Raw genomic sequence first — 57,357 nt, 5'->3', positions numbered from 1 at the left:
CCCCGAAATGAGACTGCTTCTCTACACCTTTGCCAGTGTGGCAGCGTCCAGCCGAACGAGGGGGCAAACGATTACGTGCGGCCGATTCTGAACCGCCCGGGTCCGGTTCCACCGGCTGGCCATGGGTGAAGCCAATCACCCTCGCCGCGGATGACAGCTGTGTCAGCCAGCCTTGTCGACAGCAGTTGCCGTTGCGGTATGGCGGCGGCGCGAGTCCTGCGGTACTACCTGCTGAAGAGAAGTGCCCTGGTGAGCACGCGGGTCATTCCGTCGACCTACGATCCCTGCGCGTTCTCAGCGGCGAAGACGGCCACTCGGAAGACGTTGCGGATCTCAGTCAGGGGCTCGCGGTCGCGGTTGAAGCGGAGCTTGTTGGTGAGGAGGGTGGCCCAGCGGCCCTGGACCGGGCTGATCCACATGCCCGTACCGGTGAAGCCGTAGTGGACCCAGATGTCCTCGGTGGGGTCGGTGCCGGGGGCGGGGTGCCAGAAGAGGCCGCGGGCGGGGGTGAGGGGGCCGGTCTGGAGGCGGAGTGAGTCCTTGATCCAGGCTCGGCCGAAGGCCGCCCTGGTGGGGGCGAGCATGTGGCGGAGGAACACAGCGAGGTCGTCAAGGACGGAGAAGGTGCCGGCGATGCCGCAGACGCCGCCGAGGAGGCGGGCGGAGAAGTCGTGGGCGGTGCCCTTGAGGTGGGTGCCGGTGGTGTCGTCGTACTCGGTGGGGGCGCAGCGGGCGGCTTCGACGGCGGGGAGGGGGCCGAAGCGGGTGCGGGTCATGCCCAGGGGGTGCCAGACGCGGTCGGTGGCGAGCCGGTCCAGGGGCTGGCCCGAGAGGTGTTCGGCGAGGTAGCCGAGGACGAGGGCGGCCCGGTCTGTGTACTCGACGGCCTCGCCCGGTGCGCGGTGGAGGGCTTCGTGGAGGACGCCGTCACGGATGTCCTGGGGGTCGGTGCCGTAGAGGTTCTTCAGGTTGGCCCGCAGGGGCAGGCCTGCGGTGTGGGTCAGGAGGTGGTGGGCCGTGGCCCGGGCCAGGGGGTGGCCGGCGACCTCGTCCCAGAAGGTGCCCAGAGGGGCGTGGAGATCGAGCTTTCCCTCCTCGGCGAGCGTGCCGATCGTCGACCAGACGGCGAGGATCTTGGTGAGGCTGGCTACGTCGAAGACGGTGTCCAGCCGCATGGGCTCGTCGGGCAGGCCGCGGTGGAGGAGGCCGGCGGCTCCGCTCGCGCGGATGCCGTCGGCGTCCCCGATCGCCCACACCGCGCCGGGGTAGACCTCCTCGCGTACGCCGGTCTGCAGGAGGTCTTCGATTCGGGCGGTGGAGGGCGTCGTCATGGTCTCCCGATCGTCGAACGGCCGCGGGTGGTCCGTCAGCCAGGGTAGTGAGGCCGCTGGGACGGTTCCGACTCCGCCACGGGCGGAGTCAGGCGAGCCGGTGGCTGGGTGATCCCGGTTCACTTCTTCCTTCGACTCTCTGTGGGGGCCTGAGTGACGAATTCGGGTGCGGGATTCGGCGTCGGCGTACCGTGCTGGGGGTGACGGATACGACTCGAGAAGATGGTCTGGCGGCAGTGCTGCCCGCTCTCTCCGACGCGTTCGGGCTGGGCGCGGTACGTGATCGACGGTTCCTTGCCCATGGCCTGATGAACCGGAACTGGCGGCTCGTGACGGCTGCCGGTGTGTGCGCGCTCAAGGAGATCACTGACGTTCCTCTGCCCAAGGCTCGCAGGAATCTCGCAGTCCTCGTAGACCTGGCTCGGGAGGGCATCCCGGTGCCGGCGCCGCTGGTAGACGCGAGTGGGGACTTGGTGGTCGAAGTCGGTGGTCACGGCTACTGCGCCCTGCCCTGGGTGGACGGCGAGCACCTTCAAGGGACGGACCTCCCGCTCGACCAGGTCCGCGATCTCGGTGCTCTCCTCGGCCGCCTGCACGAGGGCTTGCGGCGGCATGGGCCCGGCCCGGTTCCGGAGCAGGCACCGGTTGCGAAGGTCCGCGACGTGGCCGAGGCCGACCAGGCCGCCGCTGCTCTCATGAGTCGCCTCCCGACCGATCCGGTGAGCGACTTCGACAAGGCCGCCGCCGAGGCCCTGCACGGCCGCCGCGGTCTCCTCGCCCGGTACGCCGGTGCCCGGCCGGACGGCGAGGAGCCGGCCGGGCCGTACGGGTGGACGCACGGCGACTTCCAGTACCGCAACCTGCTGCGCCGTGACGGCCGGGTGGTGGCAGTACTGGACTGGGACCGGCTCGGGGTCCGTCCGTACGGGGAGGAGGTCGCGCGGACCGCGCAGGTGCAGTTCGGGGTCGGCGGTGTCTTCGACCTCGACCGTGTCGCCGCATTCTGCTCCGGGTACCGGTCCGTGATCGATCTGTCCGAGGGCGACCTCGCCGACGCGGTGAAGCGGCTGTGGTGGAAGCGGCTGACCGACTTCTGGCAGCTGGAGTTCTACCTCGACCGCCAGGACCCCACTTTTGGTGAGATGTTCCTGACGGACGAGGCACTCCTGATCTGGTGGACCGACCGCGCCGACGAGGTGCAGGCCGCCTACGCGGCCCGTTAGCCGGCGGCGGCTGCCGCCGGGATCAGCCCGGCGGCAGCCAGTTCGGGCAGGCACGGCCGGACCAGCGGCGCTGCCCCGGCGAGGGCCTTCGCGCCGAGGCCGGCCCGGTCAGCCGTCTCGATCGCCTGCACCCAGGCGCCCACGTCGTCGGGGTGGACGATGATTCCGCCGTCTCCCACCGCCTCGGGAATGCCGCCGCGGGACGAGCCGATCGTGGGGACGCCGTGGAGCCCGGCTTCCACGATCACCCGGGGGAAGGCGTCCTCGACCTGGGAGGGCACGAGCAGCAGGTCGTTCGCGGCGTAGATCGGGCCCATGGCGTAGGTGCGGGGGACCCAGTGCACGTTTGGGTACGCGGTGAACTCGCCAGCTGTGTCCCACCAGCCCTCGACGAGAGTGAACCGGAGGGCAGGCAACCGGCGGATCAGCTGGTGCAGGAGGGCCGCGCCCTTGGCGGGGATGGGGTTGACCATCAGCACGCTGCCGGGGACGCGGGCGGCCGTGTTGTGCCCCGCGGCGAGGAGGGGCCCGGCGCCTTCGGCCGACGCGAACGACGGGTAGAAGACTACCGCCTTCGTATCGGCGTGGGCCCGGGCCCGTCCCACGACGAACTTCGACGTGGCGAGGGCGACGTGCGGTCGGCCGTGGAGGACGCCCATGCTGTTGGCCGAGACCGAGTGCAGCCATCCGGCGACCCGCGAGGACCGGCGGGCAAGGGCGGCGAGCTCGGCCGCCCGTTCCTGAGAGGTCACCACCAGCTCCGGCCGGGCCTCGGCCAGGAGGCCCTTCAGCGTCGCTTCCACCCTGTCCTGCGGCACGGCCCGGCACGAGACGCCGTTCCACTGGTAGCGGACCTCCCCGCCGGCCTCCTCCCACACGGTTCCGTGGGCCCGGAGGTGGGCGCGCAAGTGGCCGATCTGGGCGGACCCATTCCAGGGGGCCTCGTGGCTGCCGAGGTAGACGACCCGCCAGCCGGCCCGGACGAACTCTTCCGCCAGGAGCTGCTGGGAGACCTCAGCGCCCCCGATCAGCAGCGGCGGCGGGGTCCGCCGCCATGCGAACACCACCGTCGGGCCGGTCACCGGACACCTGCCCAGTACGTGAAGAGGGCTTGCACCACGGCGGCCGTCTCCTGCCGGTCGCCGTCCCCGGAGGCGATGGCCAACTCGGCAGTCGCCGGGCGGCGGACGGGGCGGCAGAAGTAGTCGCGGAAAAGCGTGAGGAAGGCGGGGTCGTGGAGGAAGTACTCGGGCTCCACCTCGTGGTGTCCGGCCGTCTTGCGCCGCAGGTGCAAGAGCTCGGGCGTCACGTCCAGGTACAGGGTGTGGTCAGGCCGCAGGTACGGCATCTCCTCGACTCGCCGGCACAGTTCCGGCAGGATGCCGAAGCCGTGGATCTCGTCCATGGCATGGGCGTGGGCGAGGAGGGTGTCGACGGTCCGGTCCAGGATGACCAGCCCGCCATGCCGGCGGGCGGCGCGCACGCGCTCGCCCTCGATCTCCATGAACGTCACGAACGCCTCCACCTGCTCGGCGGCGGACCGGGTGGCGGGGGTGGGGATGTCCTCGCGGCGCGCGAACGACTTCACGTAGCAGGGAAAGAACATCGCGTCCTGCATCGCCGGCACCTGGCGCAGCCGTCCCAGGGCGGAAGTCTTGCCCCCGTACGAGGGGCCTTCCAGGCCGAGGATCACCACGACCCCCCGAGCCGGTAGAAGCGTTCCGCGAACTGGCCGCGTGGACGGCCGTCCGGGTCAGGCAGCAGGTTGGCGGCGACGGTGTGGGCGTGCCGGATCGGCCGGTACATCTTCCGCGCGGGGTGCATCTGCGAGCCGTGCATGTGGAGCAGGGTCACCTTGTCCAGGACAGTGCCCGTGATGTCCTCGACCTCCGGGTCGAGGATGTCGCGTACCCGCTGCCGGAACAGCTGCCGGTCGCATCCGGACAAGGCATAGGTGGACCAGAAGGCGACGTCCTCCCAGAACCACCGGCAGCCCAGGCGGCGCGCCGCCTCGTGGACGGCGAGGTGGTCCGGGTGGCGGGTGACGGCGGCCGGGGCGAGCAGTTCCGCGTCGTCCATCCCGTCCAGCACCTCGGCGAGCTCGGAGGTGATCCGGTCCACCTGGGTCGGCTCGGGTGCCCGGTACGGCTTCTCGGCGTCCTTGTGCCCCAGACCGACCCGGGCCCCTCCCAGGGGCAACAGGGACTGGGCGGCTTCGCGGTCGCGGAGTCCGGAGACCGCCTCCACGCTGTTGTAGGTGCTTTCGAGGGAGGGGTGGACGCTGCGCGAGCGGGTGAAGACGGTGACCACGGTCAGCGGCCGGGGGCGGGCGAGGAAGGTCCCGGAGGCGGACAGGACGAAGTCGTCGTGGTGGGGTTCGATGACGACCACCGGCCGCCCGGACGGCTTGCGCGGCTCGATCCAGTACGGCGCGAGGGTCAGCGGCGCCGTCAGCGTCATGATCTCCTTCGACCCGGTCAGGGAGTCCATCCAGGACCGGTGCGCGGTCAGGAGGTCGGTGGGGAAGGTGTAGATGCCGTCGGCGTCCGGCAGGGGAAGGCGGGTCACCTGAGGTTCTCCGATCATCGGACGGTGGTGGCGTACCAGTTGCGCCAGAAGCGGGGCGAGGTCAGGCCGAGGCGGACGATCACGGGGTTCTGCCACCAGAGCATCCGGGCCGTGGACCAGGCGTCGTAGCGGCGGGTGGAGGGCCGCACGCGGAGGTCTTCGAGGACCGCGACGGGACCGCCCGTGCGGCGGCCGTAGGCGGTCAGTCGGGCGAAGAACTCCATGTCCTCGCTCATGAAATAGTCCGGCCGGTAGCCGTGTACGGCCTTGAACGCGTCTCGGGTGCAGAACTGGTTGACTCCCTGTGCACCCCCGTGGCGGGCGCGGTGGTGGTCCCAGTAGGCGCAGATCAGACGGGCCCCGAACCGGGCGGGAGTGTAGAGCGGTGGGATGGCCCCGCCGACGGCCCCGGTGCCCATCGCGGCGACGGCGGCGGTGATCCCCTCCAGCGGTAGGGCCACGTCGGCGTCGACGAAGAACAGCATCCGTCCCTCGGCCGCGCGGGCTCCGGTGTTCCGGGCCAGGCCGATGCTGCGGACGGGCTCCGTCACCACCCTGGCCCCCAGTTCCTTCGCGACGGTCGAGGTGTCGTCGGTGGAGGCGTTGTCCACCACGATCACCTCCCCCGCGAGTCCGGAGCCGGCTTCCCAGGCTCGGAGGGAAGCGAAGACGGTGGGCAAGTAACGGGGCAAGTACTTGGCCTCGTTGTAGGCGGGGATGATTACCGACAGATCGGGATCGGTCACAGCACAGTCCTTCCTGCTTGCGGGGACAGGGCGAGGTGAAGGCGGGCCGCCCAGGCGTCGAGGTCGCGGCCTTCCCGGTGGGCTGCGTAGGTCCAGCCGCGTACGGCCTGGAAGGCCACGTAGGCGTTCAGGAGCCGGGCGTCGACGGGCCGTCCGTAGGCGGCGGCCATGAACACCCGGTCGGACGGCTCCAGGGCATCGCAGGTCACGAGGGTCTGGGCGAGGTCGTACTCGGGGACCTCCACGGTCGCGGCCTCGAAGTCCACGAGGCAGTCGGGGAGGAGTGGCTGGCCGTATTCGCCGGCGGTGAGGCGTCGGACGCCTCCGTGGATCACGTTCTCCAGGTGGAGATCTCCATGGCACCACACGAGCCGTTCAAGGCGGGTCCCGGCTGCGATGACCTCCAGGGCAGGCGCCAGCCGGACGAAGACCTGTTTGGGGCAGTGGGCGGCCAGGGCGCTGACCTGCTGGCCGATGCCCGGGGCCAGGGGGACGCCGGGCGGGGCCTTGGCGCCGTGGAAGGCCGCCATCAGCAGGGCGAGCCGCAGCAGGGCCGCGGGACGTGGGATCTGCCCGGCCCGGACGGCGTCGCCCAAGGTGCTCGTTCCGGCATCGGCGGTGACCAGGGCGGAGACTGTCAGACCGGGAACGGGGCCGTGCCCGATCACGACCGGTACCCGCACCCGCCCGGTTGCGGTGACGGCGGCAAGGAGGCGGGCCTCGTCAGCCGCTCCGTGGGCGGTGTCGGCCGTGAACAGCTTGACCACCACAGAGCGGCCGTCGGCGAGACGGACGCGGTAGACGTCCGTCTTCGGCCCGTGGTGGACCCGGACAGTCTCGGCCGGCGCCGACCCGGTCAGCTCCGCGCAGGCGCGCTCCACTGCCGGGAACGTGCCGCCGCCGCCGGTCACCGTGCACCCGCCCCGGCCAGGTGCCGCAGCGTGCGGTGCATCTGCTGCCGGTAGGCACGCACGTCCTCCGTGCCGGGGCACGCGCGCATCCACGGCTTGTGGCCACCGACGAAGTGCACCACGTGCCCGTCCCGGCGGGTGACCGGGCGGCGGAGGACCCGGCGGACCCAGTCCCCCCGCTCGAGGAACCGGTCCACCTCGAACCGGTTGAACACCGGCCCGACCGGGTGCGCGGCCCCGGAGGACAACAGCCAAAGGTTCAAGGCGCACTGGTCGTTGTGCTTGATGTACTGCCGCCCGCCGACCAGGGCCCGCTGGACCCCGGCCCGCATGGGGGCGAGCATCGGCACGGGGACCCACAGCATCCCGGCATTGAAGTAGGTGCGCCCCACCAGGTGGGGCCAGCGCTCGGCGACCCCGGGGAGTGCCGGGCACTGCCCGACGGCCGGGTTGAACTCGTCCTGAACAGCGCCGATCCGGTCCGCCGACAGTCCGTCCAGGGGCGCGGAGACGTCGCCGCGCACGTGTACGTCCGCGTCCACGTAGATCAGGAACGGCCGGTCGAGGAAGCCGGGGGTGAACCCGAACCTCAGGTAGGTGGCGACGGAGATGTAGGCGGTGTCCGCCATCACGCTCTCGGCCGGCGGGGTCTGCCAGCGCAGGTCGAAGGAGCCGAACCCGCAGCGGCGGGCGAAGGACTCCATCACGGCGGCCTGCCCCGGGGACAGACCGTTGGTCAGTACCCGTACCGCGCTCTCGCGGCGGTCGGCCACCGGCAGGTGGTCGGCGACCGACCCGAGTGTGACCATGGCGGGCAACAGATAGCGGGCATCGACGCACATGCCGATCGCGTACACGCGGGGTGCCTCCAAGACGAGGTTCGACGGGGCCCGGCGCTGGGCCGGGGCACGGTGGCCGTCTGCTCGCCCGTATACGGAGAGACGACCGGCCCCACTGGTGTCGGTGGGGCGCTGTTGTCACCTGCCGCGGCCGGGCAGGTGGCGGGCTTCCGGCACCGGCGCCTCCGGGCAGGCCGGCGCCGGAAACGATTCAGGCCTGCCGCAGGAGGTCCGTGTACCGGGCGAGGTGGGCCGCTGACTTGGCCAGCAGCCGCAGCGCTATCGCCGGATCGGTCCCGCAGTCCCGGGCGACCTTGCGGGCGAACCGCACGGTGGCGGTTGCGATGTCCTTCTGTCGGCTCTCCGGCAGCAGGTCCGCGTATCGTTCGGCGGGCACCGCCAGGGTGCGGACGTGCTCGCGCAGCCGCTCCCGCAGCCGGACGGACGCCTCCCCGGCCGGTTGGTGGTCGGCGAGGGCGAGGGCGGCCTCGACGTCCCCGGCGACGGCGGCAGTTACAGACGTGATCGCGGTCTCCTGGTCGGCGGAGGTGACCGTGGCTGCCCCGCTCGGTACTGCTGCCACTTCGTGCGCGAGTACGGTCACGATTCCTCTCCCATCCGGCTGCTACCAGTTCGGCTGTGCGGACAAGTAACCCGCCACCGAGCCGCGTTGGACATGACGAATCGGCTCGTGCCTACTCGCGTGACCACTGACGAAAAGTCCCGACCTCCACTACCTTGGATGTCAGCCCCACCCCTACCGTGGCTGCATGGTGCGGAAGCGGAACGCGGAATTAGAGACCTGGATGAAGGAACACGGGCTCAGTGCGGGCGCTCTTGCCGAGCAGGTCAACGACGCCATGGCAGACCTCACAGGCCACCGCGGCGCCGTCACCGAACGGACGGTCTACCGGTGGCTGTCGGGAGAGAACCGCTCGCCCCAGGACCGCCAGTGGCAGGCTCTGGAGGTCGTCTCCGGGCTTCCTGCGACCGACCTGGGGTTCGTACCCCGTGCCCGCCCCCGTCCCATAAAGCCCTCGGCACGACTGGAGGCCCCTGTGCTCGGCCGTCGAAGCTTCATCTCCGTAGCCACCGGCGCCGCCGTCGCCGTGTCCACCGGCACTGCGACCGCAGCAACCCGACCCACCGTCGGGCATTCCGACGTCGATCGCCTGCGCGTTCTGCTGGCCGAACTGTGGCTCCTGGACGACCAGAACGGTGGCGGCCCCGTTCTGGAGAGGCGCGCCGCCGATCTTGCCGCCCGTGCGCTCAGCCTCCAGCAGCACGGCTCCGCCAGCCAGCGGGTCCGCTCCCGCCTCTACGCCGTCGCCGCGTCCTTCACGGCCTTCGCCATGTTCTCCGCCATCGACGCCCGCCGGCTGGGGGAGGCCCAGCGCTACCTGGAGCAGTCCGTCACCCTCGCAGGGCTCTCCGGAGACGGACAGGTCCAGCACCAGACCTGGCGGTACGCCGCCATGCTCGCCGGACAGCGGGGCCGTTACGCCGACGCCTTAGCTGCGGCCGAAGCCTGCACCGGCACCCGGGCGCACCGCACCGACCCCTTCTACGCCTCGCTGACCCACTCCCGGATCGCCCTGACCGCCGCCAGCCTCGGTGACAAGACCCGTGCCCTCCGAGCCCTGGACCGGGCCCACGGTGCCTACGACCGGGCCGATCCCGCCGAGGCCCGTCCGTCTTCCGTCGCCTTCTACACCCGGGGCGAACTCCACGGCCTGACCGGCATCACCCACTACCGGCTCGGCGAAGCAGAGAAGGCCGAGTTCCACGCCCACCGGTGCATCGCCGACCTCCGCGATGACCAGCACCGCAACCGCGCCTACTACCTCTCCCAGGCGGCTCTCGCGCAGGTCGCCCAAGGCGACGTCGAGGAGGCCGTGGCCACCGCCACCCGCGTCATCACCCCGACCGGCGCCGACTCCGGCCGGGTCCCCCACCTCCTGGACAGCTTCACCTCCGCACTCAACCAGGCGGCCCCCAAGTCCGCCGTCACCCGCCAGTGGAACGACCGCACCCGCACTGCCTGAACCGCCACGCGACAAGGAGCACCATGCCCGCCCCCGAGATCACCCTTCACCGCTACGGCACCGACCAGCTGGCTACCATCCGCCCCACCCTGGTCGGTGTGTACGCCGAGGTGTACGAGAAGGAGATCGGCGAGGACCCGTTCTTCTCCGTCGACCGTTTCGAGGGGCGTCTCACAGGCCACTCCTCCCGCCCGTCCTGGGAGGCGGTGGTCGCCTACGACGGTGGCGAGGCCGCCGGCTACGCCTACGCCGCGGCCCTGCCCCAGAACACCGGCTGGTGGGCGCACATGCTCCAGCCGCTTCCCGAGGCGGACACGACCGAGGACGGCACCCGTACCCTCGCGCTCTTCGAGATCATGATCCGGGCTCCCTGGAGGGGCACGGGCCTGGCGCACCGGATCCACGAGGAACTGCTGGCCGGGCGCACGGAGGAACGCGTCACGCTGCTGGTCGAACCCGGCCACCCGAAGGTGAAAGCCCTCTACGAGGGGTGGGGGTACCAGCACATTGGCGACCAGCAGCCGTTCCCCGACGCGCCTGTGTACACCACCATGCTCCGGACGTTGAGGTGATGGCAGTAGGTCTGTAGGGCGATCCTCGTGGGGGGCAGGGGTGTGGTGGTGAGTCCTAGCAATCGCTGATGAGTTGATCGGTGGCGTCCTGGACGCGTGTGGAAGCCTGGTGGATCGAGTCGAGTACGGCGTCGAGTTGGATGTCGGTCGGCCGGCCGCCGGAGTTGACGGCGCGTGTGAGCTGGTTCAGGTTGTTGCCGATTTGGCCGAGGCGCCTGCGGGCAGCGAACAGCTCTTGAACTCCTGGAGTAGGGGGCGTACCCCATGGATTCGGGCTTCGGCATCCGTCGAGGTGGCAGCTTCCCGGGGACCGAAGCCGCCTGCCAGTAGCCACAGGAAGTCGCCCACGTCGCGGGCGACGACACCGGTCTCTCCCTCGGTCGAGATGTGCTCTACAGCCAGTCGCGCTTCTTGAAGATGATGTACAGGCTGGTGCAGACGACCGCCATCAGGAGGATCGCGAAGGGGTAGCCGGCCACCCAGTGGAGTTCCGGCATGACCTCGAAGTTCATGCCGTAGATCGTGCCCACCAGGGTGGGGGCGAAGAGGATGGCGGCCCAGGAGGAGATCTTCTTGATCTCCTCGTTCTGTTCGAAGCCGGCTTCCGCCAGGGCGCGCATTTCGGCGTTCTGTTGTTGGGAGACGAGGGTGGCGTTGACCGTGAGGATTTCGGTGAGGGCCTGGCGGAAGCCGTCGACGCGTTCGCTGGTGTGGGTGACGTGGTCCGCCACGTCGCGGAGGTAGCGCTGGAGTTCCTCGTCCGTGCCGTACTTGGCGAAGCCGGCCATCAGTGCGTGGAGCATGCCGACCAGGGGGCGGGTGGCGCGCTGGAACTCGACCATTTCGCGGGAGAGTTCGTAGATGCGGCGGGAGACTTCGGGGTCGCCGCGGAAGACCTCGGTCTCGATTTCGTCCATGTCGTTCTGGACGCCCGCGACGACCGGGGCGTAGCCGTCGACCACGGCGTCGAGGATGGCGTAGAGCGCCGCCTCCGGGCCAAGGGAGAGGAGGTCCGGGGTCTCCTCCATGCGGCGGCGGACCGCCGAGAGGTCGGGGGCCGCGCCGTGGCGGACCGTGATGAGGAAGTCCGGGCCGACGAAGACGTGGAGTTCCCCGAAGTCGACCTCCTCCGGGGCGTCCAGGTAGCGGGCCGCGCGCAGGACCACGAAGAGGGTGTGGCCGTAGCGCTCCAGCTTGGGGCGTTGGTGGGCCTCCATGGCGTCCTCGACCGCGAGGGGGTGGAGGTTGAACTCGGCTGCCAGGGAGTGGAGTTCGGATTCCGTCGGGCGGTGCAGGCCGATCCATGCCATGCCGCCGTGCTGTTCGCGCAGCTGCCGGAAGGTGTCCGCGAGGGTGGCGGGGGAGGCGACCCGGCGGCCGTCGCGGTAGACCGCGGAGTCGATCACGCTGCGGTGGTCCGCGGGGACGGGGGCGGCCGCGCCCGCCGGGCCGGAGGCGGCCGGCGGGGCCGGGGAGGAGGGGCCGGACGGGCGCAGCCATCCCGAGCGCTTCGCGGACAGGGAGGAGGGGCGGCGGTCTGGGCGCTCCGACATCGCAGGTCAGCTCCCGGTCGAACGGGTTTTTTGCGGGCAAAAGGCAGGATATAGGTCAGGGAGGGGCGAGGGGCGTGGGGTGGGGAGGGGTGTGGGGTGGGGATTGCGGACAGGCGGTGTCCGCAAGGGGGGCTAGCGTGGGTGTATGGCCTCCACGACGAATCCCGTACTCGGCATCCGCGCTCTGAACCGTGCCACGCTCGCCCGCCAGCTGCTGCTGAGCCGCGCCGGGATGTCCGCGCGGGACGCCGTCGCGCACCTCGTCGGACTCCAGGCCCAGAACGTGCAGCCGCCCTACTACCAGCTGCACGCCCGCCTCGCCGGGTTCGGGCCCGAGCGGTTGGCCGGGCTCATGGAGTCCCGGGAGGTGGTCCGGATGGTCACCATGCGCTCCACCATCCACACCCACACCGCCCACGACGCCCTCACCCTGCGCCCGCTCGTCCAGGCGGCCCGCGACCGCGAGGTGGGTTACTTCCGCAAGGGCCTGACCGGCGTGGACCTCGACCGGCTCGGCGCGCGCGCCAGGGCCTTCGTCGAGGACGAGCCGCGCACCATGGGGGAGATCCGCGAGGAGCTGCTCCGGGAGTGGCCCGCGGCCGACCCCCAGTCGCTGGCCGTCGCCGCCCGCTGCCTGCTCCCGCTCGTGCAGGTCACCCCCCGCGGGGTGTGGGGCCGCAGCGGTCAGGTGCGGCTGACCACCGTCGAGCGGTGGCTGGGCGGGAACGTCGACGAGGTGCGGCCGCAGGCGGTCGACGACGTGGTGCTGCGCTACCTCGGTGCCTTCGGGCCCGCCTCCGTCAAGGACATGCAGACCTGGGCCGGTCTCACCCGCCTGCGCGCGGCCTTCGAGCGGCTCCGGCCCCGGCTGCTCGTCTTCCGCGACGAGAACGGGGTCGAGCTCTTCGACCTGCCCGACGCGCCCCGCCCCGACGCCGACACCCCGGCGCCGCCCCGCTTCCTCCCCGAGTTCGACAACCTGCTGCTCTCCCACGCCGACCGTTCCCGCGTCGTGGCCCCCGAGCACAAGGGCCGCGCCTGGACCGGGAACCAGGCCCACCGCACCCTGCTCGTCGACGGGTTCCTCGCCGGGCTGTGGCGGACGGAGGGCGACGGACTGCTCGTCGAGCTGTTCGGGACGCACCCCCGGGGCGTCGAGGAGGAGATCGTCGCCGAGGGGGAGGCGCTGCTCGCCGGCATGGGGCGAGGTCCGGGGCCCGTGCACTTCGGGGCAATCCGCGGCTGACGTCGCCTCGGTGGCTGGTGGAGCGCCCGTCCGGCACGGCACGATGCCTCCATGGTCGGAGTTCGGCGCCTCCGGCGGCCCCCGCCGTGCGGCGCCGTTCCTCCGTACGGGTGTTCTGGCGTTCCGGGATTCAGGAGTGAGTGGGCTATGCGGGTTCCAATGACTGTTGCGGACTTCCTCGACCGGGCCGAGCTGGGGTTCCCGTCCAGCGCCGGCGTGATCGACGAGCCGGACCAGCCCGGCGCGCCGGTGCCCGTGTCGACGTACGGGCGGCTGGGCGAGCGCGTACGGGCCTGGCAGGCGGGCTTCGACGCGCTCGGTGTCGGCGAGGGCGAGAGAGTGGCTGTGGTCAGCCACAACTCGGCCCGGCTGCTCGAGCTGTTGTTCGCGGTGCCGATGAGCGGTCGCGTGTGCGTGCCCGTCAACTTCCGGCTCAAGCCCGAGGAAGTCGCGTACGTGGTGCGGCAGAGCGGGGCCTCCGTCCTGCTCGTCGACCCGGAGCTCGACGGCCCGCTGTCCGGGGTCACGGCGCGCCACCGGTTCGTCCTGGGCGAGCGGACCGAGACCGAGCTGATGCGCTTCGGCGTCGAGCCGCGCCCGTGGTCGAAGCCCGACGAGGACGCCACCGCGACGATCAACTACACCTCGGGCACCACCGCCCGCCCCAAGGGGGTGCAGCTGACGCACCGCAACATCTGGGTCAACGGGCTGACCTTCGGCCTGCACACGCGTGTGTGGGAACGCGACGTCTACATGCACACGCTGCCGATGTTCCACTGCAACGGCTGGGGCATGCCCTACGTGATGGCCGGCCTCGGCGTGAAGCAGGTCGTCCTGCGCAAGGTCGACGGCGGCGAAATCCTGCGACGGGTGGAGGAGCACGGCGTCACCCTCATGTGCGGGGCGCCCGCCGTCTGGAACGCGGTCCTCGACGCGGCGGCGACCTGGGAGGGCGAGATCCCCGGCCGTGACCGGGTGCGCGTCGTGTGCGCCGGCGCCCCGCCGCCGAGCAAGATGATCCAGCGGATGGACGAGGAGCTGGGCTGGGAGTTCTCCCAGATCTACGGCCTGACCGAGACCTCGCCGCTGCTCACCTTCAACCGGGCCCGCCCCGCCGACGCCGGGCTGCCCGCCGAGGAGCGGGCGCGCAAGCTGTCGCGCGCCGGACTGCCGGCGCTCGGGGTCAAGCTCAGGGTCTCCGACTCCGGTGAGGTCCTGGCGCGCTCGAACGTCGTGCTCGACGGCTACTGGGACAAGCCCGAGGAGACCTCGGCGGCGCTGGAGGACGGCTGGTTCCACACCGGCGACGGCGGCACCGTCGACGAGGCCGACGGGCACCTGACGATCTCCGACCGGAAGAAGGACGTGATCATCACCGGCGGCGAGAACGTGTCGTCGATCGAGGTCGAGGACGTGATCTTCAGCCACCCGGCGGTCGCCGAGGTCGCCGTCATCGGCGTGCCGCACGAGAAGTGGGGCGAGACGATCAAGGCGCTCGTGGTCCTCACCGAGGGGGCCGAGGCGGGGGAGGCCGACATCATCGCCCACTGCAAGCAGCGGATGGCGGGCTACAAGGCGCCGACGAGCGTGGAGTTCCGCGAGGCGATCCCGCGCACCGCCACGGGCAAGATCCAGAAGTTCAAGCTCCGTGAGCCCTACTGGTCCGCCCTGGACCGCGAGGTCAACTGACCGATCGGTGATGTGGCCGGTCGTGCGGTCGTGCGGTCGTGCGGCCGCGCCCCGGAGGGCTCCGGTGCGGGTGGCGCCGTGCCGCGTACGTCCGGGCGGTCCGGATGGTCCGGGCGGTCCGCGGCAGCCCGCCCGGCCGACCCGGAACCGACCTGGAACCGACCCGGAACCGCCCCGGACCGGGGCGAATGAGGGTCCCGGAACCAAACAAATGACCACTGGGCGGGGGGCTGTGCAAAACACGTCACATTCCGGCTCGGTTGTGCCACCATGATTCCGCTGAACGCTACGTGATCCCGGTTACATGTCGGGCGACAGTCGGGTCCGGAACCACGTGCGCGTGAACGTTGCTGGCGGTTTGTGCGGCGGGGGGCGGGAGTCGTCGAATGCGGGGGACCCGTATTGATCAAGCATGCCCCGTGTGCGGAACTCCCGAAGAGGGGTACCTGTGCACGGTCTGTCGGTGGCGGATGCGGGGCGACCCGGTCCTCGGGGACCTGACCGAGGAGGCCGAGCGCCGGGCGGCCGACGCGTTGGCGGCCGCCGGGCACGGCTGGGACGTACGGGCGGCGGTGCTGTGCGGGAGCGTGGCTCCGGCCGCCGGGGCGGGCACCCGGTCGGGCGCCGGGGCAGGAACCCGAGCGGGCGCCGGAGCGGGCGCCGGAGCGGGCACCCGAGCGGGCACCCGAGCGGGCGCCGGAACGGGCCCGGGAACGCCTGCGGGCAGCATCTCCGAGCGGCTCGCCGCTGTGGTCCGGGGAGGGCTGCCGGAGGCCGGGCCCGGTGCTTCGGGGGCCCTGCGGGAGCAGTCGGCGGGTCCGTGGGAGGAAGTGTCGGTCCGCAGGCCGGCGCAATGGCTTGAAATACTCGACGATTTGATCTTCGGGCGCGTCGGGGAATTGCTCTTCGTCGAATTCGACCCCGATCGCGTGAACCTGATCAAGGCGTATCTGGACGAGAGCGGAATACCCCGCCAGAAGGACGCCGGGACCGTGGACTGGGAGCACCTCGCCCCCGCACTGGACCCGCACCCGGAAATCCGCCGCTTCCAGCTCGCCGGGGGCATCGGCGAGATGTCCCCGGTCGACCGGAGGGATTTCGACGCGGCGGTGCTGCGCCGGCTGACGGCGTCCTTACCGCCGCCCCGCGACCGCTCCACGGTGCTGCTGGTGGGCCACCCCGGCTGGACCCTGCTGGACCGCGCCGTCGCCACGCTCCGCCGCAGCCGTCCCCTGAGGGCCGAGCTGCACCGGCGCGACGGGCCGGCGTACGGCACCACGACGGCGGACGCCGTACGGGGGGTACTGCGTACCGCGCCGCTGCCCGTGGACCACTGCCTGCTGCTGGCCAGCGCCGACCGGCGGACCGGGGCGGTGCACGTCCACCGCCACGTGCTCTTCCCCGCGGGCGTCCGGCTCCGTCCCGGGGCGGACGCGACCGCCACCGTCACGGTGCACGGTGGGGCCATCGGCAACACCTCCGTGCTCCTCCCCGTGCTGGCCGGCCCCCCGGCGGGCCGCGACACGGCCCCGACGGTCCTCGGCGTGGGGCGGACCGCCCTCGGGGCACTGGAAGCGGCCAGCCTCACCTTCGTCCTGCGGGGCCCCGGGGAGGTCGCCCTCGCCGCGACCGGCGACGGCCCGCCCGCGCCCCGCGAGGGCGAGGGCCCGCCCGCGCCCCGCGAGGGCGACGGGGCGCAGGAGCCGCCCTCACCGGACGGGGCGTCACCGTCCCTGACCACACCGGACGATTGCGATCCGAAGCTGACCGCCCTGGACGGTCCCGCTCCGAACCAGACCGCGCCGGACGGTCCCGCTCCGAAGCCGACCGCCCTGGACGGTCCCGATCTGAACCTGACCGCGCTGGTCACCGGCCTGCCCCGGCGGATCGTCCGCCCGCCGCGGCTGGAGGTCTTCTGCACCGTCGAGCTGAGCGGCGCGGACGCGGCCGAGACCGAAGAGCGGCTGGCCTTCGTACGGGACCTCATCGGATCACTGGCCCGCCACCGCGGTGCCGGGAGCGCCCTGCGCGTCGGCGCCGTGGGCCACTACGACCACGCGATCCACGAGAACGGCTACGCCCCCCGGCGGATCCTGCTGATGCCACCGGTCCCGGCCGGGCCCGCCGCGGCCGCGCTCACCGCGCTGGACGCCTGGGAGCCCGCCCGGCGCCGCCAGGACACGGTGTCCTCGCTGGAGGACGCGCTCAGGACACTGGTGCCGCTCGCCACGGCGCCGCCCCACGGAGACGAGGCCGTACGACGGGTCGCCCTGATCGTCGCCCGCAGGCCGCCCGCGCCGCCCCGGCAGCACGGCATGGTGCCGTCCTGCCCGCTCGGCACGGACTGGCGGGCCGAAGCCGACCGGCTGCGCGCCGCCGGAGTCCGCGTGATGACCAGGGCGGACCCGCGGACCGGGCAGACGCCCCCCGACCGGGCACGGGCCGCCGTCGAGCGCTACGCGGCCACGGCGTGGGCCGAGCTCTCCCGCGACGGTTCCTTCCGCCCCGGCGCGGACACGGCCGCCGACGTGGCCGAGGCGCTCGGTCCCACCTGGCAATGGGAGGGTCCGCCCTGCCCGTTGGCCTTCGCAAGCCCCTTGCTGTGATCGACCGCTCCGGCACGAGGAGACCCCATGGCCGAGGAATACTACGACCCGAACGACAGGCCCCCCGCCGGCGCGCCGGCCGACAGCTCCCCGATACCCCTGGCGGGCGGTCCCCTGAAGCCCCCGCCCCCGCCCCCCAACGGGCAGCCGTGGTCCGGGCCCCCCACCCGGCCCGCGGGGAACCCCTACCAGCAGGACCAGGTCCCCGTCATGGACGGCAACTCGGCTCCGGCGCCCATCCCCACCGCGCCAGCCGGCGCGGACGCCACGGACCACGTCCGCATAGGACTGTGGGGCGCGCCGCGCTCCGGCAAGACCAGCTTCCTCGGCGCGCTGCCGATCGCGGCGATGCAGGCCCAGCGGTACGGCCAGGGCAGCTGGCGGATCAGCGGCATGAGCAGGGAGGCGAACAACTTCCTGAACGACAGCGTGACGCGGCTCTCGACCCGCCGGATCTTCCCGGAGGCGAGCGTGGGCCTGCGCGGCATGAGCTGGTCCGTCCAGGGGGAGGAACCGTCCTCGGGCGTCCTGCGCAAGCGCAGTCGCAGAACCAGCTTCGTACTGGACATCAACGACGCCGCGGGCGAGGTGTTCCAGGGCAACAATCCGCTGCACGAGCAGATCACCGACCAACTGTCCCGCGCCCAGGGGCTGATCTACCTCTTCGATCCGCTCGGTGACGCCGAGGAGGCGACGGAGAGCTTCAGCTTCTTCTTCGCGACGCTCAACGAACTGAACACCCGGGTCCGGGACAGGGGAGCGCACCACGACAACCGGCTTCCGCACCACGTCTCCGTCTGCGTCGCCAAGTTCGACCACCCCGCCATCTTCGAGCCCGCCGTCAGGGCGGGCTGGGTCACCCAGGACTCCGTGGGATCCCGGCTGCCCCGCGTGCCCGCGCACCACAGCGCCCGCTTCTTCCAGTGGATGTGCGAGGAGTTCCGCGGGTCCACCGCCCGGATGGTGCGCGACGGGCTCGCCACCTTCTTCCACCCCGACCGCATCTCCTACTACGCGACCTCGGCCATCGGGTTCCGGCTCAACCCGCAGCACGTCTTCGACTACCACAACTACGCCAACGTGGAGATGGTCGAGGAGCGCCCGCGGATCTGCACCTCCCCCGAGCCCATCAACGTCCTGGAACCCCTGATCGACCTGGAGCGCAGGATCCACACCAGGCCGGGCCTCTTCGGAGCGAAGCGGAGCGGTCAGTGAACGAGGGATCCGACACCCACCCGCTGTCCGCCGACTGGTCGGTGGTGGGCAAGTACCCGGGGCGGACCATGGGCTACGAGGTCCTGCGCGGCAGCCTCCCCTCCGACCGGGCCGAGCGCTACTACTGGGGCGCCGCCACCGGCACCCCCGACGACCGGGAGACCGCCGGGGGACTGCCCTGGCGGGTCTTCCTCAGCGGTGTGCCGGGGGAGGAACGCCCCACCTGCGCCCGGGTCGAGACGACCTGGGACGGCAGCGTCGACGGCACCGGCGCCCCCTGTTACACCTGGCGCCTGCTCGTCGTGGACTGGACCCCCGCGAGCACCGTCCGGCTGACGTGGACCGCACTGGACCGGGCCGCCCCCCACACGCGGCCGGAGCCGGCGGAGGCCGCCGTGGGCATCGAGGCCGGACGGACCACGGCCGACGAACTCGCCCGGACCGTCGACCGGCTGGGCTTCGACTGGGCGGCCGGGATCGCGGCCCTGCTGCTGGAAGGACGGCAGGTGGCGATCGTGCCGGCCCCCGGCGGCGGACTCCCCGACACCGACGACCGGGTCGTGGTCCTCGACGCCGTCTGCTCGCTCCTGCCGTACGGATGCCGCGCCTGGCTGAGCGCGGCCACCTGGACCGGCCAGTCCGAGCACCGCCTGATGCTGGTCTTCGCGGCCGCCGCGCGGACCGGGCAGGCCGAGGCCCGGCTGGACGCGGGCAGCCGGCCGCCGGAGCCGCAGACCGCCGTGGGGCGCGAGTACCTGAACGAGCTGCTCAGGCTCCGGGCCCGGCGGGAGTCCACCGCCGAACTCGTCGCGCACCTCCTGGGCGCCGCCGACGCCATCTCCTCCCAGGACCCGAAGGCCGCCCTGCGGGCGCTGCGCGAGGCGGACCTGCTGGACAGCGTGCTCACGGAGATCGGCCAGGGCGGCGGTGAACTCGCCGACGTGACCCGCGTGCTGGACACGTACGCGCCGAACGGCCTGACCGAGCGGCAGCTGGGACTGCTCCTGCCCTTCCTCGCCCGCCACGCGCCGGCCGAGGCGCTGCTGCGGTACTGGAGCCCGCTGACCCCCCGCCTGCTCGCCGAAGACGTCCTGGCCGCACGGGCCTCGCAGGCCACCTTCACCCGTGCCACGGACTACCTGAGGGTGCTGCGCGGCCTGGAGGCGTACCAGCCGGGCGCGTTCGACGAGCTGTTCACGGCCATGGCGACGGCGCCGGGCCAGGAGCCCGGCTGGGTCGCCGCGCTCATCTACCGGACGGAGCACGAGCTCGGGCACACCTCGGAAGCCGCCGACCGGGTACTGACCGGCTCGCGCGAGGTGCGGGACGCATGGCTGCGCACGCTCCTGAAGGACCGCACCCACGACCTCTCGCCGCTCCGCCGGATCGTCCGGTCGGCCCTGGCGGACGGGGGCAACGGCCCCGCCGGATGGCTGCGGTTCGCCGCGGTGCTCACCGGTGACAGGCGCGCCGGCCAGGCGCTGGCCTCCGACGTCACCGAGTTCACCGACGCCGGTGAGGACGCCTGGCTGATCGCGCTGGACGCCGCCGCACGCAACGGCACGCCGGACGTCGTCGGCCTCATGTGGCCGCGCCTGCGCGAGGTCGCGCTGAGGACGGCCCCGCAGCAGCTGATCACCGAGCTGGACAGGGTCGCCGCACCGGGCGGGCCCGGACTCGACCCGCAGGTGGCCGCGGACGCGGACCTGCTGTGCGCGATCGCCGGCGCCATCGTGCACGACGGACGCCGACCGGTCCCGACGATGCCCCGGCTCCGGGGGCTCACCGCCCCCGGCGCCGCCCGGCCCTACGCGTCCGCCGTGATCCAGCGGATCGACGCCGATCCCGACCTGAAGAGGCTCGCGGTCGAGGCACTGCTGGGCGACACGCCCGACCCCACCTCGTGGACCGTGCTGACCCAGCTGATGAAGCAACGCCCCAGCACCGAGGAGGTCGTCTGCGACAGCCTGGAACGGCGGCTCGCCGAGGACCCCGGCCTGTGGATCGACGTACTGCCCGAGGACCTGGTCACGGCCTTCGGCCGCCGCCAGCGGCTGGGCTGGCTGCGTCCCGTCTGGAAGCTGCGCAAGGCGGTCCTCGCCGGTGAGGACCTCGGCGAACTGGCCAGGGTCATCGTCGAGGCCTGCCCCGACCGGAACTTCTCCCCGCCCCTGGTGGTCGAGCTCGTGCCCCTGCTGTACAGCAGGGGACCCCGGGCCGTGTACGAGCTCGGGTGCGATCTGGACCGACGGGCACCCGGACTGGGCCTGGCCCTGTACCGGGAACTCGGGCGGAACGAGTGGGCCCGGGACCTGTGCGGGCAGCTCCGCCAGTTCAGCTACGCGGAGACGGAACGCCACCATCAGATCCTCACCCGGCTGGGCGGCCCCCGCCGGGGCGCCCCCCAGTCCCCACCCCCTTCATCGCCCCCGCCCCCCGCACAACCCCAGGCACCGCCGGCCTACCACGATCCCGATCCGTGGCAGCCCCCGCCGGAGGAGAAGAAGAAGCTGCGCGACCGGCTCCCCTGGGGGAAACCATGACCGCCACGGCCGTCGCCGTCGACGCGGGCACCCGCTTCACGCGCATCGCCGTGCTCGGCGCCTACGGTGCCCCGGAGCTGGCCCGGCTGTCCGGCTCGGTACCCGGCGAGGGCGTGCCCGTACCGCAGGACGCGGCCGCCGGACGCGACTCCGCCCTGCGGGCCGCCTACGGGGAGTACTGCGGGAGCCACGGAATCCCCGACCGGGTGGTGCTGGTCGTCCGGGAGCAGGACCGTGCCGGGGCCGCGGACCGGACGGCCGACGCGCTGGCCGCCGTCCACGGCACGCGCCCGGCACCGCGGATCCGGGTACTGGGCACGCCGCACGCGGTGCTGGCGCTGCTCCGGCACGAGGGCGCGCCGCCCTCGGCGCGCTACACCGTCTGCGACCTCGGCGCGAGCGCGGCGGAGGTGTCGGTGTGCGTACCGGTGTCCGGCACCGTGGCCGTCACCGGCCGGGCGTGGCACGCTCCCGCCGACGGCTACGGAGGCGGACTCGACCGGGCGCTGCTCGCCGCCGTCGGGCTGCCGGACGACGGCGCGGGACTGCGGGCACTGGCCGGGGCCCGGGGAGAGACGGGTGCCGCCGAGCGGCTCGGCATCGCCCTGCGCCGCGCGGACAGCCACCGCGGGCGGTACGACGACACGGCGGTCCACCGGGTGGACGGGCGGGAGATCACCGCGGGCGCGGTGCGCCGGGCCCTCGGAAGGCTCACGGAAGGACTCGACCGGGTGCTCGACGAGGCCCTGGACGGAGCGCAGGCCCCGCCGGTGATCGCGGTGGGGGGCGCCGCCCGCTTCGGCCCGCTGGTCGGGCACCTCGCCGCCCGGCACGGGCCGCTCGTGGCGCTTCCCGGTGCCACGGACCCCGCCCTCGCCGCCGTCTTCGGCGCCGCGCTGGTCGCCGCCGGCCGGGCCGACCCGGGCGACCGCTACCCGCACGCCGTCCTCGTGGGCACCCACCGCGTCGTCGGCGGCGCTCCGCGGTCCGAGGAACTGGTGATCAGCCCCGCCGGAGTGCTGGAACCCGGTGGCGCCACGGTCTTCGCCGAAACCGGCGGACACCGCGTCCCGGTGGCCACGGGGACGGCGTCCCCCGCCGGTCCCGCGCCGCCCGTACGGGTGCGGGTGCGTGACGCCCGGGGCGAGCGCGCCGAGGCCGTGGGCACCCTGACCCTCCCCGCGGGAGGCGAGGGCGACCGCTTCCACGTGGGAGTACGCATCGCCGTCGACGGAACGGCCCATCTCGTGCTGCACCCGCTGGGCTCCGCCGCGCCCGGCGAAATCCCCCTCGGCACCCTGCCGACCGACCTCGAGGGAGCAGGTCCGTGAAGCACCCCAGCCCGCCACGGGCATCCCGGTTCGCGCGCGCCGCGCGCGGAGGGGCCGCTCTGGTGACCGCCGTCCTGCTGGCCGCCCCGCCGGCGACCGCACGGGCGACGACCACCGACCCGGCCCCCTCCCGCGCGGAGGTCTACCAGGCCCTCGGGCTCGACGACCAGCCCGCCGACTACGTCGTCCTCGTCGACACCTCCGGGTCGATGAACCAGGACGGCCGCTACGACACGGTCCGCTCGACCCTCGGCGGCTTCCTGAACGGCATGTCGCCCAAGGACCACGTCGCGCTCTTCACCTTCGACTCCCGTCCGCAGCCGCGCTACGTAGGCTCGGCCGGCGACAGCGCCGCGATCATGTCCAAACTGCCCGCCGCACCCGACCCCGCCGGGGACACCGACATCGGCGCGGCGCTCGACGCGGCACTGACCGAACTCGAACGCGACCACGTCTCGGCGGTCGCCTCCGTGGTGCTGCTCACCGACGGCGAGCACCACCCCGTCGCCGGCTCCGGCTACCCCGACTCCACCGGTCCCGCCTGGACCGCGCTGCGCGGCCGCGCGCAGGCCCTCGTCGGACGCACCGAACTGGCCGGGTACGCGCTGCCGCTGGGCAACGGAGCGACGGGCGCGGGCCTGCTCGGCGACGTCGTGAAGAACACCACCGTCCTGCGCCCCGACAGCATCCAGGACCTCGGCGCGTACCTGGCCAGGGCCGGGGAACGCACCCGGATCCGCAAGGCGCAGCTGCTGCTGGCCGGGGACGTCGGCCAGGGGGTGACCGCGCAGTGGCAGGACGCCGGGCGCAGCGATCTCACGGACGGGTCGGCGACCGCGAAGCTCACGCTCCGCTCGACCTCCCGGCACGTCCCCCTGACGGTCACCGGCGCGAGCGCCTCGCTCGGCGACCCGTCCGTCACACTGGACGGACTGCCGGGGCAACTGACCCTCCAGCCCGGCGAGTCCCGGTCCTTCGACGTACGGCTGAGGGGCCGGCTGTCGGCGGGCCCCCTGCCGTACCGCCGGGTGAAGGACGCCGACACCACGCTGAAGCTGTCCGGCCGGGTGACCTCCCCGTGGGAGCCGGCGCTCGCCCCGGACGTACGACTGAACGTTCCCCAGGGGGTGCGCGTCACGCGGGCGGCGGTGCCGCTGCGGGCCACGGTGGGGTCGGCGGGCTTCCTGCCCGGGGTGCTGGGCGGCGGCGCGCTCGTGCTGCTGGCCGGCTGGCTGTACTGGCGCAGGATCCACCGGCCGCCCCTGCGCGGCGAGCTGCTGGTGACCCGGGTGTTCGGTGACGCGTTCACCGACCGGGTCGTGCTGACCGGCCGCGCGGTGACGCTGCGTCCGCCGTCGGTCGGCGGCCGGGGCAGGGTCCGCGGGCGGCGCCGGTCGACCGACACCGGCCCCAGGATCGACCTGCTGATCCGCTACACGCCGGACGGCTCCACCGCCCGGGAGAGCACCGCGACCTGTCTCCCCGACCGGGACGTGGTCGTCAACGGGGTGTCGTTCACCTACGTGTCCGGGCGGTTCGCGTCCGGCCCGTCCGACACCTTCACCGGCAGTCCCCGATGAGCGCCGCCACGCCGACGCTGAACGTCGCCGCGACCCGGGTCGGCACCGAGGCGCTGGGGCCGGGCCTGCGGTCGGTGCTCTGGGTGCAGGGATGCCCCTTCCGCTGCGCCGGCTGCATGTCGCCCGACTGGATACCCGAGCGGCCGGCCCGGCCGGCCGAACCGGCCTCCCTGGCAGCCGAGTTGCTGGGCGATCCGCGGGTGGACGGCCTGACCTTCTCGGGCGGTGAGCCGATGCTGCAGGCGGCCGGACTCGCCGAGGTGGCACGGCTGGCCCGGGAGGACCGCGAGCTCTCCGTGATCTGTTTCACCGGCTACCGGCTCGAACGGCTCCGCTCCGCGCCACCGTCCCCGGGGGTCGCCGCACTCCTGTCCGAGGTCGACGTACTGATCGACGGCCGGTACGTGGCGGCGCTGGACGACGGCCGCGGACTGCGCGGCAGCGCCAACCAGCGGATCCACCACCTCACCCGGCGGCTGGCGGACTGCGGGTACGACTTCGCCCGCCGCCCCAGGACGGCCGAGATCGCCATCAGCGGCCCGGAGGCCCTGCTCGTCGGCGTACCACCGACCGGGCTGCTGGCCGCCTTCGACGCCGCCGTCGACTCCGTCCGAGCCGACACGCCCACCCGAAGGGAACTTGCCCCATGAGCGGTAGGAAGCGCATCCAGGTCGACGAGTCCGAGTGGTACCGCCTCCAGCGCGACGCGCAGAAGCTGAAGGAGGTGCAGCGCAACCTGCCACGGCTGATCGACGACGTCCGCAAGCAGACCCGCGCCGACATCGACCGCACCTTCGGCAGGGTCGAGGAGCGCCAGCGCCGGCACGAGGAAGTGGTGCGCGGCCTCAGCGCGCAGACCCGGCAGCTGGAGGCCGACACCTCGCGACGGCTCCAGGAGCAGGCCCGGGACCTGCACCGGACCCTGGACGAGACCGCGGGCCGCATCCAGGAGGAGTCCCGGCGGCAGCTGGCCGCGCACCAGGAGGCCGTACGCCTGGAGATCGCGGCGGAGCGCGCCGAACGCCGTGCCGAGACGGCCCGGCTGTCCGGGGAGATCGACGTGATGAAGCAGGACCGGGCGCGGGCCGAGGAGACCGTCCGCTCCTGGCTCTCCGACGGCCGGGCCATGGCCGGTCTGATCGAGGGGTCGCTGCCGCACGAGCGCTACGCTCCCGGAGAACTGGACCGGCTGACGCGAAGGCTGTCCACCGCCGAGCAGAACACGGCGGCCGGCCGCTTCGACGCGGCCCTCGCGGTGGCGCAGGAGACGTACCACTCGCTCAGCGAACTGCGGCTGGAGATCGAGCAGCGCGAGCTGGACCGCTCCTGGGCCCAGACCGCCGCCGTGGAGGCCCTGGTGCGGATCGGGAAGCTGATCGAGGGCAACCGGGAGCGCCCCGTCCTCGGTCCGGACGGCCAACCCCTGGACGGGTACACGCTCGACGTCGCCTACTGGTCGGGCGGGGAACTCGACGAGCTGGACCGGGAGACGGAGCGGGCCCTGTCGCGGGCCCGCGACGACATGACCGACACCGGCGAACTGAACGCGCTGCGGGAGCGGGCGCCGGAGCTCGAAGGCGCACTCGGGGACGTCGTGGAACGGGCCGGCATGCGCCAGCTGGCCTCGCAGATCCGGGTGAACCTCGCCGACGCCGTCGCCCAGACCCTCAGCGACTACGCCTACTACGACCTCGTCGACGGCGAGTACGAGGATGCCGACCCCCGCGGCGCCTACTACGCCAAACTCCGCCACGACAACGGCAACGAGATCGTCCTGGACATCTCGCAGGCCGTCCAGGACGACGGGGAATGCGTCATCCGGGTGCACTCCTACGACCACGACACCACCGCCGAGGCCGATCTCACCGCCCGGGCCCGGGCGATCGGACAGGGCCTGGCGGCGGAGGGCCTGCGGGTGTCGGAGCCGGTGAGCGAGAAGGGCGACCCGGACCCGCTGCTGCGCGACATCGAACGTCACCGCACCCGCCGGCAGCCCCGGCCCGGGACGGCATGACCGGCGCCGTGACGCCGCCCGCGGCCGGGCCGGGCGTCCCGCAGCCCGCGCCCGGGCCGGCCGTGGAACGGTTCCCGGCCGCCGTGCTGCGCGGCGGTGAACCGTTCGCCGTCCTCTACGGTCCGGGCGTGGACGACGTCTTCGTCGACGGCGCCCACCAGGTGCGCACCCTGGAGGAAACCCTGTGGCGGCTGCTGCGCGCCGAGGGCTACGAGCGGATCGTCTTCAGCTCGCTGCAGGATCCCGTCTACTTCCGCGACCACGGCTCCCGGGGCCTGTCCCGCAGTGCTCCCGCGCCGCGCCGGGCGCCGGGCACCATGCGCCACGCGCAGCTCAAGGGCCCGCTCGGCGGCATGCTGGTGTCCGGCCTCGGCCCGCGCGGCGCCACCGGGGAACAGCGGGAGGCCCCGGCCGGCGGCGCGGGCGGCGGTGGGCCCGCACCGTCGGCGACGGGCGTCTCCGATCCGTTCGGGGTGATGACGCTCACCGCGCACCTGCGCGGGCGCGAGCACCGGACCGCGGTGGTGTTCCCGTACGCCGAGGAGGTCCTGCGCCACCACGGTGCGGCACGGCAGCTGGCGCACGCCATGGCGGACTGGGCCCAGCAGAGCGACGGCCGCAACCTGTGGGTGCTCGTCTTCCGCAGGCCGACCCTGGACGCCGTGGCCCGGTTCGTCGCGGAACAGGGCGCCTTCCCCCTGCTGGAAACCTTCGTGCGCCAGCAGTCGCAGACCCCGGGACGTCCCGGCACGGCCCGGATCGGGTACCCGCAGGCAGCCGAGCTGGAACGGCTGATCCACGCGACGCGGCTGCGGGAAGGACTGCGGATCGGTGACTGGAGGGAACTGGGGCCGATCGTGCGGGCGATGGCGGGCCAGCCCTGCAAGACCCGGACCTGGCGGTCCCGGCTGGCACGACTGACGGCGGCGGACGACCCGTTGGACGGGGACGCCGTCCGCGGCTGGATCGAGGGCGCCGACACCGACCCCCGCACGGCCTGGGAACGGCTCTCCGTCATGCCGGGACTGGACGCGGTCAAGGAGCACTTCCGTCAGCTGCGGGCCGAGGTGGAGGCCACCACGGCCCTGCGGGCCGCCGGCCACGCCACCGAGGCCGAACTCCCCTCCCTCCACCTGGTGTTCGCCGGAAATCCCGGGACCGGGAAGACCACCGTGGCCCGGCTGGTCGGGGAGATGTACCGCGATCTGGGGCTGCTCGGCCGGGGACACGTCGTCGAGGCACGGGTACGGGACCTCGTCGCGGGATACGTCGGCCAGACGGCCGGGCTGACCGACGAGACGGTGGACCGGGCACTGGACGGAGTGCTCTTCATCGACGAGGCGTACGGACTCAGCGACCAGCTCGAAGGGTTCGGGGGCGAGTCGATCCGGGCGCTCCTCAGCCGCATGGAGAACGACCGCGGCCGACTGGCCGTCGTGGCGGCCGGATACCGCGAGAAGATGGAGGAGTTCCTGGACTCCGACACGGGTCTGAGGAGCCGGTTCCCGACCGTCCTGGACTTCACGGACTATCCCCCCGACACCCTGCTCGCCATCCTCCTGGGGCGGCTCACCCGGCGGGGTGTGGGGCTGAGCCCCGACGCCGAGGAGCAGCTCGCGCGGATCGTCGAGGGGATGCACCGGACCAAGGACGCGTCCTTCGGCAACGCACGGGACATGCGGACCCTCGCCGACGGCATCTACACGCGGTGGGCCGCCCGCGTCCGGGGCCGCGTCCACGAGCCGGTCACGCCCGAGGACATCCCGGAGGCCCACCGGACGCACCTGGCCCCGCCGGCCCCCGACCCGGTGGCCCTGCTGGCGGAACTCGACCGCTACGTGGGGCTGGGCCCGGTCAGGGAACACCTCACGCACCTGGCCAACCGGCTGCGACTGCGCCAGGCCAAGGGGGGAGGCGTCTTCGCGGCGCCGCACCTGCTGTTCACCGGGCCGCCGGGGACTGGGAAGACCACGGTGGCCCGGCTGGTCGGCAGGATGTTCCGGGACCTCGGCCTGCTGCGCAAGGGGCACGTGCTGGAGGTCACCCGCGCCGAACTCGTGGGCGTCCACATCGGGGAGACCGCCCCCAAGGTGCAGAAGGCCGTGCGGGACGCGCTGGACGGCGTCCTGTTCCTCGACGAGGCCTACAGCCTGGCCCGCGACACCTCGTACGGGGGCTACGGAGCCGAGGCCATCGACACCCTGACCCGGGAGATGGAGCACTGGCGGGGCCGTCTGGTCGTGATCGCCGCGGGCTACCCGCGGGAGATGGCGGAGTTCCTCGACTCCAACTCCGGGCTGAAGTCCCGGTTCACGGAACCGATCCCGTTCCCCCCGTACTCCACCGCCGACCTGGTGGAGGTCCTGCGCCGGTCGGCCGCCGCCGAGGGCTATGCCCTCGGGGCGGGCGTGGCGGACCGGGCCGCGCTCTGGCTGGAGCGCAAGCGCGCGGCCGATCCGGCCGGCTTCGGCAACGCCCGGACGGTCCGCGGGCTGCTGGAGGACATGGAAGGCAGGATGGCGGCCCGGTTCGCGGTGCACGGCTGGCCGCAGGTACCCGGCTCCGGTTCCGCCGGTCCCGGCCCCGTCGTCCCGCTGGAGTTCGAACCGGCGGACGTCCCGGACCCGGCGCCGGGCGGCACCGCGCCGGGCGGCCGCGGGCCGGGAGGCCCGGTCACCGGATGACCGGACGCCCCTCCGCGTCCTGGGAGTCACGCGCTTCCAGGACGCGGCCCAGCACCCGGTCCGCCTCCCCGAGCCGCCGCTCGATGTCCGCCACGGCGGCCTCCACCCGCTCCAGCGAAGCCGGCTCAGGACCATCGCCACCGGATCCCGCCGGGGCGAGCAGGGCCCGCGCGAGGTCGCGGTCGGCCTCCGCGTGAAGCCTCAACGACACCAGTTGCGCGCCCCGTTCGGCCCGGACCCGCTCCAGGAGCTCCTGCCCGGACGCGAGCGCCGCCGCTCCCTCGTCGCGCTCGCGCTCCTCGGCGGCCAGCGCGCTCTGCACGGCCGCGGCCCGTTCGAGCACCTGCCTGGTCTGCGGAGCCAGGGCGGCCAGCTGGTCGTCCGAGAGGCGGATCAGCGCGTCGCCGCTCGTGCGCAGGGCGTCGTCGACCCCCGCATCCCGGCCGCGCAGCGCGGCCAGCCGCTCCTCGATGACCTGCTGCTGCTCCCGGAACGCGTCCAGCGAGCCGACCAGCTGTTCCAGCCGGCGCAGTTCGTCCACCTGGCGGTGCAGTTCCCCGTGCTCTTCCAGCCGGGTGCGCAGGGCCTCCTGCGTCGCCACGAGCTTCTCCAGCTCGGCCCGTTCCTCCGCGACGCGCCCGGTCACCTCGGCGAGCCGCCGCACCAGCCCGTCCGTACCGCCGCCCACCCGGTCCCCGGGCATCGCGGCGGCCAGCAGCGCGGGCAGCGCCCCCTCCAGTTCACGGCCGTGCTCCAGCGCGTCGTCCAGCGCGTACAGGGCCCCGAGCGCGTGGGCGCCGCCGGCGTCGGTGCCCACCTGCCGCACCGCCGCCGTCGCCCACCGGAAGGCGCAGCCCAGCACGCGCAGAGCGACTTCCGCGTCGTCGACGCCGGTGGCGCCCAGCGCGTCGGCTATCTCTCGTCTGGCGTCGTCCATGGCGATCACCGTATCGCCGTGACCCCGTCCGCATCCGGCACTTGCGCGACTACTCTCCCCGGATCGGTTCCGCAGCGCTCGGCGGGGACGAGGAGGCGACGGCGGCGTCGTATCGCTTCGCTTCCGGCCGTGACGCGACCGGCCCGCGGCCGATGCGGCTGCGGGCCGGTGCGCCTGCGCGGGCGGATCGCCTACGCGGGCAGGTGCGCCTCGATCGCGGCGATGACCTCGGGAGCCTCGGGCTCGGTGCGCGGACGGAAGCGCGCGACGACCTCGCCGGCCGGGGAGATCAGGAACTTCTCGAAGTTCCACTGGATGTCCCCCGCCTCGCCCTCGGCGTCCGGGGTCAGCACCAGCTCGCGGTACAGGGGGTGCCGGTTCTCGCCGTTGACCTCGGACTTCTCCAGCATCGGGAAGGTCACGCCGAAACCGGCCGCGCAGAAGGTCTGGATGTCCTCCGCGGTGCCCGGCTCCTGACCGCCGAACTGGTTGCAGGGCACACCGATGACGGTGAAGCCCTTCTCGGCGTACTTGAACTGCAGCCGGGCCAGCCCCGAGTACTGCGGGGTGAGCCCGCACTGGGAGGCGGTGTTCACGAGGAGGACGGCCTTGCCCTTGTGGGCCGCGAGGCTGGTGGGCTCGTCGTCCAGGGTGGTCAGCGGGATGTCGTACAGGCTCATCGGGCTCTCCTCGGCAGGCAGGGGAAGAACGGGCGGGCACGGGCCCGCGCCCTCCGAGCCTAGGCCCCCTGCGCCACCAGTTCGTCCGCCGGGTCGTTGACCGGCTGCGGCACGCCCCTCAGGTCCATGACGAACAGCGGTACGGCCAGTTCGTCCGCCCGGCTCCGGGCCTCCTCCGTGTACCCGGCGAGGGAGAAGTAGACGCCGGTCGCGGCGGCCGTCAGGCCGTTCAGCCAGACGCACTCCACCGCCCGCAGCCCGACCGGGGCCGTGGTCGGGTCCACCTGCGCCACCACCCCCGGGGCCCGCAGGTCCGCCGCCGCCGAGGGGATCGCCACGCCGTCGGGCCGCCGCACGTCCTGGAAGCCGAGCCAGCGCAGGTACAGCGCGGCCGTCACCACCGCGTCCGTCCCCGTACGGATGGTCACCGGCCGGAACGCCGGCCGCGCGACTGCTCCCGACCCGGAAGCCGAACCGGCTCCCGGTCCGGCTCCCGACCCGGCTCCCGCCTCCGCACGCGGATCCGCCCCCGCCGGTGCAGTCCGGCCCCCCGCGCCCGCTGTCGCCGCGCCCGCTGTCGCCGGGCCCGCCGCCTCCGTGCCCCCGTCCGCCGCCGCCCCCGGCGGGCGGACCGGGACCCGGACCACCGTTCCGCACGTCCCGCAGCCCAGCTCCGGCTGCGGCCACTCGCCCTCCCGTCCGCAGGCCCCGCACCGCACCACCACCCAGCTCTGCGACCAGGTGCGGTGCGTCAGCGGCCGGGCCTCGGCCGACGGGTCCAGGGGAGGGGCCACGGGGTTTCCGCAGGCGCAGGGGAAGGAGGGGGCCGCGTAGCCGTTCTCGCGCCCGCATCCCGGGCAGCGCACCCGTACCGCTTCCGCCATGTGACCCGGCCCCCTCCGTCGCCGTGCGTGCTCCCATGCTCCACCACCGGCGACCGCCGGGGCGGGCAGGGGCGCGGATTGCCGCCGGATCCGGCCGAAGGACCGGCCATTTGTGCAACTCACCGAACGAGATGCGCCTTTTGGTGGGTTCCGAGGTGCCCCACCGCCTTGACGTGCGCGAAGTGGCCGCTTAGCTTGTTCCGTATAGCAGAACAAAAATTCCGCATTACGGAAAAAGTCTGACCGCCGGACCCGCAGGAGAACTCGATGCCTCGTATGACAGCCGCCGCCGCTGCAGTGGAGATCCTCAAGCTCGAGGGTGTCGAACAAGCGTTCGGTGTCCCCGGCGCCGCGATCAACCCGTTCTACCGCGAGCTCAAGAACGTGGGCGGGATCGGCCACACGCTGGCCCGCCACGTCGAGGGCGCCTCGCACATGGCCGAGGGGTACACCCGCGCCAAGGCCGGCAACATCGGCGTCTGCATCGGCACCTCGGGTCCCGCCGGCACCGACATGATCACCGGCCTGTACTCGGCGATCGCCGACTCGATCCCGATCCTGTGCATCACCGGTCAGGCTCCGGTCTCGAAGCTCCACAAGGAGGACTTCCAGGCCGTCGACATCGCCTCGATCGCCAAGCCGGTCACCAAGAAGGCCACGACCGTCCTGGAGGCCGCCCAGGTTCCCGGCGTGTTCCAGGAGGCCTTCCACCTGATGCGCTCCGGCCGTCCGGGCCCGGTCCTGATCGACCTCCCGATCGACGTCCAGCTGACCGAGATCGAGTTCGACCCGGAGACCTACTCCCCGCTGCCGGTCTACAAGCCGCAGGCCACCCGCGCCCAGGCCGCCAAGGCCCTGCAGTTCCTGCTGGAGTCCGAGCGCCCGCTGATCGTCGCCGGCGGCGGCATCATCAACGCCGACGCCTCCGACCTGCTGGTCGAGTTCGCCGAGCTGGTCAACGTCCCCGTCATCTCCACCCTGATGGGCTGGGGCACCATCCCGGACGACCACGAGCTGGCCGCCGGCATGGTCGGCGTGCAGACCGCGCACCGCTACGGCAACGCCACGTTCCTGGAGTCGGACTTCGTCTTCGGCATCGGCAACCGCTGGGCCAACCGTCACACCGGTTACAACCTGGACGCCTACACCAAGGGCCGCAAGTTCGTCCACGTCGACATCGAGCCGACCCAGCTGGGCAAGATCTTCGCCCCGGACTTCGGCATCGCCTCCGACGCCAAGGCCGCGCTGGAGCTCTTCATCGAGATCGCCAAGGAGCTCAAGGCCGAGGGCAAGCTGCCGGACTTCTCCGCCTGGGCCGCCTCCGCGCAGGAGCGCAAGGCGACCCTGCAGCGCCGCACGCACTTCGACAACATCCCCCTGAAGCCGCAGCGCGTCTACGAGGAGATGAACAAGGCGTTCGGCCCGGAGACCCGCTACGTCACCACCATCGGCCTCTCCCAGATCGCCGCCGCGCAGTTCCTGCACGTCTACCGGCCGCGCAACTGGGTCAACTGCGGCCAGGCCGGCCCGCTCGGCTGGACCATCCCGGCCGCCATCGGTGCCGCCACCGCGGAGCCGGAGACCCCGGTCGTCGCCCTGTCCGGCGACTACGACTTCCAGTTCATGATCGAAGAGCTGGCCGTCGCCGCCCAGCACAAGGTCCCCTACGTCCACGTCCTCGTGAACAACGCCTACCTGGGCCTGATCCGCCAGGCGCAGGGCGGCCTCGGCATCAACTTCGAGGTCAACCTCGAATTCGAGAACATCAACACCCCGGAGCTCGGCGTCTACGGCGTCGACCACGTCAAGGTCGCCGAGGGCCTGGGCGTCAAGGCCATCCGCGTCACCGACCCGGACAAGCTGGGCGAGGCCTTCGAGGAGGCCAAGAAGCTGGCGCAGGAGTTCCAGGTCCCGGTCGTCGTCGAGGCCATCCTGGAGCGCATCACCAACATCGCGATGAGCAAGACGGTCGACATGAGCGACGTCACCGAGTTCGAGGAGCTGGCGACCGAGCCGGGCCACGCCCCGACCGCGATCCGCCCGCTGTCCGTCTGACGGTCCGCGCCCCCGGCGCGGTGATCACCGCGCCGGGGGCGGTGTGACGGCACGGAACGGCCCCGTACCTCCTCAGGGAGGTACGGGGCCGTTCCGCGTGCCGTGGACCCGTCCGGTCAGCCGGGGTGCGGGCCCAACTCCGCGTCCACCGCGCCCTCCAGCAACGTCCGGGCCCGCTCCAGCTCCATCGAGCCGCTCAGCCAGCGCTCGCTCAAGCCCTCCACCAGGGAGTTCAGCCGCTCCGCCACGTCCAGCGGGACCGCGGCCGGATCGGCCTGACCGGCCGCCTGGGCGTCCGCCACGGCATCGGCGGTGTCCCGGTTCCAGTTGCGGGTGGACTCGGCGAGGGCGGCGCGCAGGTCCGCGTCGAAGATGGCGGTGGCCCGCAGCTCGCCCCAGGCGATGCTGTTCTCGCGCACCCGGGGGGTGTCCTGGAGCTCGCCGAGCAGCAGCTGGAGCAGGACGGCCCGGGCGTCCTCGGTGCCCTCGACGGCCTCGTCGGTGTAGACGGTGGCTCGGTCGCTGATGAAGGCGAGGGTGCGCTGGACCAGGCCGGCGCGGTCCTTGAAGTGGTAGTAGATGAGGGCGGTGGACACCCCGGCCTCGGTCGCCAGTTCCTCGACCCGCAGCCCTCTGACGCCGCTGCGGGCGATGACGCGTACGGCTGCTTCCAGGATCAACGATTGACGGTCGGCCACTCTTGCTCGCACCCCTTGCTCGGACGGACTTGACTGACCTTTCAGTCAGATCGCAACGATAGCCCGCGCGGCCCCGCCGTGGACCCGTCCCGGGCCCTCAGTCCTCGCGCGATTCCCCGGCCAGACCGCCGATCAGCACCTCGATGCCGAGCGCCAGTCGGGCCGCGGCCGGCCCCGCGGCCAGCTCGGCGGTACTGGCCGCCAGGTGCGGGTGCCGGGCGGGATCGAGCCCGGCCAGGCGCTCCTCGATGGAGATCCGCTCGTGGCGGGCGTCCAGGGCGCCCTGGAGGGCGTCCGGGCCGTCGCCCGCCGCGGGGTCCGCGGCGCCCACCTCGTAGGTGACCGCGCCGATGTGCAGGGCGATCAGATCGCAGCCCCAGGCCGCGCGTTGGCGGGGCACGCCGCCCGCCAGCAGCAGGCCGAGGATCCGGTCGAACAGGTCCAGCCAGGCCGGGGCGGTGGGGATGTCGCCGAGCGAGACCCGGCCGATGCCGGGGTGGGCGTTGAGGGCGTGGACCACCTCGACGAGCAGTCCGGCCAGCTGGTCGCGCCAGTGCGCCGGCTCGATCACGGGCAGCGGGACCGTCGCGATGACGGAGTCGTGCATCAGGCGCAGCAGTTCGTCGCGCTGGGAGACGTACACGTACAGGGACGCGGGTCCGGTGTCGAGCTCGGCGGCCACCTTGCGCATGGTGACCGCGTCGAGGCCCTCGCGGCGCAGGACCCGCAGCCCCGCGTCGACGACGGCCGCTTCGCTGAGCGGCGGTTTGGCGGGGCGCGAGCGGGTGCTGCGGGAGCGGGGCGGTGTCGGCGGCATGGAGGAAGGCTAGCACTTGACAGCGAACGGTGTTCGTGGCGAACGTTGTTCGTAACGAACACCGTTCGTCAAGCGGGTCGCGTCCATCCGTCCGCGCTCGCTCCGTTCCAAGGGGGAGAACCCGATGAATCCGCCGCACCGGCCGAAACCGCCGTACCCGCACCGCTGGGCCGTCCTGGCCGTGGTCCTGGCCGCCGAGGTGATGGACCTGCTCGACGCCACCATCACGGGCGTGGCCGCCCCCGCGATCGCCGCCGACCTGGGCGGGGGCCGCGAGACCGCCCAGTGGCTCCAGGCCGGCTACACCCTGCCCTTCGCCGTCCTGCTGATCACCGCCGGCCGCCTGGGGGACCGCTACGGGCGCCGACGCCTGTTCCTGCTGGGCGCCGCCGGGTTCACCCTCGCCTCCGCCCTGTGCGCCTTCGCCCCCGGCCCCGCCTGGCTCATCGCCGCCCGGGCCGCGCAGGGCGCCTTCGGCGCGCTCCTGCTGCCCCAGGGCTTCGGCATCGTCAAGGAGGTCTTCGAGGGTCCGGAACTGGCGCGGGCCCTGGGGCTGTTCGGCCCGGTGATGGGGCTCTGCGCGGTCGCCGGGCCGGTCCTGGGCGGACTGCTCACCGGCGCGGACCTCCTCGGCTCCGGCTGGCGCCTGGTCTTCCTGGTGAACCTGCCCGTGGGCCTCGCCGCCCTGCTGGGGGCCGCCCGCCTGCTCCCGCACGGCGTGCCCGACAGGGGCCTGCGCCTCGACGTGCCGAGCATGCTGCTGGCGGGGGCGGCCTCCGGAGCCCTGGTCTACCCCCTGGTGCAGGGGCGGGAGCTGGGCTGGCCCCTGTGGAGCCTCCTGACGGCAGCGGCCGGGCCGCTCGGCTTCTGGCTGTTCGCCCGGCTCCAGCACCGGCGCTCCTCCCCGCTGATGGCCCCGGCCCTGCTCGCCAACCGCGGGTACACCAGCGGCATCGCGGTGGCCGTGGCCTTCTTCGCCGCCTTCACCGGGCTGATGCTGGTGCTCTCCCTGTTCTTCCAGGGACCCCTGGGGCTCTCGCCGGAAGGTGCGGGCTATGCCGTCGCCCCCCTCGTCCTCGGGATCGCCGCCACCGCCGGCCCGGCGGGCGCCCTCGCGGCGCGGCACGGCCGGGCGGTGATCCAGGCGGGCATCGTGCTCACCGCGCTCGGCCTCGGCCTGCTGGCCGCCACCGCGGACGGAGCCGTTGACGGCTGGCGGCTGCTGCCGGGTACGGCGGTGACCGGCCTCGGGATGGGCCTGGTGATCCCGCCGCTCTTCGACGTGATCCTGGCGGGTGTGGCCGACGACCAGGTCGGCTCGGCCTCCGGAGTGCTCAACGCGGTGCAGCAGCTGGCGAACGCCGTGGGCGTGGCCCTGCTCGTCACCGTCTGGTCGGCGTTCACCGACCACGGCCGCGGCCCAGCCGAGGCCCTCGGGGGCACCGCGCTCGCCACGGCTGCCCTGCTCGTCGTCGCCCTGCTGCTCTCCGCCCGGCTGCCGCGGACCGCGCGCGCCTGAGCCCGTACGGGGGAACGGCAAAGCGCCGAGTCACGGGACCGTCCGTGACTCGGCGCTCTGGTTGGTGACCGCCCGACGGAGCGAGGCTGGCGCGACAGGACGTTCGCACCGCCGGGCGGAGACTGGGGGAGGGTCCTCCCGCTCCACGGGCAGGGGCTCTGTGCGTGGCCCCTGTACGTGGAGGAGGAGAAGGGTGGCTGGGACCGCGACGGGCGGTGACGAGAACTCCGGCGTCGTCTCCCTCAGGTCAAGAGACGGGCCTCGGAACCCATTACCACCGCACTGGCTCACACGCCCGTCACGGTCCTCGTCCTGCCCTCACCGCGTACCACCCCTCATCCGGGTCCGCGGTGCGGGCTAGCACCCGGGGCATGACCTCCCGTCAGGCCCCAGGTACAACTTGCGGCTCAGGCGTCGCGCAGGGCGCGGACGGCCTCCTCGACGCGCTTGCCGTAGTCGGCGTCGGCGGCGTGGAAGTGAGCCAGGTTCTTCTCGATGACGTCCTCCAGGGTGACCTGGGAGAGACCGCCGGCGATGTTCGCCACCAGACGCTCCTTCTCGGCCTCCGACATCAGACGGTAGAGCTCACCGGCCTGGAAGAAGTCGTCGTCCTTGGTGTGGGCCGGGGCCTCGTGGGTGCCCGTGTAGCCGGAGACGGCCTTCGGGGCGCCGAGCGCGAGACCGGTCTCGGCCGGACCCTGGTACGAGTTGGGCTCGTAGTTCTTGTCGTGGCGCGAGCCGTTGCGCAGCGCCATGACGCCGTCGCGGCCGTAGTTGTCGGCCTGCGTCGCCTTCGGGGCGTTGACCGGCAGCAGGGTGTGGTTCACACCGAGGCGGTAGCGCTGGGCGTCGGCGTACGCGAACAGGCGGCCCTGGAGCATCTTGTCCGGCGAGGCGGTGATGCCCGGGACGAAGTTGTTCGGGGAGAAGGCGGACTGCTCGACCTCGGCGAAGACGTTGTCCGGGTTGCGGTCGAGGACCAGACGGCCCACGCGCTGCAGCGGGTAGTCGCTGTGCGGCCACACCTTGGTGAGGTCGAACGGGTTGAAGCGGTAGTCCGCGGCCTCGGCGGCGGGCATGACCTGGACGTAGAGGGTCCAGCTCGGGTTCACGCCGCGCTCGATCGCCTGGAGCAGGTCGGTCTGGTGCGAGTTGGCGTCCTTGCCGACGACCTCGGCGGCCTGCTCGCCCGACAGGCAGCGGATGCCCTGGTTCGTCTTGAAGTGGTACTTGACGAAGAAGGCCTCGCCCTGGGCGTTGGTCCACTGGTAGGTGTGGGAGCCGTAGCCGTTCATGTGGCGGTAGGACGCCGGTATGCCGCGGTCACCCATCAGCCAGGTGATCTGGTGCGTCGCCTCGGGGGCGTGCGCCCAGAAGTCCCAGACGTTGTCCGGCTCCTGCTTGCCCGTGAAGGGGTCGCGCTTCTGGGAGTGGATGAAGTCGGGGAACTTGATCGGGTCCTTGATGAAGAACACCGGGGTGTTGTTGCCGACGAGGTCGTAGTTGCCCTCTTCGGTGTAGAACTTCAGGGCGAAGCCGCGCGGGTCGCGGACCGCGTCCGCGCCGCCGAGCGAGTCGGCCACGGTGGAGAAGCGCAGGAAGGTCTCGGTCTTCTTGCCGACGGTGTTCAGGAACGCCGCGCTGGTGTACGCGGTGACGTCGTCGGTCACCTCGAAGTAGCCGTAGGCGGCGCTGCCGCGGGCGTGTACCACGCGCTCCGGGATGCGCTCGCGGTTGAAGCGGGCGAGCTTCTCCAGCAGCTGCTGGTCCTGGACCAGGAGCGGGCCACCGACGCCGGCGGTGGCGGAGTTCTGATTGTCGGCGACCGGGGCGCCGGACTCGGTCGTCAGCGTGCGCTTCGACATGGTGACCTTCCGTACGGGACAACTGTTGACGGAAAGCGTCTTCCGTCATGCGAAACAGCCTAATTTCGGCGTGAACTCATCGTCAACAGTTTGTTGAAAGAAAGAAGAGAGGAGAGGTGATCCGGACGGTGCCGGCACTTGGGCGCGACAGGACAGGTGTCAGCACCGGCACCATCCGGAAACTCGGGCCCCCGTTCGTGCGGGGGCGGGCGGCGGCCCGGGACAGCGGGCCGCCGCGGGGGGTGGATCAGACCTGGGCGCCGGAGAGGCGCTCGACCGCGCGGAGCAGCGCGGAGTGGTCCAGGCCGCCGTCACCCTGGGCGCGCAGCGAGGCCACGAGCTGGGCGACGACCGCGCCGACCGGAAGGGCCGCACCGACGTTGCGGGCGGCGTCGGTGACGATGCCCATGTCCTTGTGGTGCAGGTCGATCCGGAAACCGGGCTTGAAGTCGCGGTTCAGGAAGTTGTCCTTCTTGCGGGTCAGGACCGTGGAGCCGGCCAGACCGCCGTTGAGGACGTCCAGGGCGGCGGTGAGGTTCACGCCCGACTTCTCCAGGAAGACGACGGCCTCGGCGCACGCCTGGATGTTCACCGCGACGATGAGCTGGTTGGCGGCCTTCACCGTCTGGCCGGAGCCGTGCGGACCGCACAGGACGATGACCTTGCCGAGGGCCTGGAGGACCGGGAGGGCCTCGTCGAAGTCGGCCTGCTCGCCACCCACCATGATCGACAGGACGGCCTCGATGGCGCCGGCCTCGCCGCCGGACACCGGGGCGTCGATGACGCGGATGCCCTTGGCGGCGGCGTTCTTCGCGAGGTCGACCGAGGTCTGCGGGGTGATCGACGACATGTCGATGATCAGCGCGCCGGACTTCGCGTTCTCCAGGATGCCGTTCTCACCGTAGGAGATGGCCTCGACCTGCGGGGAGGCGGGCACCATCGTGATGATGACGTCGGCGTCCTTGACGGCCTCGGCGATCGAGCCGGCCGCGGAGCCGCCGGCGGCGGCCAGGCGGTCCAGCTTGTCCTGCTCCAGCGTGAAGCCGGTGACCGAGTAGCCGGCCTTCAGGAGGTTCTCGGCCATGGGGGAGCCCATGATTCCGAGGCCGATCCAGGCGATCTTGGGGAGGGTGCTCATGATGAGGGTCCTTCTCTTGATGCTTCGTACGAAAAGTGCGTGGGGTGCCCGGCTGATCGCCCGGACTTGGTCCGCCTAGCGGGCGGCGCGGGCCTCGGCGGGGAGCCAGGCGAAGGACGCGGCGGCGTCGGCGGCCTTGTACTCCAGGCCTACGTAGCCCTCGTATCCGGCCTTCTTCAGCTGGTCCAGGAGCGCCTCGAGGGGCAGCTCGCCGGTGCCGGGGGCACCGCGTCCCGGCTTGTCCGCGATCTGGACGTGGCCGGTCTTGGCGGCGTACTTTTCGATGACCTCGGAGAGGTCCTCATCGTTCATCGCCAGGTGGTACAGGTCGAGCAGGAACTTGGCGTTCCCGAGGCCGGTGGCCTCGTTGACCTTGTCCACCACCTCGATGCCGGCCGGGGCGCTCACCAGGGGGTAGAGCGGCGACTCGGGCTTGTTGAGGGTCTCGATCAGGAGGATCGCACCCACGCGGTCCGCGGCCTGCGCCGCGACGACCAGGTTCTTCAGGGCCAGCTCGTCCTGCACGGCCGGGTCGACGCCGTCGACCCGGTTGCCGTAGAGGGCGTTGAGCGCCTTGCAGCCGACCGAGGCGGCGAAGTCCGCCGCCACGTTGATGTTGGCGTTGAAGCGGTCCGACTCCTCACCGGGTACCGAGACCGCGCCGCGGTCCGGGCCCGGCAGCTGGCCGGCGTAGAAGTTCAGGCCCACCAGCTGAGTGCCGGCGTCCTCAAGAGCCTTCTTGAGGGCGTCCAGCTCTTCCTGGGCGGGGGTGGGGGTCTCGATCCAGGGCCACCACAGCTCGACCGCCGTGAAGCCCGCCGCGGCGGCGGCCGCGGGGCGCTCCAGGAGCGGGAGTTCCGTGAAGAGGATCGACAGGTTCACATCGAAGCGCTGGTCCGTGTATCCCATGAGGGGTGTGCGCTCCTTCCGTATTGCGGAAGTTATTTTCTGCTTGATGGAAGACTGCATGGGTCCCGGCGCGGATGTCAAGTGCGGACTCCCGAAAAATCCCGACCGCGCAGTAGGTTGACCTGCGTGCGATTGAGAGTGGAGTTCACGACCGAGCCCTTCGACCTCGAAGAGGCCCCCGCCCACGCCGTGGCCGCCCGCGAGGTCATCCAGAAGGCCCAGCTGGACGCGGTGGACGTCGGCCCGTTCGGCAACACGGCCGAGGGCGAGTCCGACCGGGTGCTGACCGCGGTGGCCGCGCTGCTGCGCGGTTCCCTGGAGGCCGGGGCGACGCGCGTCTCGCTCCAGGTCAACGTGATCGGGGAGGACACCCCGTGACCGAGCCCCGCGACCACCCCTTCGTCGCCGCGGTCAAGCCGCTGGTGGACGCGATGGGGGGCGAGCTGATGGATCCCGCGCTGGCGCAGCCCGACGACGTCGTGCTGTCGTGGGAGGGCCGGGAGCTGCTCGCGGTGCGCCTGCCCCAGCTCTCCGACTCGCTGGACCACATCCTGGCGGCCCTGGAGCGGCGGCACGGCGTACCGTTGGCGCAGCTCGACCGGAAGTCCAAGCAGGACGTGGTGCGGATACTGGAGGCGCGGGGCGCCTTCTCCGTGCGGCACGGCGTGGAGACGGTCGCGGGAGCCCTGGGCGTGAGCCGCTTCACGGTCTACAACTACTTGAACAGGGACGCCGGCGCCCCGAAGGGGACCAAAAGCAGCCAGGAGTGAAGGTAGATTCACCCGCGGTGACCAGCCGCCGCCCAATTCACCCGGGCGGCGGCTTTTGTGTACGGGAAGTTTCAACAAAGTGTTGACGCCGTGTTGTCGAGGGCGTTAGCTATGCGCAGCCCGTCAAAGCAACAACAGGCCACGGAGGCCTACCGTGACTTCGAGTCCGACCCCGGGTCTCACCCGGTTCAACGCCTTGGACGACAGCGCGGCCGCGGCCGAGCTGCACGAGGTGTGCGCCAGCTCGGCTTGGGGGAGCAAGATGCTCGCCCAGCGCCCCTTCGCCGGCGCCGAAGCCCTTTTCTCGGCCAACGAGTCCGCCATGGCGGAGCTCACCGCCGAGGACCTGGGCGAGGCGATGGGAGGCCACGCGCCGATCGGCCGGCCGAAGCCGGGGGACCCGACCTCCGCCCGCGAGCAGCGTGGCATGGCCGGTGCCTCGGAGGAGCTCAAGAACGAGCTCCTCGAACTGAACCTGGCCTACCAGGACAAGTTCGGCCACGTCTTCCTCATCTGCGCCACCGGTGCGACCGGTGAGTTCATGCGGGACGCGGTCAAGGTCCGGATCGACAACTCGCCGGAGCGGGAGCGCGAAATCGCCCGCGGCGAGCTCGTCAAGATCAACCGGATCCGTCTGACCCGTCTCGCCGAACTCGCAGAAGAAGGAGAGTGAGCATGAGCACCGCGACCACCGCGTCGGTGTCCACGCACATCCTGGACACCAGCATCGGCAAGCCCGCCGAGGGCGTCGCCATCTCCCTGTCGGCCCGCACGGGCCTGGACGGCGAGTGGGCGGCCCTGGGCGGCAGCGCCACCGACGCCGACGGGCGTTGCAAGGACCTGCCGGCGCTGCCGGAGGGCACCACACACGTGCGTCTCGATTTCGAGACCGAGACGTACTTCTTGAATAAGCACAGCGAAAAGAAGCAAGCCGAGGCGCAGCAGGACGCCCCCCGCGTAAGGGACAGCGGTGCGTTCTTCCCCGAGGTAACCATCACCTTCGCGGTGAACCCGGGCGAGCACTACCACGTACCGCTGCTGCTCAACCCGTTCGGCTACTCCGTTTACCGAGGGAGCTAGTCATGGCCACGATTCTGGGCCAGAACCAGTACGGCAAGGCAGAGAACCGCGTCGTCAAGATCACGCGGGACGGCGACACCCACCACATCAAGGACCTGAACGTCTCGGTCGCCCTCTCCGGCGACATGGACGACGTCCACTACAACGGCTCCAACGCCAACTGCCTGCCGACGGACACCACCAAGAACACGGTGTACGCGTTCGCCAAGGAGTACGGCATCGAGTCCGCCGAGCAGTTCGGCATCCACCTGGCGCGTTGGTTCGTCAACAGCCAGGAGCCGATCAAGCGCGCGCGGATCCGGATCGAGGAGTACGCCTGGGACCGGATCGCCACCTCGGACGCCAACTCCAAGTTCATCGGCTCCGACGAGGTGAACCACTCCTTCGTCCGCAAGGGCATGGAGACCCGCGTCACCCAGATCACGTACGACGGCCAGAACTGGGAGGTCATCTCCGGCCTCAAGGACCTGATCGTCATGAACTCCACCAACTCGGAGTTCTGGGGTTACGTGAAGGACAAGTACACGACCCTGCAGGAGGCGTACGACCGCATCCTGGCCACCCAGGTGTCGGGCCGCTGGCGCTTCAACTGGACCGACGACGAGCAGCGGATGCCCAACTGGGAGAAGTCCTACGCCGAGACCAAGAAGCACATGCTCCAGGCCTTCGCGGAGACCTACTCCCTGTCGCTGCAGCAGACCCTGTACCAGATGGGTTCGCGCATCATCAACCACCGTTCGGAGATCGACGAGGTCCGCTTCTCGCTCCCGAACAAGCACCACTTCCTCGTCGACCTCGAGCCGTTCGGCCTCAAGAACGACAACGAGGTGTACTTCGCCGCGGACCGTCCGTACGGTCTGATCGAGGCGACGGTCCTCCGCGACGGCGTTGACGCCCGTATCCCCGTGGACATGACCAACCTCTGATCACGGCACGCCGGTCCCGGGGCTCCGCAGTGGCCCCGGGGCGGGCGACACGTTCTGCTTCGTGAATCGGCACCCGGACGCACCACTCGGGGCGGCAGTACTGTCAGCTGTCAAGGCCCCCGGCTCCGGCACTCAAATCCCCTGGGTTTTGCCGTGCCCGCACCGCCACTGAAAGCACGAGGAAGTCCCATGGCAGCATCGGCAGCCCAGGACAGCGCCGCCCGGCGCATCGTCATCGAAAACTGTGCGATCGCTACGGTCGACGCGAACGACACCGAATACGCCTCGGGCCACGTGGTGGTCGCAGGCAACAAGATCGAGTTCATCGGCGCGGGCAAGGCCCCCGAGAACCTCGACAACGTCGTCCGTCGCATCGACGGCACCGGACACCTCGTGACCCCCGGTCTGGTCAACACGCACCACCACTTCTACCAGTGGATCACGCGTGGTCTGGCCACCGACCACAACCTCTTCAACTGGCTCGTCTCGCTGTACCCGACCTGGGCGCGCATCGACGAGCAGATGACGTACACGGCCGCGCAGGGCTCCCTCGCCGCGATGGCCAAGGGCGGTGTGACCACCGCGATGGACCACCACTACGTCTTCCCCAAGGGCTCCAGCGACCTGTCCGGCTCGATCATCCGCGCCGCGTCCGAGATGGGTGTCCGCTTCACCCTCGCCCGCGGCTCGATGGACCGCAGCGAGAAGGACGGCGGCCTGCCGCCGGACCACGCCGTCGAGACCCTCGAAGGCGCGCTCGCCGACACCGAGGCGACCGTCAGGAAGTACCACGACGCCTCCTTCGACTCGATGACCCAGGTCGCCGTCGCCCCCTGCTCCCCCTTCTCGGTCTCCACCGAGCTGCTGAAGCAGGGCGCCGAGCTGGCCCGCCGCCTCGGTGTGCGCCTGCACACCCACGGCTCGGAGACCGTCGAGGAAGAGCAGTTCTGCAAGGAACTGTTCGGCATGGGCCCCACCGACTACTTCGAGTCGACCGGCTGGCTCGGCGAGGACGTGTGGATGGCGCACAGCGTCCACATGAACGACTCCGACATCGCCGCGTTCGCCCGTACCAAGACCGGTGTCGCGCACTGCCCGTCCTCCAACGCCCGTCTGGCCGCCGGCATCGCCCGCGTCCCGGACATGCTGGCCGCCGGCGTACCGGTGGGCCTCGGAGTGGACGGCACCGCCTCCAACGAGTCCGGTGAGCTGCACACCGAGCTGCGCAACGCGCTGCTGATCAACCGTCTGAACCCGGTCCACCGCGAGCGCGCCCTCAATGCGCGCCAGGCCCTGCGCCTGGGCACCTACGGTGGCGCGCAGGTCCTCGGCCGCGCGGACAACATCGGCTCGCTGGAGGTCGGCAAGCTCGCCGACCTGGTCCTGTGGAACCTGAACACCTTCCTGCACTCCTCCATCGCCGACCCGGTCACCGCCCTGGTCTTCGGCGCGGCGGCTCCGGTGACGGCCTCGTTCGTCAACGGCAGGCAGATCGTGGAGGACAACCGACTGCTCTTCGCCGACGAGGACGCGATCGCCGTGTCCACGCGGGAAGAGGCGCAGCGCCTCGCGCGGATCTCCGCGCAGGCCTGATCCCACGGAGTCCGGTCGGGGGGGACGGCCCCCGGCCGGCGGTCGCGGACCCGAGCGGGGTCCGCGGCAGCCGTTCCCGGGAAGCGCCCGAGGAGAGATCCGAAGGCGCTCCCGGGGGCGGTGACGCGTGACAACACCAGCACCGCAGCACCGTGCTGCCCTGTTCCGGTCCACTGCCACGGCGATACCGGCTCGATGCGCGGAACCTTTTTGGGCGAATCGTTTCCGCACCCCTTGGGGCAAGAAATCGCACCACCCACAACTGCATACAGGCTCGACAGCAACGCTTTCGCACCCACCTCCATGACACTCACGTCCCTGCCGGCGTGCACAACCGTACGGAGGAAGCCGTGGCCGCAACGCCCAGGTTTCGCAAAGATGCAGTCGCAGTACCGGAGGAGAAGCACCCGGTCGACGAGACCTTGCCTCCGCTGAAGATGTTCACGAGCGGGCTCCAGCACGTGGCCGCCATGTACGCGGGCGTCGTGGCCCCGCCCATGATCGTCGGTCCCGCGGTCGGACTCTCCGCCACCGAGACCGCCTTCCTGATGGGCGCCTCGCTCTTCACCGCAGGCCTCGCCACCCTCCTCCAGACCCTCGGGTTCTGGAAGATCGGCGCCAAACTCCCCTTCGTCAACGGTGTCTCCTTCGCCGGAGTGACCCCGATGATCGCGATAGGCAAGGGCGAGGGCGCCGACGCCATCCCCGTGATCTTCGGCGCGATCATCGTCGCCGGACTGGTCGGCTTCCTCGCCGCCCCCTACTTCGGCAAGCTCGTCCGCTTCTTCCCGCCCGTGGTGACCGGCACCGTCATCACCCTGATCGGCGTCTCGCTGCTCCCCGTGGCGTTCAACTGGTCCCAGGGAGGCAACCGCACGGCGACCGACTACGGCTCGATGAAGAACATCGGCATGGCCGCCCTCACGCTGGCGATCGTCCTGGTGATGCGCAAGTTCCTGCGCGGCTTCCTCCAGCAGATCTCCATCCTGCTCGGCCTCGTCGCGGGCACCCTGATCGCACTGCCGCTGGGCATGACCAGTTTCGACGCCGTCAAGAACGCCGACGTCATCGGCTTCCCCACCCCCTTCCACTTCGGGGCCCCGCAGTTCCAGGTGGCGGCGATCATCTCGATGTGCATCGTCATGCTCGTCTGCATGACCGAGTCGACCGCGGACATCCTCGCCCTCGGCAAGATCGTCGGCCGTCCGGCGGACGCGAAGACCATCGAGGGCGGCCTGCGCGCCGACACCCTCGGCAGTGCCCTCAGCCCGCTGTTCAACGGCTTCATGTGCAGCGCCTTCGCCCAGAACATCGGCCTCGTCGCGATGACCAAGGTGCGCAGCCGGTTCGTGGTCGCAGCCGGCGGCGGCATCCTGATCCTGCTGGGCCTGTGTCCGATGGCCGCCTCCGTCATCGGGGTCGTCCCGCTGCCCGTCCTCGGCGGCGCCGGCATCGTGCTCTTCGGCTCGGTCGCGGCCAGCGGGATCCAGACCCTGGCGGGCGCGGCCATGGAGAAGGGCGAGAACGCCCTGATCGTCGCCGCCTCGGTCGGCATCGGCCTGATCCCGATCGCCGCCCCCGGCTTCTACCACCACTTCCCCAAGGACCTGCTCGTCGTCCTCGACTCCGGCATCAGCACCGGCTGCGTGGTCGCGATCGTCCTCAACCTGGCCTTCAACCACCTCGGCGCCAAGAAGGACGCCGCGGCGGAGGCCTCCGCGGAGCCGGCCTTCGTGCACTGACCCTCCGGACGCGGAACACGGACGAACGGCGGCGCGTACGCCACCCACTGCGGGTGTGGCGTACGCGCCGCCGTTCGCGTCGGCTCCCTCACGGGCGCGCGGTCAGGCTCCGGCGGGCACGGGGGATCCGAACCACCGGGTCAGGGCCCCGGCGAGCTCCCGCAGTGCCGGTGCCCGGTCGCCGTCGGCGTCCACCGCCCAGGCGGTGCACCCGTCGGGGCGCACGAGCAGCGCGGTCGGCGCCGGTCCGGCGGGGCCGGCGGCGGTGACCACCCGCACCCGGTCCCCGTACCCGTCGGCCACCGCCGAGACGCCCGCGTCGTCCGCGAGGACCAGGAGCAGGGCCCGCCCGTCGTGCATCAGGTCCGCGAGCCGGCGACCGTCGGCCAGTTCGAGATCGGGGGCGCTGCGACCCACCAGCGGGTGGGCGCCGGGCAGGTCGTAGCGCTGCCACACCCCGGAGATCTTCTTGACGAAGTAGGTCGTGCCGGTCGTGGTCGCCGTCAGCTCGCCGACCACGTCGCGCAGGGCCCGGGACGCGGGCTCCGGCCGCATCAGGGCGATCTGCGCCCTCGTCCACCGGAGCACCCAGGCCCCGATCGGGTGCCGTTCGGCGGTGTACGAGTCCAGGAGCCCTTCGGGAGCCCCGCCCCGGACCACCGCGGCGAGCTTCCAGCCCAGGTTCACCGCGTCCCCGATGCCGAGGTTCAGCCCCTGGCCGCCGAACGGCGAGTGGACGTGCGCCGCGTCACCCGCGAGCAGGACGCGGCCCGAGCGGTAGTCCGACGCCTGGCGGGCGTTGTCGGTGAAGCGGGTGGCGGTGTGCACCTCGGTGACGGTGACGTCGGCCGAGCCGGTGACGTGCCGCAGGCTCTTCTGCAGTTCCCCGGCGGTGACGGGTGCCTCGCGGTCGGCGGGCGGTCCGTCGAACTCGACCGTGAGCACGCGGCCCGGGACGGGCCCGTGGACGTACGTCCCGGTGTCGGTGTGGTTCCAGCCGGTCTTCAGGGCCTCGGCCCCGGTCATGGTGACGACGGCCTGGTGACCGGTGATCGAGGGATCCGTTCCGGGGAAGGCGAAGCCCGCGAGCTTGCGTACCGTGCTGCGGCCGCCGTCGCAGCCGACCAGCCAGCCCGCCCGTATGGTGCGGTCCGGCCCGCCGCCCGCCGGGGCCGTGCGGACCTCGACCCCCTCGTCCCCGGCGTCGAAGCCCGTCAGTTCCACGCCGTGGAGCAGCTCGACGCCGAGCCGCGCGGCGCGTTCGGCGAGCAGCCGCTCGATGTCCTGCTGCGGTACGAGGCCCACCTCGGAAGCCGGTCCGGCGTGAGCGAAGTCCGGGTCGGACTCGTCCAGGTGGGCGCCGTCCAGCATGATGCCGCCGAAGTGCGCGGCGAACCTGGGCGGGGTGCGCGGGGCCCCTCCGGCCGGCGGGCCCCCCGGCCGGTCGCGCATGAAGTTCCGGAACTGTTCGAGGGCGCGCTGCTGCACCTCGGCGAGCGCGGGCAGCATCCCGCGCCGGTGGAAGGCCTCTGCGGTGGGGGTGTTGATCGACCCCGCCTTGATGGTCGGGTCCACGTCGGTACGGCGCTCCACGAGGACCACGCGGGCCCCGCCGAGCCGGAGTTCGCAGGCCAGCATGAGCCCGACGGGGCCGCCGCCCGCCACCACCACGTCCGTGTCCGTGTCCGCGCCTGTGTCTGTGTCGAAGTCCGATTCCATGCGCTGACTATAGTCACTAAAACTTTGTAGTCGCTATAGTGATTCCCATGGAACCGGAGAAGGACACGGACGCGGCGACGGGCTCGCTGCGCGAACGCAAGAAGCGCGAGACCCGCCAGCGGATCTCCGACGTGGCGACGGCGCTGTTCGGGGAGCGCGGCTTCGACCAGGTGACCGTGGCCGAGGTCGCCAAGGCCGCGGAGGTCTCGACGATGACGGTGTTCAACCACTTCCCGCGCAAGGAGGACCTCTTCCTCGACCGGATCCCCGAAGCCGTCGAGCTGTTCTCGGCCGCCGTGCGCGACCGCCCCGACGGCACGCCCCCGCTGGCCGGCCTGCGGGAGTTGCTGCTGCGGCTCCTCGACCAGCGCCACCCGCTGGCGGGCGTCGGCGACACCTTCCCGCACTTCTGGCGGATCGTCCTCGGCTCGCCGGCGCTGCGGGCGCGGGCGCGCGAGGGCGTCGAGGAGCTGGAGGATGCGCTGGCCGAAGCGATCGGCGGCCCCGGGGCGCGGCTGACCGCGGCCCTGACCGTGGCCGCGTACCGGACCGTCTACGTCACCACGGCCCGGCGGCTGCTCGCCGGAGAACGCGCGGCCGACATCGCCGAGGACCACCGCGCACGGGTCGACGCCGCCTTCGACGCGGTGGAACGGGCCCTGTCCCCGGGCGCCTGAGACCCGGCCTACGGGGAGCTCCGGCCTATGTGGAGCCCCGGCCGGGTGCCGGCCGGGGGGCCGGCACCGGGTCGCGCCAGATGTCCGGCAGTACGGTCCGTACCCGCCGGCCCGCCTGGTCCAGTTCCTGCGCCTCCGACTTGCGCACGCACAGCGCCACCGCCGTGTCGGTGATGCGCAGTCCCGGCAGCCGCCGCGACAGGTCGGCGGTGTAGCGGGACAGCTCCTCGACGGTGCGCAGCCGGGCGCTGATCATGAAGTTCCAGGGGCCGCTGACGGACATGCAGGTCCGGGTCTCGCGCAGTCCCGAGGCCACCGCCGCGCAGTCGGCGACCTCGTGCTCCGGCACCTCCGCCCACAGCGTCGCCGACACCGGCCAGCCGGACAGTCCCGAGGCCATCGCGCAGCTGTAGCGCAGGCCCTGCCGCGCTTCCAGCCGCCCCAGCCGGCGCCGTACCGTCGACTCGCTCATCCCCGACTCACGGGCCAGCGAGGCCACGCTGCGGCGCGCGTCCGAGGCCAGCGCCAGCATCAGGGTCCGGTCCTCCACCAGCAGGGCCGCCGGCCCCGGCGCCGAGGCGGAGACCGGTGCGGCCGCGCGGCGGGTGCGCCCCGTCAGCCGGTCGGCCTGGGCCGGCGTCAGCTGGTCCAGGCGCCAGCGGTCGGGGGCGGTGTGCACCGCCGTGACCATCGAGGAGCGGGTGCCGCTCACCCCGGGGATCCGCTGCACGCGGAACTGCAGGTAGCGGTACAGCGTGTGCAGGTCGGGCACGGCGACGAAGAGCAGCAGGTCCCGGCCGCCCGTGCTGTGCTCCACCCCCATGGTGTGGGGGTCCTCCACCAGGGAGGTGCCGACCGCGGGGGAGGCGCCCGGCGCGCAGGTCACCTCCACCCACGCCATGCAGGGCGCCCGGCTGCCGGTCCGCAGCCCCAGGCCCGTGATCCAGGCCTCCCCGGCGGCGGTCATCCGGTCCCAGCGGCGCGCGAGGGTGTCCGGCCGGGCGCCGAGCACCGGTGCCAGCCGCTCCCAGCTGGCACGGGGTGCCAGCTGGAGCGCGTGGACCAGCGCCCGGTCGGTGTCGTCGATGGCGGAAACGGCGGAGTTCATGCCTTCCCCTGGTGGTTCTCCCGGTCACCGTCCGGTCGACCGGACGCTCGGCTGATGATCTCTCTTTGTGTGCTGAACTGTTGAATCGGGCAGCAGTGCGCACCTTGGCGACGACAGCGGGAGGACGTGTGGGGGAGCCCGGCACGAGCGTGCGCCAGTCGGTGCCGGCCGAACTGTCCAGTCTCATCGGCCGGGAGGGCGAGCTGAGCCGTACGGCGGCCCTGCTCGCCACGGCACGACTCGTCACCCTCACAGGACCGGCCGGCATCGGCAAGACCCGGCTGGCCGTGCGGACCGTCCGCACCCTGGGCCGCGACCGGGGCGCCGACGTGGTCTGGGCCGACATGGCCGGCGTGCCCGCCGGCGGCAGCGGGGCGTTGGAGGCGGAGCTGGTCCGGCGGCTCGACGGCCGCGAGGCCCTGCTCGTGCTCGACGGCTGCGAACAACTCGGCGCGCAGGCCGGTCCGCTGGTGTCCGCCCTGCTGGTACGGCTGCCCCGGCTGCGGATCCTGGCGACCTCGCAGCGCGCCGTCGGGCCGGCCGGGGAGGCACTGCTCGCCGTACCGCCGCTGGCCGTACCGCCGCCGCCCGCACCCCTGCCGCCCGCACCCGTGCCGCCCGCACCGGACGCCGCGCCCGATCCCGCCCGGCGGCCCGTGGCCGAGGTCGCCGGGTACGAGGCCGTACGCCTCTACGAGGAACGGGCGCGCGGGGCCGACCCCCTCTTCGAGCTCACCGAACGCAACGCCGGAGCCGTCGCCGCCCTGTGCCGGGCCCTCGACGGGATCCCCGGCGCGCTGGAACTCGCCGCCGGGCGCGCCCACCGGTACGCCCCCGCCGAGGCGCTGCGCCGGCTCACCGCCGACCCGCTGGACTTCCTCTCGGGCGGCGCCGGCCGGGCCGGCGGGGCGGACGCCCTGCGCACCTGCAGCCTCGCCCCGCCCGACGAACGGCTGCTGTGGGACCGGCTCTCGGTCTTCGCGGGCTCCTTCGACCGGGAAGCCGTCGTCGAGGTGTGCGGCTTCGGCTCGCTCGCCCCGCGGCGGGCCGCCGAGGCACTGGAGCGGATCACCCCCGCCCTGCTGGAGGAAACCGGCCGCCCGGGCCGCCACCGGCTGCCGCTGTCCGTACGCGCCCTCGCCGCCAGGCGGCTCGCCCTCGCCCCGGACGGCGACGGGGCGACCGCGGCACGCCGTCACCGCGAGCGGTACCGGGCCACCGCCGAGCGGGCCGCCCGGCTGTGGCGGTCGGGGGAGCAGCGGGAGGCGCGCGCACTGGCCGTCGCGGAACTGCCCGAGCTGCGCGCCGCGATGAACCCGCGCGCCGCGGCCGGCCCCGGGGGCGCCCTGGAGATCGCCGTGGCGCTGTGGTTCCTGTGGTCGCCCTGCGGGCTGGTCGAGGAGGGGAGGCGGCACCTGGAACGGGCCCTGGCCCTGCACCCGGCGCCCCGGCCCGCCCGGGCGCTGTGGCTGGCCGCCTGGCTGGTGGCGAGTTCCGGGGAGGCGGAGGCCGCCGATCCGTTGCTGGTGGAGGCCTGGAGCGCGGCCGTGCAGGAGGGCGAGGACGCCTGCGTGGCCTACCTGGCGCACCTGCGGGGGCTCGTCGCGCTCTGGCGGGACCGGCCCTGGGAGGCCGCCGCCGAATTCCGCGAGGCGCTCGAACTGCTGCCCCCGGACCCGGAGTTCGGGCCGGGTCCGGAGGCGCTGCGGGCGGCCCTGACGATGGCGCTCGCGCACACCGACCCGGCGTCCGTCCCCGTCGAGGACGGTCCGCCGGACGGGCCGGTGGACCTGTGGGCCCGCTCCTGGACCGGCTACGCCCATGCCATGGTCCAGCGCCGCGAGGGCCGCCCGGCCCTGGCCCGCGCCGAACTGCTGCGCGCCCTGGAGATCCAGCTGCTCCTCGGCGACGGCCTCGGGCAGGCGCTCACGGCGGAGTTGCTCGCCGAACTGGAGGCCGACGCGGGCTGCTACGAGGAGTCCGCGCGACTGCTCGGCGCGGTCGCCCGCATCCGCCCCGCCAGCGCCTGCCTCCCGCGGGCGGAGCGGGTCCTGCGGGCCCGGATGGACCCCCAGGCCTTCCGGGCGGCGCTCGCGGAGGGTGCCAGGACCCCGCTGCGGGACCTCCTCCCGGAGCTCTGACCCCACCTGCCGGACGGGCCGCCGGACGGGGAGCCGACCGGTCCGCCGACCGGGTCCGGGCCGACCCCCCGAGGGCCCTGGGCCGGGTGTCGACGGACGGGGTCCCGGGGGCTCCCGGGCCCGGAGTTGCCGCGCCGATCCCGCGTACGCCGTATACGGCGCGGAAAGACATCGCATGAGCCCACCCACCCCGCCGAACGGACAGGTGGTACAGCCATGTCGCAGCTCCCCCAGCTCTGGATGCGCAGCGAGACCCGACCCACCGAACGCCGCGCACCGCTGACCCCCGAGGACGCCGCGCGGCTCGTCCGGCAGGGCGTACGGATCACCGTGGAGGAGTCCGGTCACCGGGTCTTCCCGCTCGACGCCTACGCGGCCGCCGGCTGCGCCACCGCCCCGGCCGGTTCCTGGGCGGGGTCCGCGCCCCGGTCGGCGTACGTCCTCGGGCTCAAGGAACTCCCGCCCACACCCGAGCGGCTGCACCACCGGCACGTGTACTTCGGGCACGCCTACAAGGGGCAGGCGCAGGGCCCCGAGCTGCTGAGGCGCTTCGCGGCCGGCGGCGGCACCCTGCTGGACCTGGAGTACCTCGCCGACGCGCAGGGCCGCAGGCTGGCCGCCTTCGGCTACTGGGCCGGGTACGCGGGCGCCGCCCTCGCCGCACTGCACGCGCGCGGCCGGCTCACCGCCCCGCTGGCCCCGCTGCCCCGCGCCGAACTCGACGCGCGGCTGCGCCGGGCCCGCGAGGGCCGGCCGTTACGGGCCCTGGTGACCGGCGCGGCCGGCCGCAGCGGACGCGGGGCCTGCGACGCCCTGGCCACCGCCGGGATCCGGCCCACGCTCTGGGACCGTGCCGCGACCCGCGACATGGACCGGGCCGTGCTGCTCGGCCACGACATCCTGGTCCACGCGGTCCTCACCACCCGCCCGGTGCCGCCCTTCCTCACCCCGGCCGACCTCGAGGCCTCCGCCGGGACCCGCCGGCTCTCGGTGATCGCCGACATCACCTGTGACACCGGATCCCCGCTGCACCTGCTCCCCGTCTACGACCGCCTCACCGACTGGGCGGCCCCCGCCCGCCGGTTGCGCGGCGGCACCCCGGCGCTGGACGTCATCGCCATCGACAACCTGCCCTCGTTGCTGCCGGCGGAGGCGGCCCGCGCCTTCTCGGCGGACCTCCTGCCCAAGCTCCTCGCGCTGCACGCGCCGTCCCCGGACCCGGACTGGCTCCGCTGCCGCGCGGCCTTCGCCACGGCCCTGGCCGCCCTCCCGAGCGGTCCGCGGCGCGCGGCGTAGACCGACGCGCACGCGAGCGCCCGCACGTGCGGGACGGGCCGTCACGCCCCTGAGGACGACAGCCCGCCCCGCCCGCCTCACGGGGCCGGCGTCAGGTACATCCCGGTGTGGTCGCCCCCGGCGGTGTTCTTGCAGCTGGAACCGGAGTTCGCGGGCTGGGCCACCGCCAGGGCCAGGCAGCGCCCGACGGCCAGCTGGCCGTAGTAGTTCGGGTGCATGGATTCCTGGATCGGTCCCTGGGTCTCGTTGTTGTCGATCCAGCGCGCCCACTCGCTCGTCTTCGCCGAGGCCGGGACGGTGGAGCTGACCAGCTTGCTGGACTTCGCGCACACCTCGCGCCCCTGGAGCATGTCGCGCAGGTCGAGGAACTGGACGCCCTTGGCCGTCGCGACCCCCTTGATGCGGTTCGCGAGCTGCGGCACGAGCGAGTCGCGCGCCCAGTCCGAGTCACGGTTCCAGAAGGGACAGCCGCCGGTGTTGAGGCGGCTCCAGTCGCTCTGGGTGTACCGGTTCTCCGCGCCCCGGGGGATCGGTGACGGGTAGGACTGCAGCACGATCCGGTACGAGGAGTCCCCGTAGCCGGCCCCGCGCATCACGGCGCGGATCTCGTCGACGGACTTGCCGATGCCCGCCATCACCCCGTCGATCTTCTGGTCGACGACCGCCTGCTGGTCGTCGTAGCAGTACGAGTTCCACAGGACGAAGTCGAGCGCGCAGTCCTTGATGATGTCGGCGAAGCCGAGGTCGTTGCCGCCGATGGACAGGGCGATGACCTTCACGTTCTTGGCCGCGGCCACGGCCGCGAGCTGGTCGGCCTGCGGGGCCTCGCCCTTGAAGGCCACGCCCCCGTTGGAGGCCCGGAACACGTTCTGCGAAGTGGCCCCGGAGCAGGCGAGGTTGACGGCCACGTCGGCGACGGCGCCCGCGCTGAGCACCTCGGCCGAGTCCGAACGGTCGCACCCCATGGCGGTCGCGCCGTACACCTTGGCGGGGTCGTAGGAACTGCCGCTGACCCACGCCCGGTCGGTGCCGTTCCTGCTCCCGCTGTTGGTCAGGCTGTTGCCCTTCCAGCGTCCGGCCTCGCCGGAGATGTAGCTGTCGCCCATGGACACCACGGCGGTGGGCCCGGTCCCCGGGCTGGCGGCCGACGTCCCGGCCCCGGCGGCCAGCAGCGCGCCGGCGGCGAGCGGTACGGCCATCGCGGCGCCGGCCAGTCGTCGCACGCGACTGCGGGCGGCGGCCCTGTCCTTGCCGGCCTTGCGGAATCCGATCACTGCGGAACTCCTGCGGTCGGCCACGCCGGAGCCGCCGAGGAAACGCTGGGCGGCAACTCCGTTGCGTGGCTTGGAAAGTGGGGGTACCGCCGGCGCCGGTGGCATCGGAAAGGTGACACGCCCCCGCTTGTTACCGCTAGGTACAGCAAGGTTACGATGAAGTAACGGCCGACCATTCGGTCGGCCCGCGACCGGGTCGCGACCGGCCCGCGACCGGTCCACGACATGGCTCCGCCCCCGTCGCCAGGGCGGCGGCGGGGGCGGAAGCCGGTGTTCGGCTGCTGTGCGTGTCAGCCGAGGGCCCGGGTCAGCCGATCAGCTGGTCGTACGCGGGGAGGGTGAGGAAGTCCGCGTAGTCGGCGTCCAGGGAGACCTGCAGGAGGAGGTCGTGGGCCTGCTGCCACTTTCCGGACGCGAAGGCCTCCTCGCCGACCTCGGCGCGGATCCTGTCCAGTTCCTCGGCGGCGATCTCGCGGGTCAGCTCGGCGGTGGCCGTCTTGCCGTTCTCGAACACGACTCCGGCGTTGATCCACTGCCAGATCTGCGAACGGGAGATCTCGGCGGTGGCGGCGTCCTCCATGAGGCCGAAGATGCCGACGGCGCCGAGGCCGCGCAGCCACGCCTCGATGTAACGGGTGCCGACCTGGACGGCGTTGACCAGGCCGTCGTAGGTGGGCTTCGCGTCGAGGGAATCGATCGCGATCAGCTCGCCCGGGGCCACCGAGACGTCCTCGCGCAGGCGGTCCTTCTGGTTCGGCTTGTCGCCGAGGACCGCGTCGAAGGAGGCCATCGCGATCGGGACCAGGTCGGGGTGGGCGACCCAGGAGCCGTCGAAGCCGTCGTTCGCCTCGCGGTCCTTGTCGGCCTTGACCTTCTCGAACGCGACCTTGTTGACCTCGGCGTCCTTGCGGGACGGGATGAAGGCCGCCATGCCGCCGATGGCGTGCGCGCCGCGCTTGTGGCAGGTGCGGACGAGCAGCTCGGTGTAGGCGCGCATGAAGGGGGCCGTCATGGTGACCGCGTTGCGGTCCGGCAGGACGAACTTCTCGCCGCCGTCGCGGAAGTTCTTCACGATCGAGAACAGGTAGTCCCAGCGGCCCGCGTTGAGGCCCGCCGCGTGGTCCTTGAGCTCGAAGAGGATCTCTTCCATCTCGTAGGCCGCGGTGATGGTCTCGATGAGGACGGTCGCGCGGACGGTGCCCTGCGGGATGCCGACGTAGTCCTGGGCGAAGACGAAGATCTCGTTCCAGAGGCGCGCCTCCAGGTGCGACTCCGTCTTCGGCAGGTAGAAGTACGGGCCCTTGCCGAGGTCGATCAGGCGCTTGGCGTTGTGGAAGAAGTAGAGGCCGAAGTCCACGAGGGAGCCCGAGGCGGGGCCGCCCTCGAAGCTGAGGTGGCGCTCCTCCAGGTGCCAGCCGCGCGGCCGCATGACGACGGTGGCGAGCTGGTCGGCGGGCTTCAGGGCGTACGCCTTGCCCGTGCGCGGGTCGGTGAAGTCGATGCGGCGCTCGTAGGCGTCGATGAGGTTGAGCTGGCCGAGGACGACGTTCTCCCAGGTGGGAGCCGAGGCGTCCTCGAAGTCGGCGAGCCAGACCTTGGCGCCCGAGTTGAGGGCGTTGATGGTCATCTTGCGGTCCGTCGGACCGGTGATCTCCACGCGGCGGTCGTTCAGCGCGGCCGGGGCCGGCGCGACCTTCCAGGCTCCCTCGCGGACCTGTGCAGTGTCCGGGAGGAAGTCGAGGGTGGAGGTCCGGGCGATCTCGGCGCGCCGCTCGCCGCGTCGGGCGAGGAGCTCGGCGCGGCGGGGGGCGAACCGCCGGTGGAGCTCGGCCACGAAGGCGAGGGCCGCTTCGGTGAGGACTTCGTCCTGCCGGGGCAGGGGCTCGGCGTCGACGATGGCCAGCGGGGACGGCGCTGGTGCGGACATATCTGTCACTCCTTCAGCGGCGGTGCCTGGCGGCCGCGGGGAATGCTCGCGCAAGACGGCACGCAGTGTCGTCGGGTGTGGAGAGTTCCGGATAACGGTCGCGGGCGCCGTCTGTGGTTCAGGGCGCTTCTGACCAGTGGATAGTAATTTCCTCATGGTGGAAGTTCAATGGTTTGTTGATGTCGAGATTCTCCGAGTCGACAGATTCCGATCACCCGTGGCCCTCAGTGCCATAACGGTCACAGCCCGCTCAAGTGACGCACGAGCGTTCCTCAAGCGAGACGTGCCAGGTCGGGCGGGGTGTCGATGTCGAAAGGGGCGGCGACGTCCCCGCACTCCACCAGCACGACCTCGTCCGCGTGCTCCCTCAGATGGACCCGCGCGCCCCGGTCCCCGGTCGCCGTCGCCGCGATGTCCGCCCAGCGGTCCGACCCGAACAGCACGGGATGGCCGCGCTCCCCGTCGTACGAGGCGGCCACCAGGCTCGCCGGGGAGCGGTACGCCTCCCGTACCCGGGCCACCGCATCCGCTCCGATGCCCGGCTGGTCCACCAGCGAGACCAGGGCCGCGCCGGCCCCCGTCCCGGCCAGGGACGCGAGGCCGACCCGCAGGGAGGAGCCCATGCCCTCGGCCCAGTCCGGGTTGTCCACCACCACGCAGCCGCTCAGGTCGGCCCGCTCCCGGACCTCGCCGGCCGAGGCGCCCAGTACCACGTGCACCGGATCGCAGCCCGCCTCGCGCAGCACGCGCACGGCGTTCTCGACCAGCGGCCGGCCACGGTAGGGGAGCAGGGCCTTCGGCCGCCCCCCGAGCCGGCGGCCGCCGCCGGCGGCCAGGAGCACTGCCCAGCGCCGCGGCCTGCCAGCAGGCCGGGTACCGGGCCTGCAAGCGGTGCCGGCCGGACAC

General features: G+C 72.4%; 48 protein-coding genes. 25 read left to right on the top strand and 23 right to left on the bottom strand.

The window, feature by feature from the left end:
* Window positions 1-275: 275 nt before the first annotated feature.
* Complete coding sequence (locus tag ABZW32_RS13125) at window positions 276-1,331, bottom strand: serine hydrolase domain-containing protein (RefSeq protein WP_356214880.1); 1,056 nt, start codon at window positions 1,329-1,331, stop codon at window positions 276-278.
* 47 nt (window positions 1,332-1,378) lie between these two features.
* Here ABZW32_RS13125 and ABZW32_RS13120 point away from each other — a divergent pair, with 47 nt between their 5' ends.
* Complete coding sequence (locus ABZW32_RS13120) at window positions 1,379-2,554, top strand: phosphotransferase (protein ID WP_356214878.1); 1,176 nt, start codon at window positions 1,379-1,381, stop codon at window positions 2,552-2,554.
* On the opposite strand, the gene ABZW32_RS13115 is transcribed toward ABZW32_RS13120, so the two are convergent.
* The 7 genes from ABZW32_RS13115 to ABZW32_RS13085 form a co-directional block, all read right to left on the bottom strand.
* Window positions 2,551-3,636 (bottom strand): glycosyltransferase, encoded by a 1,086-nt coding sequence (locus ABZW32_RS13115; RefSeq protein WP_356214876.1) that lies wholly within the window; start codon window positions 3,634-3,636, stop codon window positions 2,551-2,553. The two genes, ABZW32_RS13120 and ABZW32_RS13115, sit on opposite strands and share 4 nt — an antisense overlap.
* Window positions 3,633-4,247: a hypothetical protein gene (locus ABZW32_RS13110; protein ID WP_356214874.1), complete on the bottom strand. Its 615-nt coding sequence runs from the start codon at window positions 4,245-4,247 to the stop codon at window positions 3,633-3,635. Before ABZW32_RS13110 ends, ABZW32_RS13115 begins: the two co-directional genes overlap by 4 nt.
* Window positions 4,244-5,140: a PIG-L family deacetylase gene (locus tag ABZW32_RS13105; RefSeq protein WP_356214872.1), complete on the bottom strand. Its 897-nt coding sequence runs from the start codon at window positions 5,138-5,140 to the stop codon at window positions 4,244-4,246. Before ABZW32_RS13105 ends, ABZW32_RS13110 begins: the two co-directional genes overlap by 4 nt.
* On the bottom strand, window positions 5,137-5,868 hold the full coding sequence (locus ABZW32_RS13100) for a glycosyltransferase (RefSeq protein ID WP_356214870.1): 732 nt from the start codon (window positions 5,866-5,868) through the stop codon (window positions 5,137-5,139). Before ABZW32_RS13100 ends, ABZW32_RS13105 begins: the two co-directional genes overlap by 4 nt.
* Window positions 5,865-6,749, bottom strand: a complete 885-nt coding sequence (locus ABZW32_RS13095; RefSeq protein WP_356214868.1) for a phosphotransferase — start codon at window positions 6,747-6,749, stop codon at window positions 5,865-5,867. Before ABZW32_RS13095 ends, ABZW32_RS13100 begins: the two co-directional genes overlap by 4 nt.
* A gap of 26 nt (window positions 6,750-6,775) precedes the next feature.
* Complete coding sequence (locus ABZW32_RS13090; RefSeq protein WP_356214866.1) at window positions 6,776-7,636, bottom strand: glycosyltransferase; 861 nt, start codon at window positions 7,634-7,636, stop codon at window positions 6,776-6,778.
* A gap of 193 nt (window positions 7,637-7,829) precedes the next feature.
* Window positions 7,830-8,222 (bottom strand): hypothetical protein, encoded by a 393-nt coding sequence (locus ABZW32_RS13085; protein WP_356214864.1) that lies wholly within the window; start codon window positions 8,220-8,222, stop codon window positions 7,830-7,832.
* A gap of 166 nt (window positions 8,223-8,388) precedes the next feature.
* On the opposite strand from ABZW32_RS13085, the gene ABZW32_RS13080 reads away from it, so the two are divergent.
* Complete coding sequence (locus ABZW32_RS13080; protein ID WP_356214862.1) at window positions 8,389-9,663, top strand: Tat pathway signal protein; 1,275 nt, start codon at window positions 8,389-8,391, stop codon at window positions 9,661-9,663.
* Between the two features lie 23 nt (window positions 9,664-9,686).
* Window positions 9,687-10,235 carry a GNAT family N-acetyltransferase gene (locus tag ABZW32_RS13075; protein ID WP_356214860.1) on the top strand — a complete coding sequence of 183 codons (549 nt, stop codon included), beginning with the start codon at window positions 9,687-9,689 and terminating at the stop codon, window positions 10,233-10,235.
* 55 nt (window positions 10,236-10,290) lie between these two features.
* Here ABZW32_RS13075 and ABZW32_RS13070 read toward each other — a convergent pair whose 3' ends face one another.
* Complete coding sequence (locus tag ABZW32_RS13070) at window positions 10,291-10,569, bottom strand: MobC family plasmid mobilization relaxosome protein (RefSeq protein ID WP_356214858.1); 279 nt, start codon at window positions 10,567-10,569, stop codon at window positions 10,291-10,293.
* Window positions 10,570-10,627: 58 nt separating this feature from the next.
* Window positions 10,628-11,788, bottom strand: coding sequence for a magnesium and cobalt transport protein CorA (locus ABZW32_RS13065; protein WP_356214856.1), 1,161 nt, complete (start codon window positions 11,786-11,788; stop codon window positions 10,628-10,630).
* 145 nt (window positions 11,789-11,933) lie between these two features.
* On the opposite strand from ABZW32_RS13065, the gene ABZW32_RS13060 reads away from it, so the two are divergent.
* The 10 genes from ABZW32_RS13060 to ABZW32_RS13015 all read left to right on the top strand — a co-directional run bounded on the left by ABZW32_RS13060 (window position 11,934) and on the right by ABZW32_RS13015 (window position 28,696).
* Window positions 11,934-13,034, top strand: a complete 1,101-nt coding sequence (locus tag ABZW32_RS13060) for a winged helix DNA-binding domain-containing protein (RefSeq protein WP_356214854.1) — start codon at window positions 11,934-11,936, stop codon at window positions 13,032-13,034.
* Between the two features lie 147 nt (window positions 13,035-13,181).
* Window positions 13,182-14,723, top strand: coding sequence for an AMP-binding protein (locus ABZW32_RS13055; RefSeq protein ID WP_356214852.1), 1,542 nt, complete (start codon window positions 13,182-13,184; stop codon window positions 14,721-14,723).
* Between the two features lie 470 nt (window positions 14,724-15,193).
* Window positions 15,194-17,329 carry a hypothetical protein gene (locus ABZW32_RS13050; protein WP_356214851.1) on the top strand — a complete coding sequence of 712 codons (2,136 nt, stop codon included), beginning with the start codon at window positions 15,194-15,196 and terminating at the stop codon, window positions 17,327-17,329.
* A 27-nt stretch (window positions 17,330-17,356) separates the two neighbouring features.
* A complete protein-coding gene (locus ABZW32_RS13045; protein ID WP_356214849.1) occupies window positions 17,357-18,544 on the top strand; it encodes a hypothetical protein in 1,188 nt (395 codons plus the stop codon).
* Window positions 18,541-21,087, top strand: a complete 2,547-nt coding sequence (locus tag ABZW32_RS13040) for a hypothetical protein (protein ID WP_356214847.1) — start codon at window positions 18,541-18,543, stop codon at window positions 21,085-21,087. The genes ABZW32_RS13045 and ABZW32_RS13040 overlap by 4 nt, the downstream gene beginning before the upstream one ends.
* A complete protein-coding gene (locus ABZW32_RS13035) occupies window positions 21,084-22,418 on the top strand; it encodes a hypothetical protein (RefSeq protein ID WP_356214846.1) in 1,335 nt (444 codons plus the stop codon). Before ABZW32_RS13040 ends, ABZW32_RS13035 begins: the two co-directional genes overlap by 4 nt.
* Complete coding sequence (locus ABZW32_RS13030) at window positions 22,415-23,998, top strand: vWA domain-containing protein (protein WP_356214845.1); 1,584 nt, start codon at window positions 22,415-22,417, stop codon at window positions 23,996-23,998. Before ABZW32_RS13035 ends, ABZW32_RS13030 begins: the two co-directional genes overlap by 4 nt.
* The gene (locus ABZW32_RS13025) at window positions 23,995-24,648 is read left to right on the top strand and encodes a 4Fe-4S single cluster domain-containing protein (protein WP_356214843.1); all 654 of its coding nucleotides are present in this window, start codon (window positions 23,995-23,997) and stop codon (window positions 24,646-24,648) included. Before ABZW32_RS13030 ends, ABZW32_RS13025 begins: the two co-directional genes overlap by 4 nt.
* Window positions 24,645-26,012, top strand: coding sequence for a hypothetical protein (locus ABZW32_RS13020; protein WP_356214841.1), 1,368 nt, complete (start codon window positions 24,645-24,647; stop codon window positions 26,010-26,012). The genes ABZW32_RS13025 and ABZW32_RS13020 overlap by 4 nt, the downstream gene beginning before the upstream one ends.
* Window positions 26,009-28,696 (top strand): AAA family ATPase, encoded by a 2,688-nt coding sequence (locus ABZW32_RS13015; protein ID WP_356214839.1) that lies wholly within the window; start codon window positions 26,009-26,011, stop codon window positions 28,694-28,696. Before ABZW32_RS13020 ends, ABZW32_RS13015 begins: the two co-directional genes overlap by 4 nt.
* Here the strand turns inward: ABZW32_RS13015 and ABZW32_RS13010 are convergent.
* From ABZW32_RS13010 to ABZW32_RS13000, 3 genes are all read right to left on the bottom strand, one after another.
* Window positions 28,686-29,633 (bottom strand): hypothetical protein, encoded by a 948-nt coding sequence (locus ABZW32_RS13010; RefSeq protein WP_356214837.1) that lies wholly within the window; start codon window positions 29,631-29,633, stop codon window positions 28,686-28,688. The two genes, ABZW32_RS13015 and ABZW32_RS13010, sit on opposite strands and share 11 nt — an antisense overlap.
* A 191-nt stretch (window positions 29,634-29,824) precedes the next feature.
* Window positions 29,825-30,313, bottom strand: a complete 489-nt coding sequence (locus tag ABZW32_RS13005) for a glutathione peroxidase (protein WP_356214835.1) — start codon at window positions 30,311-30,313, stop codon at window positions 29,825-29,827.
* 59 nt (window positions 30,314-30,372) lie between these two features.
* A complete protein-coding gene (locus ABZW32_RS13000) occupies window positions 30,373-31,197 on the bottom strand; it encodes a hypothetical protein (protein ID WP_356214833.1) in 825 nt (274 codons plus the stop codon).
* A gap of 267 nt (window positions 31,198-31,464) precedes the next feature.
* On the opposite strand from ABZW32_RS13000, the gene gcl reads away from it, so the two are divergent.
* Complete coding sequence (gcl, locus tag ABZW32_RS12995) at window positions 31,465-33,252, top strand: glyoxylate carboligase (RefSeq protein WP_356214831.1); 1,788 nt, start codon at window positions 31,465-31,467, stop codon at window positions 33,250-33,252.
* A 116-nt stretch (window positions 33,253-33,368) separates the two neighbouring features.
* Here gcl and ABZW32_RS12990 read toward each other — a convergent pair whose 3' ends face one another.
* Window positions 33,369-33,950 (bottom strand): helix-turn-helix domain-containing protein, encoded by a 582-nt coding sequence (locus ABZW32_RS12990; RefSeq protein ID WP_356214829.1) that lies wholly within the window; start codon window positions 33,948-33,950, stop codon window positions 33,369-33,371.
* A 97-nt stretch (window positions 33,951-34,047) separates the two neighbouring features.
* The gene (locus tag ABZW32_RS12985) at window positions 34,048-34,767 is read right to left on the bottom strand and encodes a TetR/AcrR family transcriptional regulator (protein WP_356214827.1); all 720 of its coding nucleotides are present in this window, start codon (window positions 34,765-34,767) and stop codon (window positions 34,048-34,050) included.
* Between the two features lie 124 nt (window positions 34,768-34,891).
* On the opposite strand from ABZW32_RS12985, the gene ABZW32_RS12980 reads away from it, so the two are divergent.
* Window positions 34,892-36,286, top strand: coding sequence for an MFS transporter (locus tag ABZW32_RS12980; protein ID WP_356214825.1), 1,395 nt, complete (start codon window positions 34,892-34,894; stop codon window positions 36,284-36,286).
* Between the two features lie 407 nt (window positions 36,287-36,693).
* Here the strand turns inward: ABZW32_RS12980 and ABZW32_RS12975 are convergent, their stop codons facing one another.
* The 3 genes from ABZW32_RS12975 to ABZW32_RS12965 form a co-directional block, all read right to left on the bottom strand.
* Entirely contained in the window at window positions 36,694-38,151 is a 1,458-nt protein-coding gene (locus tag ABZW32_RS12975) for a catalase (protein ID WP_266843586.1), read from the bottom strand.
* Window positions 38,152-38,398: 247 nt separating this feature from the next.
* Window positions 38,399-39,289, bottom strand: a complete 891-nt coding sequence (locus tag ABZW32_RS12970; protein WP_356214823.1) for a 2-hydroxy-3-oxopropionate reductase — start codon at window positions 39,287-39,289, stop codon at window positions 38,399-38,401.
* A gap of 75 nt (window positions 39,290-39,364) precedes the next feature.
* A complete protein-coding gene (locus ABZW32_RS12965) occupies window positions 39,365-40,198 on the bottom strand; it encodes a TIM barrel protein (RefSeq protein ID WP_280916738.1) in 834 nt (277 codons plus the stop codon).
* A gap of 126 nt (window positions 40,199-40,324) precedes the next feature.
* Here ABZW32_RS12965 and ABZW32_RS12960 point away from each other — a divergent pair, with 126 nt between their 5' ends.
* From ABZW32_RS12960 to ABZW32_RS12930, 7 genes are all read left to right on the top strand, one after another.
* Window positions 40,325-40,576 (top strand): thiamine-binding protein, encoded by a 252-nt coding sequence (locus ABZW32_RS12960; protein WP_266843592.1) that lies wholly within the window; start codon window positions 40,325-40,327, stop codon window positions 40,574-40,576.
* Window positions 40,573-40,968, top strand: coding sequence for a helix-turn-helix domain-containing protein (locus tag ABZW32_RS12955; RefSeq protein ID WP_356214820.1), 396 nt, complete (start codon window positions 40,573-40,575; stop codon window positions 40,966-40,968). Before ABZW32_RS12960 ends, ABZW32_RS12955 begins: the two co-directional genes overlap by 4 nt.
* Window positions 40,969-41,122: 154 nt before the next feature.
* Window positions 41,123-41,641, top strand: a complete 519-nt coding sequence (uraD, locus tag ABZW32_RS12950) for a 2-oxo-4-hydroxy-4-carboxy-5-ureidoimidazoline decarboxylase (protein ID WP_356214818.1) — start codon at window positions 41,123-41,125, stop codon at window positions 41,639-41,641.
* Window positions 41,642-41,643: 2 nt separating this feature from the next.
* On the top strand, window positions 41,644-42,048 hold the full coding sequence (uraH, locus tag ABZW32_RS12945) for a hydroxyisourate hydrolase (protein WP_285542184.1): 405 nt from the start codon (window positions 41,644-41,646) through the stop codon (window positions 42,046-42,048).
* A gap of 2 nt (window positions 42,049-42,050) precedes the next feature.
* On the top strand, window positions 42,051-42,974 hold the full coding sequence (pucL, locus tag ABZW32_RS12940; protein ID WP_356214816.1) for a factor-independent urate hydroxylase: 924 nt from the start codon (window positions 42,051-42,053) through the stop codon (window positions 42,972-42,974).
* A gap of 189 nt (window positions 42,975-43,163) precedes the next feature.
* Window positions 43,164-44,567: an 8-oxoguanine deaminase gene (locus ABZW32_RS12935; RefSeq protein WP_356214814.1), complete on the top strand. Its 1,404-nt coding sequence runs from the start codon at window positions 43,164-43,166 to the stop codon at window positions 44,565-44,567.
* Between the two features lie 350 nt (window positions 44,568-44,917).
* Window positions 44,918-46,309, top strand: coding sequence for a nucleobase:cation symporter-2 family protein (locus ABZW32_RS12930; RefSeq protein ID WP_356214812.1), 1,392 nt, complete (start codon window positions 44,918-44,920; stop codon window positions 46,307-46,309).
* Window positions 46,310-46,411: 102 nt separating this feature from the next.
* Here ABZW32_RS12930 and ABZW32_RS12925 read toward each other — a convergent pair whose 3' ends face one another.
* Window positions 46,412-48,028: an FAD-dependent oxidoreductase gene (locus ABZW32_RS12925; RefSeq protein WP_356214810.1), complete on the bottom strand. Its 1,617-nt coding sequence runs from the start codon at window positions 48,026-48,028 to the stop codon at window positions 46,412-46,414.
* Between the two features lie 47 nt (window positions 48,029-48,075).
* Here ABZW32_RS12925 and ABZW32_RS12920 point away from each other — a divergent pair, with 47 nt between their 5' ends.
* Window positions 48,076-48,705: a TetR/AcrR family transcriptional regulator gene (locus tag ABZW32_RS12920; RefSeq protein WP_356214808.1), complete on the top strand. Its 630-nt coding sequence runs from the start codon at window positions 48,076-48,078 to the stop codon at window positions 48,703-48,705.
* 25 nt (window positions 48,706-48,730) lie between these two features.
* Here the strand turns inward: ABZW32_RS12920 and ABZW32_RS12915 are convergent, their stop codons facing one another.
* Window positions 48,731-49,813: an Lrp/AsnC family transcriptional regulator gene (locus tag ABZW32_RS12915; RefSeq protein WP_356214806.1), complete on the bottom strand. Its 1,083-nt coding sequence runs from the start codon at window positions 49,811-49,813 to the stop codon at window positions 48,731-48,733.
* A 128-nt stretch (window positions 49,814-49,941) separates the two neighbouring features.
* Here ABZW32_RS12915 and ABZW32_RS12910 point away from each other — a divergent pair, with 128 nt between their 5' ends.
* On the top strand, window positions 49,942-51,954 hold the full coding sequence (locus ABZW32_RS12910; RefSeq protein ID WP_356214804.1) for a hypothetical protein: 2,013 nt from the start codon (window positions 49,942-49,944) through the stop codon (window positions 51,952-51,954).
* Between the two features lie 216 nt (window positions 51,955-52,170).
* Complete coding sequence (locus ABZW32_RS12905; RefSeq protein WP_356214802.1) at window positions 52,171-53,250, top strand: saccharopine dehydrogenase; 1,080 nt, start codon at window positions 52,171-52,173, stop codon at window positions 53,248-53,250.
* A 77-nt stretch (window positions 53,251-53,327) separates the two neighbouring features.
* Here ABZW32_RS12905 and ABZW32_RS12900 read toward each other — a convergent pair whose 3' ends face one another.
* The 3 genes from ABZW32_RS12900 to ABZW32_RS12890 all read right to left on the bottom strand — a co-directional run bounded on the left by ABZW32_RS12900 (window position 53,328) and on the right by ABZW32_RS12890 (window position 57,293).
* Entirely contained in the window at window positions 53,328-54,629 is a 1,302-nt protein-coding gene (locus ABZW32_RS12900) for a GDSL-type esterase/lipase family protein (RefSeq protein ID WP_356214800.1), read from the bottom strand.
* 202 nt (window positions 54,630-54,831) lie between these two features.
* On the bottom strand, window positions 54,832-56,451 hold the full coding sequence (aceB, locus tag ABZW32_RS12895) for a malate synthase A (protein ID WP_356214798.1): 1,620 nt from the start codon (window positions 56,449-56,451) through the stop codon (window positions 54,832-54,834).
* 272 nt (window positions 56,452-56,723) lie between these two features.
* Window positions 56,724-57,293 (bottom strand): nucleotidyltransferase family protein, encoded by a 570-nt coding sequence (locus ABZW32_RS12890; RefSeq protein ID WP_356214796.1) that lies wholly within the window; start codon window positions 57,291-57,293, stop codon window positions 56,724-56,726.
* Between the last annotated feature and the right edge of the window lie 64 nt (window positions 57,294-57,357).

Source organism: Streptomyces sp. NPDC004667 (assembly GCF_040609475.1).
Taxonomy (GTDB): Bacteria; Actinomycetota; Actinomycetes; order Streptomycetales; family Streptomycetaceae; genus Streptomyces.
The sequence above is the reverse complement of the archived record's forward strand: the minus strand, read 5'-3'. Positions and strand labels throughout refer to the sequence as shown.

Bases quoted from the DNA above. Each gene is read 5' to 3' on its own strand.
- ABZW32_RS13125 (WP_356214880.1), bottom strand. From the start codon at position 1,331: ATGACGACGCCCTCCACCGCCCGAATCGAAGACCTCCTGCAGACCGGC.
- ABZW32_RS13105 (WP_356214872.1), bottom strand. From the start codon at position 5,140: ATGATCGGAGAACCTCAGGTGACCCGCCTTCCCCTGCCGGACGCCGAC.
- ABZW32_RS13080 (WP_356214862.1), top strand. From the start codon at position 8,389: ATGGTGCGGAAGCGGAACGCGGAATTAGAGACCTGGATGAAGGAACAC.
- ABZW32_RS13075 (WP_356214860.1), top strand. From the start codon at position 9,687: ATGCCCGCCCCCGAGATCACCCTTCACCGCTACGGCACCGACCAGCTG.
- ABZW32_RS13065 (WP_356214856.1), bottom strand. From the start codon at position 11,788: ATGTCGGAGCGCCCAGACCGCCGCCCCTCCTCCCTGTCCGCGAAGCGC.
- ABZW32_RS13060 (WP_356214854.1), top strand. From the start codon at position 11,934: ATGGCCTCCACGACGAATCCCGTACTCGGCATCCGCGCTCTGAACCGT.
- ABZW32_RS13055 (WP_356214852.1), top strand. From the start codon at position 13,182: ATGCGGGTTCCAATGACTGTTGCGGACTTCCTCGACCGGGCCGAGCTG.
- ABZW32_RS13050 (WP_356214851.1), top strand. From the start codon at position 15,194: ATGCGGGGCGACCCGGTCCTCGGGGACCTGACCGAGGAGGCCGAGCGC.
- ABZW32_RS13045 (WP_356214849.1), top strand. From the start codon at position 17,357: ATGGCCGAGGAATACTACGACCCGAACGACAGGCCCCCCGCCGGCGCG.
- ABZW32_RS13035 (WP_356214846.1), top strand. From the start codon at position 21,084: ATGACCGCCACGGCCGTCGCCGTCGACGCGGGCACCCGCTTCACGCGC.
- ABZW32_RS13025 (WP_356214843.1), top strand. From the start codon at position 23,995: ATGAGCGCCGCCACGCCGACGCTGAACGTCGCCGCGACCCGGGTCGGC.
- ABZW32_RS13020 (WP_356214841.1), top strand. From the start codon at position 24,645: ATGAGCGGTAGGAAGCGCATCCAGGTCGACGAGTCCGAGTGGTACCGC.
- ABZW32_RS13015 (WP_356214839.1), top strand. From the start codon at position 26,009: ATGACCGGCGCCGTGACGCCGCCCGCGGCCGGGCCGGGCGTCCCGCAG.
- ABZW32_RS13010 (WP_356214837.1), bottom strand. From the start codon at position 29,633: ATGGACGACGCCAGACGAGAGATAGCCGACGCGCTGGGCGCCACCGGC.
- ABZW32_RS13005 (WP_356214835.1), bottom strand. From the start codon at position 30,313: ATGAGCCTGTACGACATCCCGCTGACCACCCTGGACGACGAGCCCACC.
- ABZW32_RS13000 (WP_356214833.1), bottom strand. From the start codon at position 31,197: ATGGCGGAAGCGGTACGGGTGCGCTGCCCGGGATGCGGGCGCGAGAAC.
- gcl (WP_356214831.1), top strand. From the start codon at position 31,465: ATGCCTCGTATGACAGCCGCCGCCGCTGCAGTGGAGATCCTCAAGCTC.
- ABZW32_RS12985 (WP_356214827.1), bottom strand. From the start codon at position 34,767: ATGCCGCCGACACCGCCCCGCTCCCGCAGCACCCGCTCGCGCCCCGCC.
- ABZW32_RS12980 (WP_356214825.1), top strand. From the start codon at position 34,892: ATGAATCCGCCGCACCGGCCGAAACCGCCGTACCCGCACCGCTGGGCC.
- ABZW32_RS12975 (WP_266843586.1), bottom strand. From the start codon at position 38,151: ATGTCGAAGCGCACGCTGACGACCGAGTCCGGCGCCCCGGTCGCCGAC.
- ABZW32_RS12970 (WP_356214823.1), bottom strand. From the start codon at position 39,289: ATGAGCACCCTCCCCAAGATCGCCTGGATCGGCCTCGGAATCATGGGC.
- ABZW32_RS12965 (WP_280916738.1), bottom strand. From the start codon at position 40,198: ATGGGATACACGGACCAGCGCTTCGATGTGAACCTGTCGATCCTCTTC.
- uraH (WP_285542184.1), top strand. From the start codon at position 41,644: ATGAGCACCGCGACCACCGCGTCGGTGTCCACGCACATCCTGGACACC.
- pucL (WP_356214816.1), top strand. From the start codon at position 42,051: ATGGCCACGATTCTGGGCCAGAACCAGTACGGCAAGGCAGAGAACCGC.
- ABZW32_RS12935 (WP_356214814.1), top strand. From the start codon at position 43,164: ATGGCAGCATCGGCAGCCCAGGACAGCGCCGCCCGGCGCATCGTCATC.
- ABZW32_RS12925 (WP_356214810.1), bottom strand. From the start codon at position 48,028: ATGGAATCGGACTTCGACACAGACACAGGCGCGGACACGGACACGGAC.
- ABZW32_RS12920 (WP_356214808.1), top strand. From the start codon at position 48,076: ATGGAACCGGAGAAGGACACGGACGCGGCGACGGGCTCGCTGCGCGAA.
- ABZW32_RS12915 (WP_356214806.1), bottom strand. From the start codon at position 49,813: ATGAACTCCGCCGTTTCCGCCATCGACGACACCGACCGGGCGCTGGTC.
- ABZW32_RS12905 (WP_356214802.1), top strand. From the start codon at position 52,171: ATGTCGCAGCTCCCCCAGCTCTGGATGCGCAGCGAGACCCGACCCACC.
- ABZW32_RS12900 (WP_356214800.1), bottom strand. From the start codon at position 54,629: ATGCCACCGGCGCCGGCGGTACCCCCACTTTCCAAGCCACGCAACGGA.
- aceB (WP_356214798.1), bottom strand. From the start codon at position 56,451: ATGTCCGCACCAGCGCCGTCCCCGCTGGCCATCGTCGACGCCGAGCCC.